Origin of the sequence: Rhizobium favelukesii (genome assembly GCF_000577275.2) — a bacterium.
Classification (GTDB): domain Bacteria; phylum Pseudomonadota; class Alphaproteobacteria; order Rhizobiales; family Rhizobiaceae; genus Rhizobium; species Rhizobium favelukesii.
This window is the reverse complement of the sequence record NZ_HG916855.1, coordinates 1,314,477-1,371,368: the sequence shown is the minus strand read 5'-3', so window position 1 is coordinate 1,371,368 and position 56,892 is coordinate 1,314,477. Positions and strand designations below refer to the sequence as shown.

General features: G+C 59.3%; 52 protein-coding genes and 3 pseudogenes (2 of these 55 running past the window's edge). 37 read left to right on the top strand and 18 right to left on the bottom strand.

Annotated elements, in window-relative coordinates; translation table 11 throughout:
* Positions 1-5,504, bottom strand: the 5' portion of a protein-coding gene (locus LPU83_RS69955; RefSeq protein WP_024316753.1) for a HAMP domain-containing protein. It extends 724 nt beyond the left edge of the window; 5,504 of the gene's 6,228 nt are visible here — the first part of the coding sequence; its start codon is at positions 5,502-5,504; its stop codon lies off the left edge, out of view.
* A gap of 1,406 nt (positions 5,505-6,910) precedes the next feature.
* On the opposite strand from LPU83_RS69955, the gene LPU83_RS69950 reads away from it, so the two are divergent.
* The 9 genes and pseudogenes from LPU83_RS69950 to LPU83_RS69910 all read left to right on the top strand — a co-directional run bounded on the left by LPU83_RS69950 (position 6,911) and on the right by LPU83_RS69910 (position 14,156).
* Positions 6,911-7,609, top strand: a complete 699-nt coding sequence (locus tag LPU83_RS69950; protein WP_024316752.1) for an N-formylglutamate amidohydrolase — start codon at positions 6,911-6,913, stop codon at positions 7,607-7,609.
* Positions 7,606-9,492 (top strand): flavohemoglobin expression-modulating QEGLA motif protein, encoded by a 1,887-nt coding sequence (locus LPU83_RS69945; protein ID WP_024316751.1) that lies wholly within the window; start codon positions 7,606-7,608, stop codon positions 9,490-9,492. Before LPU83_RS69950 ends, LPU83_RS69945 begins: the two co-directional genes overlap by 4 nt.
* A complete protein-coding gene (locus LPU83_RS69940; protein ID WP_024316750.1) occupies positions 9,493-10,536 on the top strand; it encodes a glutathione synthase in 1,044 nt (347 codons plus the stop codon). It begins immediately after the preceding gene.
* A gap of 577 nt (positions 10,537-11,113) precedes the next feature.
* Positions 11,114-12,097: a L,D-transpeptidase family protein gene (locus LPU83_RS69935; RefSeq protein ID WP_024316749.1), complete on the top strand. Its 984-nt coding sequence runs from the start codon at positions 11,114-11,116 to the stop codon at positions 12,095-12,097.
* 44 nt (positions 12,098-12,141) lie between these two features.
* Positions 12,142-12,294, top strand: coding sequence for a type II toxin-antitoxin system Phd/YefM family antitoxin (locus LPU83_RS69930; RefSeq protein WP_225040101.1), 153 nt, complete (start codon positions 12,142-12,144; stop codon positions 12,292-12,294).
* Positions 12,295-12,339: 45 nt separating this feature from the next.
* A complete protein-coding gene (locus tag LPU83_RS69925; protein WP_244656162.1) occupies positions 12,340-12,756 on the top strand; it encodes a hypothetical protein in 417 nt (138 codons plus the stop codon).
* A 50-nt stretch (positions 12,757-12,806) separates the two neighbouring features.
* Positions 12,807-13,087, top strand: a pseudogene (locus LPU83_RS69920) (transposase); the annotation flags it as partial.
* A 257-nt stretch (positions 13,088-13,344) separates the two neighbouring features.
* Entirely contained in the window at positions 13,345-13,656 is a 312-nt protein-coding gene (locus LPU83_RS69915; protein WP_024316747.1) for an ArsR/SmtB family transcription factor, read from the top strand.
* A 95-nt stretch (positions 13,657-13,751) separates the two neighbouring features.
* Positions 13,752-14,156, top strand: a complete 405-nt coding sequence (locus LPU83_RS69910; RefSeq protein ID WP_024316746.1) for a PAS domain-containing protein — start codon at positions 13,752-13,754, stop codon at positions 14,154-14,156.
* A gap of 555 nt (positions 14,157-14,711) precedes the next feature.
* On the opposite strand, the gene LPU83_RS69905 is transcribed toward LPU83_RS69910, so the two are convergent.
* Entirely contained in the window at positions 14,712-15,587 is an 876-nt protein-coding gene (locus tag LPU83_RS69905; RefSeq protein WP_037070053.1) for a Hint domain-containing protein, read from the bottom strand.
* Between the two features lie 193 nt (positions 15,588-15,780).
* On the opposite strand from LPU83_RS69905, the gene LPU83_RS75260 reads away from it, so the two are divergent.
* From LPU83_RS75260 to LPU83_RS69860, 10 genes are all read left to right on the top strand, one after another.
* On the top strand, positions 15,781-15,909 hold the full coding sequence (locus LPU83_RS75260) for a hypothetical protein (RefSeq protein WP_258579728.1): 129 nt from the start codon (positions 15,781-15,783) through the stop codon (positions 15,907-15,909).
* 213 nt (positions 15,910-16,122) lie between these two features.
* A complete protein-coding gene (locus LPU83_RS69900) occupies positions 16,123-16,380 on the top strand; it encodes a hypothetical protein (RefSeq protein WP_225040103.1) in 258 nt (85 codons plus the stop codon).
* A 261-nt stretch (positions 16,381-16,641) separates the two neighbouring features.
* Positions 16,642-16,836, top strand: coding sequence for a periplasmic nitrate reductase, NapE protein (locus LPU83_RS69895; RefSeq protein ID WP_024317535.1), 195 nt, complete (start codon positions 16,642-16,644; stop codon positions 16,834-16,836).
* Positions 16,837-16,843: 7 nt separating this feature from the next.
* On the top strand, positions 16,844-17,347 hold the full coding sequence (locus tag LPU83_RS69890; RefSeq protein ID WP_040680967.1) for a ferredoxin-type protein NapF: 504 nt from the start codon (positions 16,844-16,846) through the stop codon (positions 17,345-17,347).
* Positions 17,340-17,624 (top strand): chaperone NapD, encoded by a 285-nt coding sequence (locus LPU83_RS69885; RefSeq protein WP_024317534.1) that lies wholly within the window; start codon positions 17,340-17,342, stop codon positions 17,622-17,624. The genes LPU83_RS69890 and LPU83_RS69885 overlap by 8 nt, the downstream gene beginning before the upstream one ends.
* Complete coding sequence (napA, locus tag LPU83_RS69880) at positions 17,599-20,106, top strand: periplasmic nitrate reductase subunit alpha (protein WP_040680965.1); 2,508 nt, start codon at positions 17,599-17,601, stop codon at positions 20,104-20,106. The genes LPU83_RS69885 and napA overlap by 26 nt, the downstream gene beginning before the upstream one ends.
* On the top strand, positions 20,073-20,576 hold the full coding sequence (locus tag LPU83_RS69875) for a nitrate reductase cytochrome c-type subunit (protein ID WP_037071157.1): 504 nt from the start codon (positions 20,073-20,075) through the stop codon (positions 20,574-20,576). The genes napA and LPU83_RS69875 overlap by 34 nt, the downstream gene beginning before the upstream one ends.
* Before the next feature lie 8 nt (positions 20,577-20,584).
* On the top strand, positions 20,585-21,292 hold the full coding sequence (locus LPU83_RS69870; protein WP_024317531.1) for a NapC/NirT family cytochrome c: 708 nt from the start codon (positions 20,585-20,587) through the stop codon (positions 21,290-21,292).
* A gap of 432 nt (positions 21,293-21,724) precedes the next feature.
* Positions 21,725-22,411: a GntR family transcriptional regulator gene (locus LPU83_RS69865; protein ID WP_024317529.1), complete on the top strand. Its 687-nt coding sequence runs from the start codon at positions 21,725-21,727 to the stop codon at positions 22,409-22,411.
* Between the two features lie 46 nt (positions 22,412-22,457).
* Positions 22,458-23,132 carry a GntR family transcriptional regulator gene (locus LPU83_RS69860; RefSeq protein ID WP_024317528.1) on the top strand — a complete coding sequence of 225 codons (675 nt, stop codon included), beginning with the start codon at positions 22,458-22,460 and terminating at the stop codon, positions 23,130-23,132.
* A gap of 11 nt (positions 23,133-23,143) precedes the next feature.
* On the opposite strand, the gene LPU83_RS69855 is transcribed toward LPU83_RS69860, so the two are convergent.
* Positions 23,144-25,036, bottom strand: coding sequence for a bifunctional sugar phosphate isomerase/epimerase/4-hydroxyphenylpyruvate dioxygenase family protein (locus LPU83_RS69855; protein WP_024317527.1), 1,893 nt, complete (start codon positions 25,034-25,036; stop codon positions 23,144-23,146).
* A 246-nt stretch (positions 25,037-25,282) separates the two neighbouring features.
* On the opposite strand from LPU83_RS69855, the gene LPU83_RS69850 reads away from it, so the two are divergent.
* The 8 genes from LPU83_RS69850 to LPU83_RS69815 all read left to right on the top strand — a co-directional run bounded on the left by LPU83_RS69850 (position 25,283) and on the right by LPU83_RS69815 (position 31,952).
* Positions 25,283-26,113, top strand: coding sequence for a transporter substrate-binding domain-containing protein (locus LPU83_RS69850; protein WP_024317526.1), 831 nt, complete (start codon positions 25,283-25,285; stop codon positions 26,111-26,113).
* A gap of 109 nt (positions 26,114-26,222) precedes the next feature.
* A complete protein-coding gene (locus tag LPU83_RS69845) occupies positions 26,223-26,666 on the top strand; it encodes a type II 3-dehydroquinate dehydratase (RefSeq protein WP_024317525.1) in 444 nt (147 codons plus the stop codon).
* Between the two features lie 31 nt (positions 26,667-26,697).
* Positions 26,698-27,366: an amino acid ABC transporter permease gene (locus tag LPU83_RS69840; protein ID WP_024317524.1), complete on the top strand. Its 669-nt coding sequence runs from the start codon at positions 26,698-26,700 to the stop codon at positions 27,364-27,366.
* A 10-nt stretch (positions 27,367-27,376) separates the two neighbouring features.
* A complete protein-coding gene (locus LPU83_RS69835; protein WP_024317523.1) occupies positions 27,377-28,018 on the top strand; it encodes an amino acid ABC transporter permease in 642 nt (213 codons plus the stop codon).
* Positions 28,019-28,061: 43 nt separating this feature from the next.
* Positions 28,062-28,823, top strand: coding sequence for an amino acid ABC transporter ATP-binding protein (locus LPU83_RS69830; RefSeq protein ID WP_024317522.1), 762 nt, complete (start codon positions 28,062-28,064; stop codon positions 28,821-28,823).
* Positions 28,824-28,840: 17 nt separating this feature from the next.
* Positions 28,841-29,917 (top strand): Gfo/Idh/MocA family protein, encoded by a 1,077-nt coding sequence (locus LPU83_RS69825; RefSeq protein WP_024317521.1) that lies wholly within the window; start codon positions 28,841-28,843, stop codon positions 29,915-29,917.
* Between the two features lies 1 nt (position 29,918).
* Positions 29,919-30,749: a shikimate dehydrogenase family protein gene (locus LPU83_RS69820; RefSeq protein ID WP_024317520.1), complete on the top strand. Its 831-nt coding sequence runs from the start codon at positions 29,919-29,921 to the stop codon at positions 30,747-30,749.
* Between the two features lie 534 nt (positions 30,750-31,283).
* Positions 31,284-31,952 (top strand): VOC family protein, encoded by a 669-nt coding sequence (locus LPU83_RS69815; protein WP_024317519.1) that lies wholly within the window; start codon positions 31,284-31,286, stop codon positions 31,950-31,952.
* 330 nt (positions 31,953-32,282) lie between these two features.
* On the opposite strand, the gene LPU83_RS69810 is transcribed toward LPU83_RS69815, so the two are convergent.
* Positions 32,283-32,552 (bottom strand): hypothetical protein, encoded by a 270-nt coding sequence (locus tag LPU83_RS69810; protein WP_024317518.1) that lies wholly within the window; start codon positions 32,550-32,552, stop codon positions 32,283-32,285.
* On the bottom strand, positions 32,549-32,785 hold the full coding sequence (locus tag LPU83_RS75525) for a PIN domain-containing protein (protein WP_331000924.1): 237 nt from the start codon (positions 32,783-32,785) through the stop codon (positions 32,549-32,551). Before LPU83_RS75525 ends, LPU83_RS69810 begins: the two co-directional genes overlap by 4 nt.
* Before the next feature lie 380 nt (positions 32,786-33,165).
* On the opposite strand from LPU83_RS75525, the gene LPU83_RS69805 reads away from it, so the two are divergent.
* Positions 33,166-33,546 (top strand): cupin domain-containing protein, encoded by a 381-nt coding sequence (locus tag LPU83_RS69805; RefSeq protein ID WP_374046210.1) that lies wholly within the window; start codon positions 33,166-33,168, stop codon positions 33,544-33,546.
* A gap of 492 nt (positions 33,547-34,038) precedes the next feature.
* Complete coding sequence (locus LPU83_RS69800; RefSeq protein ID WP_225040105.1) at positions 34,039-34,278, top strand: hypothetical protein; 240 nt, start codon at positions 34,039-34,041, stop codon at positions 34,276-34,278.
* A 1,189-nt stretch (positions 34,279-35,467) separates the two neighbouring features.
* Here the strand turns inward: LPU83_RS69800 and doeB are convergent.
* The 10 genes from doeB to ehuR form a co-directional block, all read right to left on the bottom strand.
* A complete protein-coding gene (doeB, locus tag LPU83_RS69795) occupies positions 35,468-36,466 on the bottom strand; it encodes a N(2)-acetyl-L-2,4-diaminobutanoate deacetylase DoeB (protein WP_024317515.1) in 999 nt (332 codons plus the stop codon).
* Between the two features lie 6 nt (positions 36,467-36,472).
* Positions 36,473-37,654, bottom strand: coding sequence for an ectoine hydrolase DoeA (doeA, locus tag LPU83_RS69790; RefSeq protein WP_024317514.1), 1,182 nt, complete (start codon positions 37,652-37,654; stop codon positions 36,473-36,475).
* Positions 37,655-37,688: 34 nt separating this feature from the next.
* A complete protein-coding gene (gene eutC / locus LPU83_RS69785; RefSeq protein ID WP_024317513.1) occupies positions 37,689-38,681 on the bottom strand; it encodes an ectoine utilization protein EutC in 993 nt (330 codons plus the stop codon).
* On the bottom strand, positions 38,678-39,679 hold the full coding sequence (eutB, locus tag LPU83_RS69780) for a hydroxyectoine utilization dehydratase EutB (protein WP_024317512.1): 1,002 nt from the start codon (positions 39,677-39,679) through the stop codon (positions 38,678-38,680). Before eutB ends, eutC begins: the two co-directional genes overlap by 4 nt.
* Before the next feature lie 4 nt (positions 39,680-39,683).
* Positions 39,684-40,463 carry an ectoine utilization protein EutA gene (gene eutA / locus LPU83_RS69775; protein WP_024317511.1) on the bottom strand — a complete coding sequence of 260 codons (780 nt, stop codon included), beginning with the start codon at positions 40,461-40,463 and terminating at the stop codon, positions 39,684-39,686.
* The gene (gene ehuD, locus LPU83_RS69770) at positions 40,463-41,122 is read right to left on the bottom strand and encodes an ectoine/hydroxyectoine ABC transporter permease subunit EhuD (protein ID WP_024317510.1); all 660 of its coding nucleotides are present in this window, start codon (positions 41,120-41,122) and stop codon (positions 40,463-40,465) included. Before ehuD ends, eutA begins: the two co-directional genes overlap by 1 nt.
* A 3-nt stretch (positions 41,123-41,125) precedes the next feature.
* Positions 41,126-41,785, bottom strand: a complete 660-nt coding sequence (gene ehuC, locus LPU83_RS69765; RefSeq protein WP_024317509.1) for an ectoine/hydroxyectoine ABC transporter permease subunit EhuC — start codon at positions 41,783-41,785, stop codon at positions 41,126-41,128.
* Positions 41,786-41,856: 71 nt separating this feature from the next.
* Positions 41,857-42,696, bottom strand: coding sequence for an ectoine/hydroxyectoine ABC transporter substrate-binding protein EhuB (ehuB, locus tag LPU83_RS69760; protein WP_024317508.1), 840 nt, complete (start codon positions 42,694-42,696; stop codon positions 41,857-41,859).
* 52 nt (positions 42,697-42,748) lie between these two features.
* Positions 42,749-43,534 carry an ectoine/hydroxyectoine ABC transporter ATP-binding protein EhuA gene (gene ehuA, locus LPU83_RS69755; RefSeq protein ID WP_024317507.1) on the bottom strand — a complete coding sequence of 262 codons (786 nt, stop codon included), beginning with the start codon at positions 43,532-43,534 and terminating at the stop codon, positions 42,749-42,751.
* 122 nt (positions 43,535-43,656) lie between these two features.
* Entirely contained in the window at positions 43,657-45,042 is a 1,386-nt protein-coding gene (gene ehuR, locus LPU83_RS69750) for a MocR-like ectoine utilization transcription factor EhuR (protein WP_024317506.1), read from the bottom strand.
* A 100-nt stretch (positions 45,043-45,142) separates the two neighbouring features.
* On the opposite strand from ehuR, the gene LPU83_RS69745 reads away from it, so the two are divergent.
* From LPU83_RS69745 to LPU83_RS69730, 4 genes and pseudogenes are all read left to right on the top strand, one after another.
* A complete protein-coding gene (locus tag LPU83_RS69745) occupies positions 45,143-45,640 on the top strand; it encodes an Lrp/AsnC family transcriptional regulator (protein WP_024317505.1) in 498 nt (165 codons plus the stop codon).
* A 119-nt stretch (positions 45,641-45,759) separates the two neighbouring features.
* Positions 45,760-47,256, top strand: a complete 1,497-nt coding sequence (locus tag LPU83_RS69740) for an NAD-dependent succinate-semialdehyde dehydrogenase (RefSeq protein WP_024317504.1) — start codon at positions 45,760-45,762, stop codon at positions 47,254-47,256.
* Positions 47,257-47,292: 36 nt separating this feature from the next.
* Positions 47,293-48,673: pseudogene (locus LPU83_RS69735) on the top strand (aminotransferase).
* Positions 48,674-48,684: 11 nt separating this feature from the next.
* Positions 48,685-49,770 carry an alcohol dehydrogenase family protein gene (locus LPU83_RS69730; RefSeq protein ID WP_024317503.1) on the top strand — a complete coding sequence of 362 codons (1,086 nt, stop codon included), beginning with the start codon at positions 48,685-48,687 and terminating at the stop codon, positions 49,768-49,770.
* Between the two features lie 366 nt (positions 49,771-50,136).
* Here LPU83_RS69730 and LPU83_RS69725 read toward each other — a convergent pair whose 3' ends face one another.
* Complete coding sequence (locus LPU83_RS69725; protein WP_024317502.1) at positions 50,137-51,024, bottom strand: LysR substrate-binding domain-containing protein; 888 nt, start codon at positions 51,022-51,024, stop codon at positions 50,137-50,139.
* A 101-nt stretch (positions 51,025-51,125) separates the two neighbouring features.
* On the opposite strand from LPU83_RS69725, the gene LPU83_RS69720 reads away from it, so the two are divergent.
* The 4 genes and pseudogenes from LPU83_RS69720 to LPU83_RS74955 all read left to right on the top strand — a co-directional run.
* Complete coding sequence (locus tag LPU83_RS69720) at positions 51,126-52,379, top strand: aromatic ring-hydroxylating oxygenase subunit alpha (protein ID WP_024317501.1); 1,254 nt, start codon at positions 51,126-51,128, stop codon at positions 52,377-52,379.
* Positions 52,369-53,451 carry an FAD-binding oxidoreductase gene (locus LPU83_RS69715; RefSeq protein WP_037071148.1) on the top strand — a complete coding sequence of 361 codons (1,083 nt, stop codon included), beginning with the start codon at positions 52,369-52,371 and terminating at the stop codon, positions 53,449-53,451. Before LPU83_RS69720 ends, LPU83_RS69715 begins: the two co-directional genes overlap by 11 nt.
* Positions 53,452-53,496: 45 nt before the next feature.
* Positions 53,497-54,777 (top strand): M24 family metallopeptidase, encoded by a 1,281-nt coding sequence (locus LPU83_RS69710; protein WP_024317499.1) that lies wholly within the window; start codon positions 53,497-53,499, stop codon positions 54,775-54,777.
* A gap of 7 nt (positions 54,778-54,784) precedes the next feature.
* Positions 54,785-55,027, top strand: a pseudogene (locus LPU83_RS74955) (dihydrodipicolinate synthase family protein); the annotation flags it as partial.
* A gap of 292 nt (positions 55,028-55,319) precedes the next feature.
* Here LPU83_RS74955 and LPU83_RS69705 read toward each other — a convergent pair.
* On the bottom strand, positions 55,320-56,261 hold the full coding sequence (locus LPU83_RS69705) for an electron transfer flavoprotein subunit alpha/FixB family protein (protein ID WP_024317498.1): 942 nt from the start codon (positions 56,259-56,261) through the stop codon (positions 55,320-55,322).
* Positions 56,262-56,285: 24 nt separating this feature from the next.
* Positions 56,286-56,892: the 3' portion of an electron transfer flavoprotein subunit beta/FixA family protein gene (locus LPU83_RS69700; protein WP_040680962.1), read on the bottom strand. The gene runs 155 nt beyond the window's last position; only the last 607 of its 762 coding nucleotides appear in the window; its start codon lies beyond the right edge, outside the window — the gene reads right to left on this strand; its stop codon occupies positions 56,286-56,288.

Below are 56,892 nucleotides of genomic sequence, written 5' to 3'. Positions count from 1 at the left end.
ATATCGATATCATCATGGCCAAGCAGCGCCGCCACACTCGCGCGCTCCGCCTCGTTATCCTCCACGAGAAGCAGTCGCTTGCGGCGAGGCTTGGCATAGTCCTTGAGGCGTGACAAAGCGCCATCCAGGCCTTCGGGTGTCGTCGGCTTGCTGAGGCATGCAAATGCTCCCCGCGTCAATCCGTGTTGCCGATCCTCGTCGAGACTGATGATCTGAACAGGAATATGGCGCGTTGCGACGTTCTGCTTGAGTTGGCTGAGCACGCTCCAGCCAAGCATGTCGGGCAGGAAAATGTCGAGCGAGATCGCCGTCGGCTTGTAGTCCTTGGCCAGTGTCAGTGCTTCACTGCCGCGCAACGCGACGATGACCTTGAAACCATTGTCATGCGCCAAATCCATCAGGATCCGCGCGTAATGAGTGTCGTCTTCCACGATGAGAAGCACCGTGTCGTCGGCTGTTATTTCCTCGCGGTCGTCCTCCATTCGCTCCAGCGGCCTGTCGGCGCGCCGGCTTGCGGCAATCTCGGCGAGTTGTACCACATTCGTCCGATCAGGCGCGATCCGAGCGGCAGCGCTGCCGGCACCGGCATAGGTGAGCGGAAGAAGAAGAGTGAACGTGCTGCCTGCGCCCGGAGAACTGCGAAGCTGGATCTCGCCCCCAAGCAGGTTTGCGAGCTCGCGGCTGATGGCGAGCCCCAGCCCCGTGCCGCCATACTTGCGACTGGTCGATGCATCCGCCTGCTGGAATGCTTCGAAAATGATGCGCTGCTTTTCCGCGGGAATGCCGATGCCTGTATCGATGACCTCGAAAGCAATGACGCAAGGCGCCGACTGCAGCGAAGGATGATCCACCGACGCGCCGTTCGTTACCGTCGATACACGCAGGGTCACCCCGCCCTCGGCGGTGAACTTGAAAGCGTTCGACAAGAGGTTCTTCAAGATCTGCTGCAGGCGCTTGGAATCCGTCATGATGCTGTTCGTGACATCCGCGGCGATTTCCACGGAAAATGCGAGACCACGATCCTCCGCCTCGTGTCTGAACGGTCGCGCCATCACCTCAAACAGATTGCTGAGCGAGATTTCCTCCGCGTCGACAGAAACGGTACCGGATTCGATCTTTGACAGATCAAGTATATCGCTGATCAGGTTCAAGAGGTCCGTGCCTGCTCCGTGGATGGTCTTTGCGAACTCCACCTGCTTTGCCGAAAGATTGCCTTCGGGGTTTTCGCCGAGCTGCTGGCCGAGAATGAGGATCGAATTGAGCGGCGTGCGCAATTCGTGCGACATATTGGCGAGAAATTCCGACTTGTACTTCGATGTCAGGGCGAGTTCCGTCGCCTTCTCTTCCAGAGCACGGCGGGCCTGCTCGATTTCCTGGTTCTTGGCCTCGACCTCGAAGTTTCGCTCCTCGAGCTGTTGGGCCTTCTGTCCCAACTGCTCGTTGGTCTGCTGCAATTCACGCTGCTGCGTTTGAAGTTCGGTTGCAAGCTGCTGGGACTGCTTGAGCAGGCCCTCCGTTTGCATGGTCGCCTCGATGGAGTTGAGGACGATCCCGATCGACATGGTCAATTGGTCGAGAAACGACAGCTGCAGTTCGGTGAATTGGCCGGCCGAAGCAAGCTCGATCACCGCCTTCACCTGACCTTCGAAGTGAACCGGAAGGACGACTGCGCTGCGTGGCAGAGTAGAGAAAACGCCCGAACTGATCGGCACCACGTTGCCCGGTAGATCGGTGATCACGATCGCCTTCGCGTCGCTGGCGCACTGTCCGACAAGCCCCTGACCAAACTCGAGGCGCACCGGATGAGACGTCTCCGTTCCCTGGGCATAAACCGACAGAAGCGACAGGAGCGGGCGGTCGGCGTCCGACTCGACCTGATAGATGACGCCCTGCTGTGCGCCAACCAGCGGCGCCAGCTCCGAGAGCAGCATCTTTCCAACCAGCGTCAGGTCGCGCTGCCCCTGTAGCATGTTGGTGAACCGCGCAAGGTTGGTCTTCAGCCAATCCTGCTCGGTGTTGCGCTCCGTCGTCAAACGCAGGTTGTCAATCATGGTGTTGATGTTGTCTTTGAGCTCGGCAACCTCGCCACGCGCCTCAACCTGGATCGAGCGCGTGAGATCGCCCTTGGTGACAGCCGTTGCCACCTCCGCGATCGCGCGCACCTGTGTTGTCAGGTTGGCGGCAAGCAGGTTTACGTTGCCCGTCAGATCCTTCCAGGTGCCTGCCGTGCCAGGGACGTTGGCCTGACCACCGAGCCGGCCCTCGACACCCACCTCACGGGCAACGCTCGTGACCTGGTCGGCGAAGGTTGCCAATGTATTCGTCATGTTGTTGATGGTCTCGGCAAGGGCTGCGACCTCGCCCTTCGAGGCGACCGTCAGATTCTGCTTGAGGTCGCCGTTTGCAACGGCCGTGACCACCTTGACGATACCACGCACTTGTTCTGTGAGGTTGGCAGCCATGACGTTGACGGTGTCAGTCAGGTCCTTCCAGGTGCCCGCCACGCCGGGAACCTGTGCCTGTCCGCCAAGTTTACCCTCCGTTCCCACCTCACGCGCGACACGTGTCACCTCGCCCGCAAAGGCGTTCAGTTGGTCCACCATCGTATTGATGGTGTTCTTTAGCTCCAGGATCTCGCCCTTGACGTCGACGGTGATCTTGCGCGACAGGTCACCGCGAGCAACCGCCGTTGTCACTTCGGCGATATTGCGCACCTGGGTGGTGAGATTGGCGGCAAGAAGGTTGACGTTATCGGTCAAATCCTTCCAGGTTCCCGCGACACCCGGGACAACCGCCTGACCGCCGAGGCGACCGTCCGTGCCGACCTCACGGGCGACACGCGTCACCTCGCCGGCAAAGGATCGCAGTTGATCCACCATTGTGTTCAGCGTGTCCTTCAGGAGAAGAATCTCGCCACGCACGTCCACGGTGATCTTGCGTGACAAATCACCATTGGCGATCGCAGTCGCCACCTCGGCGATGTTGCGGACCTGCGCCGTCAGGTTGCCGGCCATGGAGTTGACACTGTCGGTCAGGTCCTTCCAGGTGCCCGCCACGCCGGGAACCTGTGCCTGTCCGCCAAGCTTGCCCTCCGTACCGACCTCGCGTGCGACACGTGTCACCTCGCCCGCAAAGGCGTTCAACTGATCGACCATCGTGTTGATCGTATTCTTGAGCTCCAGAATCTCGCCCTTGACGTCGACAGTGATCTTGCGCGACAGGTCACCGCGGGCCACCGCTGTCGTCACTTCGGCGATATTGCGCACCTGTCCGGTAAGATTCGAAGCCATGGAGTTGACATTTTCGGTCAGATCCTTCCAGGTCCCGGCAACGCCCGGCACCTGTGCCTGCCCCCCGAGCTTGCCTTCCGTGCCCACTTCACGGGCAACGCGGGTTACTTCCGAGGCGAACCGGTTCAATTGATCGACCATCGTGTTGAGGGTTTCCTTGAGCTCAAGGATTTCGCCGGACACCGATACCGTGATCTTCTTCGACAGATCGCCGTTGGCAATCGCGGTCGAGACTTCGGCGATGTTTCGCACCTGAGCGGTCAGATTACCTGCCATCGAGTTGACGCTGTCGGTCAGGTCCTTCCATGTGCCCGCCACGCCAAGGACGTTTGCTTGCCCGCCCAGTCTGCCTTCGGTTCCAACCTCACGGGCCACACGCGTCACTTCGCCGGCAAATCCGTTCAGCTGATCGACCATGGTATTGATTGTTTCCTTGAGCCTCAGGATTTCACCGGAAACGGGTACGGTAATTTTCTTAGAAAGGTCGCCCTGAGCGACGGCTGTGGCGACCTCCGCGATATTGCGAACCTGGCCCGTGAGGTTGGATGCCATGGAGTTAACCGAGTCTGTCAGGTCCTTCCATGTCCCGGCAACGCCGCGCACGTTGGCCTGCCCGCCCAATCGGCCTTCGGTTCCAACTTCTCTTGCAACGCGCGTCACCTCCGAGGCGAAGGCATTCAGCTGATCGACCATCGTGTTGATGGTTTCCTTCAGCTCCAGGATTTCGCCTTTCACGTCGACGGTGATTTTCTTGGACAGGTCGCCATTGGCAATCGCGGTGGAGACCTCGGCGATGTTGCGAACCTGAGCCGTGAGATTTCCAGCCATTGAGTTGACGTTCTCGGTCAGGTCCTTCCATGTACCGGCCACACCGCGGACGTTGGCCTGCCCGCCAAGGCGGCCCTCGGTGCCGACCTCTCTTGCCACGCGCGTCACTTCCGAGGCGAAGGCGTTGAGCTGGTCGACCATCGTATTGATAGTTTCTTTCAGCTCAAGAATTTCGCCCGAAACGGTCACTGTGATTTTTTTCGAAAGGTCGCCGTTGGCGATCGCGGTCGAAACGTCGGCAATATTTCTGACCTGCGCGGTCAAGTTGGAGGCCATCGAATTGACGTTATCGGTCAGGTCCTTCCAAGTGCCGGCAACGCCTGGCACCTGGGCCTGTCCGCCAAGTCGTCCTTCGGTCCCAACCTCACGCGCCACACGTGTCACTTCACCCGCGAAGCCGTTTAGCTGGTCCACCATGGTATTGATGGTTTCCTTCAATTCAAGGATTTCGCCCGAGACGTCGACGGTGATCTTGCGCGACAGGTCGCCGCGCGCAACGGCCGTGGTCACCTGGGCGATGTTGCGGACCTGAGCGGTGAGATTGCCACACATCGCATTGACCGAGTCCGTCAGATCCTTCCAGGTCCCGGCAACACCTGGCACCAGCGCCTGACCGCCAAGCTTACCTTCGGTCCCGACCTCACGGGCGACGCGCGTGACTTCGGATGCGAAGGATCGCAGCTGATCGACCATGGTGTTGATTGCCTCTTTCAGTTGAAGAATCTCGCCGCGCACATCAACGGTGATCTTTTTGGACAGGTCTCCGTTGGCGACCGCGATCGTCACGTCAGCGATGTTTCGCACCTGTGCCGTGAGGTTGGACGCCATAGAATTGACGCTTTCGGTCAGATCCTTCCAGACGCCAGTCACCTCGGGCACCTGCGCCTGTCCACCAAGCTTGCCGTCAGTGCCAACTTCTCTGGCAACGCGGGTCACTTCCGAGGTAAAGAGGTTCAGTTGCTTGATCATGGTGTTGACGATGTCGGCCGAACGCAGAAACTCGCCTTTGAGAGGCCGTCCTTCGACATCGAGCGGCACCGTCTGCAGCAGGTCTCCCTTTGCCACAGCCGTGATCGTGCGCGTAACGGCGGTTGTTGGCCAAAGCAGATCGTCGATCAACTGGTTGATCGAGCCTTCCATTTCAGACCAGGAGCCATCCGAAAGGCCTAGACGCACCCGCGTGCTCGTCCGTCCGTCACGTCCGACCACCTCGCCCACATGGTCAAGCTGTTGGGCCATGCGTTGGTTGGAAGCGATAATGTCGTTCAAGGCATCGGCGATCTTGCCGGTCATGTTGGTCAGATCCGTGCGCATCCGGACCGAGAAGTCCCCCCGTCGCACCGCCACTAAGACGTCGAGAAGCGCGCTGGCTTCTTCCGCCGACATCCCCCTTGCCTCCCGCCTGGTGGCTGCTTCCGTCCTGCTTATGGCGCTGGAACTGCTCACGATATCCCTCCCTTAAATCAGCGCTAAACTAGAGCGCTGGCAGGCAATATCTATAGGTTGCCGATCAACCTGCCCCTCGCGAATTCGGCGTAGCGGGTCATACGCTTTCCATGGTAAGCCATCGGACGAACGGAAGAACCGCACTACTTCGGGCGGGGTGACCGCCGGCCAGCGGCGCTCACGGCTTTCTTGATCCTGTCGGTCTGTTGGTCAACGATCGATGACAGATGAGGAAACGGATTTGGTCTCGCAAGTGTACTTCGCAGATCCGACCCATCTCGGCCGCATTCGTTGAGCACGCTCTTTTGATCCGGAAGGTCGGGGCCTCTTGCCCTCGATTTGATATCGCCTCAGCGCTGCCTGGAACTCCTCCCGAGGCCTAGCCGAGCGACTATCCTCGAGCGCAACCGCGGCTCGGAGGCGCACATCCATGGCGATGAAGATGAAATCCGGCTCGACGCCGCGACATGCAGCGAACGATCCGACATGATTGGGCTCCCGAGGCGGTTTGAATTGGAGGGTAGGCTTCTTAGCCATCCAGCCACGCACTGGTCACGCCGATCTAGAATGAAAGGCTCCCGAAAGCAAACAGCCCGACACCTATCCAAAACAGCGAGCACACCTCCGCCGCAACCAGGTAGCCTATTGCGCGATCACTCATCATTCCCCTCCTCCGCCGAACTGCTCGCAAGCGCTCAATCGGCTAAGACCCATGTCGCCAGGCGATATCGCGTTCACGCAGCGACTCGATGTACCGATTTCGGAGAGTGGGAATCTCCGCGAGCCCACTCCTCCAGCCAACTCCTCAGACGCAAAACTAAAAGCGTATTTCCCGGCCCGCCACCAACTACCGCGCGAGTTTGCCATTACAATGCCCGATTTTAATTAAGGCGTTGCTAAATTACAGCAGTCAGCCATCCGGCCTGAAGATGGCGTTTTGATGGAATGCTTCATGATCGACCTATGTCTTGATGGAGTGGAGTGCCGATCTAGTTTCTCATGGAGGGACGCGCATGTCCTCGCGACACGGAGATCACCATGTGCGGAGAAACCTGTAATGACCATCGGCGGATTGTCGCTCAAGCGACTACGCCGATTGCGGTCGCCTCCCCACCAGGGGGAAGAAACGTCAGGCATGCGAGGAGCGTCTTCGTGACTTGCAGGCCGAGCAGCAGTCCCGGCAACTCTAGGTAAAGGCTAAGTCCAGAAAGGCGCGATCACTGACGAACGACACCGAGGCTCCAAACGGCAAGGGCTCTGATTTCGGTCCGCTGTGGAGTGCCAAGAGAAGCCAATCTCCTATTATTGGAACGGCGATCCATGATGGTCGCCATGTTCGACCAGGCTTGCGTTCGCTTTCCGCTTTGAGCGAAGCTGAGCGTCTGCGCGAGGAAGACCCGTTCACAGCGTTTCTTATCGGTGACCTGCCAAACCAGATTGTGTTTCACCGTTCTCGATTTGAGATCGATCTCAATCGAAGGCGCGACGAAGCCGTCTACCTCCGCGCTGAGCAGGCGTGGGGGCTAAAGCTCTGGAAGGACGATCTTCCGCAATCGGAACACGTCCAGTCTCTCATGATCCATGACGACTACTACGCAATGCTTCGCTGCTTCCTAGAAGGTATCGAGCGAAGTCACGGGGAATTTGTCCTCCTCGACGTTCATAGCTATAACCATCGTCGCGCAGATCCGGACACGCTGACCGATCCCGATCTGGCACCAGACGTCAACATCGGTACTTTCTCCATGGATCGAGGCCGATGGGCACACGTCGTTGATCCGTTAATGGACCACTTCCGATCCTTCAAGGCTGGCAGCAGGCCGTTGGATGTGCGTGAGAATATCGCCTTCCAAGGCAAGGGAGAGCAAACACGGTTCGTTCACGAGCACTTTCCAAAAACAGGCTGTGCGATCGCCATCGAATTCAAGAAGATCTTCATGGATGAGTGGACGGGGCAACCGCACAAGGCTGTGCTGCGTGAATTGCGTGAGGCCATATCCGCAGCCGTCCCACTTCTGGAGCGAAGTCTGAGGCGCCATCCATGACGCGGCAGACCTCAGTGGTGCAAGACACTTGGCTGCGCGATGTCGAACAATGCCTGCGCGACGACAAGCCGATCCGAAAGGGGCTACCTGAAGGTGGCCGCCTTCATATTGATCGACAACTTCCCTTCCTTTTTGTGCACATCGATACGGGAAAATCGGAAGATGTGGCAAGAGCCATGGTCCAGGCCAACGCTTCCTATCTCCTCGCTACCGATCCCCAGCAGGTGGTGCCAATCGTCGAAGCCGTCACCGCTGTCGCCGTCGAGCGATTTGGTTGCTTCCTGATTATTCGAAGCGGAGAGCTTGAGCGTGACAGATTCCTGACCGACGACGCACCCTATCTGCCGCCATTTGAGGTTTCGGTTTGGTCATCTGAGCACGCGGCAGCGGCAGGCGCAGCCTTGTCGAAGGCGATCATGGAAAGTGAAGCCAGGTTCCGCACGCCGCGCGTGCAGGAGCGCAGTGCGCCGCCCTCCACGATCGACGGTCAACTTGCCGCATTATCCGGTTGCGAAGTCGTTTCTGTAGAGTTTGCGCCAATTTATAGAACCCCGGAGTCAAGAGAGATTTACCCGGAGCTGCGCGATCAGCTGATATCGACGCTGTTTGACGCCGGACTGCGGTCGTGCGGTGCCTTCATGGCGGCGACAAAGCTCGTTAAGACGATTTCCTACCGATCCTTGGGCAGACGTGCCTTCATCGATGCTGTCGGCCGCGTTGACCGAGGAGTCGATGAGATTGCATCGGCATTTGATGTTCTCCTCGCCGTCACACCGATCAATGCACAGCAGGCGTTTCAGGAGTTCAAGTCGAACGGGTTAAAAGGCGTGCCCACCTTCCTGTACCGCCCTTTGACGATCCAGATCGAGAATGCCAAGCAACGACTTTTCTCGGTCTCGTTTGACCACATGGAAGACCCGGTGCTGTACGATCTCTATCGAGAGAAGCAGCGCGAGGTTGACTTGCAGCTTTCGCTGATCGCTGCGCGCCAGAACACAAGTTTCATGGAGTTCGGCAGGGCCCTCTACGGCTCCGTCGAGCCATCACTTCTTGGCGAGGCCAAGACCATCCTTGAGAAGCTTGTCGGTGAGGGCCCGGTGGGACATGATCGTTCGGATTCAAACGCCCCTCATGCCGATGTCCACTATGTCAAGCGACGTGCTGAGGCGATGGTCGCAACCTATCGACGCGCTTGGCCAGACTTCAAGGCGGACATCGAGCTTCGGGACGATCTTCCCTCTGGCCTGATGGTGGCCGATCATCGTCTGCTGATATCGAAGGCAACGGCAATGGACCAGCGCCGCGTGGAGCCGCTTCTTGCGCATGAAATCGGCGTTCATCTTCTCACCTACTTCAACGGCTCATCGCAAGGGTTGCGGCTTTTTCGTTCCGGGCTGTCAGGCTATGAAGGAATGCAGGAAGGTCTGGCAGTTTTCGCCGAATACCTGTCGGGCGGATTGACCGCTGAACGGCTCAAACTGATCGCGGCGAGGGTTGTCGCCTGTGCCAACATGCTCTCGGGCGCAAGTTTTTCTGAAACGTTCCATCGGCTCGTCATGGATTACGAGTTTACGCATTCCGGGGCATTCAACCTTGCTCTTAGGGTCTACCGCGGTGGAGGCCTGGCCAAGGATGCGATCTACCTGAGAGGCCTGCTGCAACTGCTCGATCACCTCAAGCGCGGCGGCGCACTTGAGCCATTCTGGATGGGGAAGATCGCATCTTTTCACTTCACCATCATGGAAGAGCTTGCATCGCGCGGCTTGCTCAAGCCGCCTTCCGTCCACCCGCTGTTTCTGGAAACCGCCGAGGGCCGGGAACGGCTCGACAGAGCGAGACAGGGAATGCGCCCCATCGACCTGGTTCAACCAAAGGAAATCTAGATGCGAATCGCGTTTTTCGTGAACGCCATCGAAAGCGAGACCTCCTATTACACAACGACATCCCTCGCGATTGCGGCCATCGCTCGTGGCCATGAGGTTTGCTACGCGACCCCGGGCGATTTTGTGCTAAGGCCAGACGACAGCCTCGCCGTCCGCGTCACCACTCCGGGCGCAGGCAAGCCGAAGAGTGCCGATACGTTCATTGCAGACCTGAATGAGAAGGCTAATCTCAAAACGATCGATATAAGAGAGATCGACGTGCTCTTCCTGCGCAACGACCCTTCCCTGGATGCCGACGAACGCCCCTGGGCAGCCCATGTCGGAGCGATGTTCGGCCGGCTTGCAGTCGAACGCGGCGTGCTGACCGTCAATGATCCAGACGCCTTGGCGAAGGCGCAGAACAAGCTGTATTTTCAGGATTTCCCAAAGGTCATTCGACCGTCCACCCTCATTTCCAAGAGCCTGGACGAGATCAGAGCCTTCATCGACAGCCAAAAACGAGGTGTCATTCTCAAACCCCTGCAGGGATCGGGTGGAAGACACGTATTCAAGATCAAATCCAGTAAGGAATCCAACCTCAATCAGATCTTTGAAGCGGTCAGCGATGAAGGATACCTCATCGCTCAGGGATATCTACCGGACGCGGTCGAAGGTGACGTTCGGCTGTTTGTCATGAACGGACGGCCATTGGAGAAGGATGGCTGCTATGCGGCATTTCGCAGGGTTCCGGCGAAAGGCGACATTCGCTCGAATATCAGTGCTGCGGGAACGGCCGCAACAGTGAAGGTCACGCCCAAAATTCTTGAGGTCGCCGAGATCGTCAGGCCGAAGCTCGTGGCTGACGGCATGTTTCTGGTGGGTCTTGATATTGTTGGCGACAGGATTTTGGAGATCAACGTCTTCACGCCGGGAGGGCTTCAGAACCTCGAGAAACTCAACGGTGTGGACTTCTCATCCTCGGTCATCGAGTCGCTCGAAAGCAAGGTCAAGATTCGCCAGATTTACGGTTCCCAATTGCCGAATGCCGTTCTGGCGACATTGTGATCGCAAGGTCGTGTGCCTCGCCTTCTCGCAAGGTTGGGAGCAGCCCCAATCAAATGGTGCCCTCAATAGGCCGGCCCTGGCTCTCCACCCGCCGGGGCCGACCTATCAGCAAATTGACGCCGGACCCCAGTCCTATCGTCAGCGCTGACAGCATTGGAACGCTCGAGGAGGCTGCAGCAGCCTATTGAGTGGATCGTGAAGTCGGTGCGTTGATCAGCACTGCGGTCGGTCCCGGGTACCTCGTGATCAACAAAGTCGTCAGCTCTTCCTGAGTGTTATGCCCTTGATTGAAAAGACTAATTGCCGCACTGCAAAGCATTTCAGATGCTCTCTCATTAGGGGTGGCCCGGTAGTGTTTGTACCAGGTTTGGACGGAGCGTGAGAGCATCGCCATATCAGTGTCTCGGATACGTCTAACAAGCATCGCTTACCTCGCCAATTTATCAGACAAGCCGCATCGTAACTTCGCTATATTAGACGTCAATGAATAACATGTGTACGATAGCGTACGGTCGATACGCTGCGTTTGGAATTCCTGGTCTTCATCGGTGGAACAAGTTCGGCCGCCGCAGATTTGATGCTCATGAAAAACATGATCGTTCTCGCAGCCTCTCTTAGCCTATGCCTGCTCGGCACCGTGAGCGCCCAGGAACTTGGTGCGGAGGCCATCAATAGTGCCGCGATCGATGCCATTGCGCCGGACCGACCAGCCAATGCCTCGCCTCGACCAGATCCCGCCATCGTTCGTCTGCAGGTCCTTCTGGATCGCGCAGGGTCATCTCCCGGGGTAATAGACGGGCAATATGGTGAGAACGTCAGCAAGGCGATTTCTGGGCTGGAAGCCATGCGGGGGATCCCGACAGATGGAAAGCTGAACTCTGAAGTCATCCGCTTCCTTACTGACGACAGACCAGTCATACAGCCCTATGTGATCTCCCGGGACGACGCGAGAGCGCTCGTCGACCACATTCCAAAAGACTACGCCAAGCAGGCCAAGATGAGGTACCTCGGCTACACAAGCGTTGCGGAGAGGCTATCGGAGCGGTTCCACATGGATATCGACCTTTTGAAGGGACTGAATCCTGGCTCGGCATTTGCCGTCGGAGCAACAGTCCTCGTGGCGATGCCAGGCGACCCGAAACAAGGTGCGGTTAAACGGATCGAAGTGCGAAGACGCATTGGGCAAGTTCTTGCGTTCGATGACGCTGGTTTGCTGATTTCTGTTTATCCCGCCACGATCGGCAGCGAAGAAACGCCGTCACCTTCGGGGACTCACAAGGTCAAAGGTGTCGCACGCATGCCCCCCTACATCTACAACCCGAAGGTCAATTTTCAACAGGGCAAGAACAAAAAGGTTCTCAAACTACCAGGCGGTCCCAATGGGCCCGTCGGAACCGTTTGGATCGATCTGACGGAGCCGACTTACGGGATTCACGGCACACCGGAACCGTCCCTCATCGACAAGACCGGATCACATGGATGCGTTCGCCTCACCAACTGGGACGTTGAGGAATTGGCAGCGATGGTGAGGCCAGGGGTGATCGTCGCGTTCGTCAACTAAACTGCCTCGGTTAGAGATCGCTGCGCGATATTAAGACCGTGACCATGGCGGCAGATCGCCAGCCGGTCGCCATTACTCAGCATCGCAGGGCCCGCTATGTCCTCATGACCTACGACGATTTCGAGGCCATGAAACAAAAAGGCGATCAGCGCCGGGCCTATGGTCCCAAGGAAGTCCCCCTGAACTGGCAGCGTTGATCGGCCCGGAACTGGATCGGTTGATACAGGAAGGAAGCGAGACCGATGGCTGATACTTCGGCCAATGGTTCGATCATCCGCTACCCTCATCTCTCGACATGGCAGCGCGACAACCGGAGAAACCGAGGGACGGAAGGCACACCCGGTTTGCATGGTTCTGGCAATCCCGAAAGGCAACCGGACAAACCTTATCCTACGGGCTGTCTCAGGCACCCCGCCCCGCTCCGATCAACCGCATTGGAGATTCCACAACTCGAATGCCGCCGCGCTGGAATCCGTGAGTGGAAAGATGCATGGATTACCGTCTCTGAATTCAATCACGACGTAGCCGAACAGTCCTTTTACTTTGATCCGAATGCAGAGGTGTTAGGATCGTTCAGCAAGGGATTTCTCGCAAAGATCGCAGCAGCCTTCGAGCCTTTCCTGGCTCAGCCAAGCGCGAGAGTCAGCCGAACCGATTGAGGGTAGGTCCGTGCGCGTTCCCCTCGCGCTCTCCTTCCCGCCTCCACTTCGCCCGCCGTTCAATTACATTCGACCGTGGCACCGAGTTCACTGACTGGCCCTACCTTCAGGCCAGCATCCGAACCCAGACACGGTTGTGATCCAAGTCGCCTTGGCAAAAGGGCACGTCGAAAACACCAATAGGCGGGCCAGGGAATGGCTTTCAAGAGAGGATCCGCTGTCGATCACCGACCGCGACTTGAAGGAGATTTCCGATCAGTTCAACGCAACGCCGCGCAAATGCCTCGGCTATCGAACGCCCGCCGAAATTCTCCGCCAGAAGCTTAATGAGGACGAGCTGCGTGAGGGCCCCGAAAGAATGCTGCCCGTTGGCGTCGGGCATTTGGACGCCGGTTACGCCGAGCGCTTACGCGCAAGACAGGCGTAAGATTGATCGCGTTGGCACCGCCTCGTCGGGCCACCTTGCATGTGCGTCGGCAAGAGCCCGCAGTGGCGATCGGAGCGAAATCGTCGCAGACGCGAATTCGTGGAACTTCTGCGACGGCTTTCATCGTAGGAATGGCCCACAAAGTTAGGTGAATTCTTGAAATGCCCAATGATAAAAACTTCGATGATGAGGCAAGGCTGCTTGCGCTTCTGGCAAACGAAAAGAGGCTCCTAATTGCCGGGCTGCTCCTGGATAATGAGCTAAACGTCGGCGAGTTAGCGAAAAGAGTTGGCCTTTCCCAGTCGGCCCTTTCCCAACATCTGGCAAGGATGCGTGAAGGCAAAGTTGTAACAACGCGGCGTGACGCGCAGACGATCTACTATTCGACGACCCACTACGGTGTCCGAAAAATCCTTGCGACCCTTGGTGAAATCTATGATCAATCGACCGCCACGCTGAGGAATGCTAGCTAAACTTCTGGAGAGTGGCCGATTACTCTGAAGTGCCAACTTGCGGAAGAATGTGGGCTGCGCCATCTTCTCTGCAAAGCGGTCTTTGAGGAACGGCTATGATACCCGGAGGCGATCAACTGTTTTCCACACAGATATCAGGCGAGCCGATGCCTGATGCTGGATTGTTTACATGGGACCTCAAGAGCAATCTTGTCTATGCGGACAGCGCGCTTGCCTCCTTGTTTGGTCTGGAACCTGACGAAACGGAACATGGTCTGCCACTACAGACCTACATGGCGCGCATCCATCCTCAGGATGCGCCGACCTTGGCCAAGCAAATCAACGACGCGATCGTTGCCCAGCATCCCACGGTGCAGAACTATCGCGTCCTTAATCAGGACGGCACTTATATCCCCGTATGTGCGTTCGGCCGGTGTTTTCGCGATCGCGACGACGTTCCCGTTCACTATGCCGGTATTGTCGTGCCCGCCGAGACGTTGCCAGACAATAGGTCCCACTAGCGTAGCGCAACGGGTCTTGCACCTATCGACCTGCAGGTTGTCGCGGCCTGCCCTCCGATGCCGCCCGTGTGTCGGTCGGGATCATATTGAAGCGCTCGATCACCCTTCACGAGGCGCGTGCTCCATGTCTCATTAGGCGCCGTGAAGAATGCCTCTGCTCGTCTTGCTATCCGGCCCGAAGTGCAGCCCACGGCAATGGCGCGGCCGCGACCCTTTGCGGCCGCGACCCTTTGAGGTGAGGCAGCGTCTGCTCGCCGAGCAAGTGTGCTCACCGACGGCTCATGACGCCTCGCGCAAGGTCGAGGATTAGTCGACCGACGGCTCGAACACGAGGTCTCACGTGATGAAAGAAAAGCAGCATCGGGAGGTTGAAGCTACGCCGCCAGAGGTCGAACGACAGACATTGCCTCCACCGGGTGACCATGACCCGATGGCTGGAGGTATCGTCCCTTCGTCTTCAGCCCGATCTCCAGCCGGCATCGCGGAACCTCACGTTCCGCATGCCGGTCTTTTTTTGAACGGTTGAGTTCGAAGACGACGACAGCCCGTCGCGTGTCAGACCGACAGCTCCTTGGCACGCGCGTTGATCTTTTCGCAGGCATCCTCGAATGGGTGGCGCGTCGGCACCCAATGCGAAGCGCCAAGCAGGAGAAGCGCCTTCAAATGCGTCCAGCCGCCTTCCTCGCCGACAACCGGCGCATAAGACGTCATCGGACCGCGCTCCTCACCGGCATAAAGGCGTTCGTACTCCGCGAAATTGGAGAAGTTTTCGTGACTGTTGTCCGAGGGATGGAAAGTCTCGGCCGCAGCGCCTTCAGCAAGGATGACTTCATGCGTATCGAGCAGGACGGCATAGTACTCGATCGACCTGTCGTTGGCAGGAACGACTGGCGCGATCGTCGTGCCGTTCACGAGGTCCTTGACGCGGATCAGAACACCGTTCAGGAGCAGCGCATGGCCAGGCGACAGGTAGAGATCGGAATGTGGCGTATGCTCATCCAGCGCATGGCGCGAGACTCGGACCGGCACGACGCCGTCATGCCAGCGCGCGCCACTCCTCTTGAAGACTTGGCGACCGACCCACTTGATCCGCCGTATATCCCCATCCGGAAGCGCAACGCGATCGCCGATCCGAAGATCCTCGACACGTTTTTCACCGCAATCCGTGAGGATCGATGTCCCACGCAAGAAGCAATGCGCACCACCGCCGCCACCAGAGTTGCCATTCCCGCTGCCACCAGAATTGCCATGCCCGCGTCCACCAGAACCACCGCGCCCCCAACGCCTGCCCATCGCGTGCGCAGGGGAAGAGGAAACTGCCATGGCGATGGCCGCAACGCTTGCGAAACGAGCACCGGCGGCGGCGGCCACACCCAGAAAATGCCTGCGCGCGGTATTGCCTGGCAGCTTTGGATCTTCCGTCGACAACATGCTGGCTTCCTTTGAAAAGAGTAATACTGCTCCATGGTACAATAAGTTGCATTGCATTGAACTTCGCAGAATAGCGCTAATGCCTACTCAAAAGGTGGTATGCAAAGTCAGTGGCGCATACGTCGCGATCGATCGCGAGAGATACCTCGCGGGTGAGAACGGGAGGAGCATAACGATATGAGAGGCAGTGGGCGTGGTCGATAACAATCATCCAAGCAAGAACGGGCCGGTCGTCAATGGCGTCTTAATCATGGCGATGGCTTTGGCCGCAGTGGTCGCCATCGGTGGCTTCATCGCTGTGTTCAAGGCGACCTTCGTTTAGCATCCCAATCTTTTCTGCGGGCTGCGCGCCGCCAGCATCATCGCATGAATGCTGATCGTTACGTTTCGAAACATCAAGAACGACAAACAATCCATAAGTGGGGCTCCTCCCAGGTGAGTGAACCGTCATGAGCCTGCACGGAAATGATCGCCTGTCGGCGCTGATACCCCAACGCCTGAACCCTAATCGGATCTTTTGTCGACGATCACACGCTTGACGGTCAGTAGTGCAGCCCTATTAATTTTTATAGAACTTGAGGGCAGACAAAACATGATCCGGAGTTTGATTGCGGCGACCAAGGCACCGTTGCAGGACGATGACGTAGCGCTGTGCGAGCGCGTATTTCATAGGCTGACTGGGCAGCGGCCCATGTCCAATGGGGAGCGAGAGCAGCTGGCGTCCACCATCCTGCACTTTTATCAAGACGGCGTGCGGGACGAGCAAAGTCTTACCCGCCTGCTGATGGATTAGACTGAGCAATCGTTTCTACTGCCTTTGCTCGCGAACACTATCGCCCCGCTCGCGTCATGGATGGAAGTCTCGCTAAAGATGCCCGAGATTTTCTAGCTCACTGCGGTATGGTCATAGAGGCGGACTGACTGGCCGCCATTCCCTTTGCGGCACCTGAAATAGCGACTGAATTCAAAATCGCGCGGTCTGGTTGCGCAGAATGCAAGCCACGCTACCCATGACAACCGACCTATGTTATTCTCGGTTGCGAGGAGGCCGCGGATGCGTGAACTTGCGCAGAAAGTGCCAAGCAACGATGTCCCGCGTTCCCGGCGGCGGCTCGAGCTGCTTCTTTTTCTCATATTGGCATTCGGAATTTGGCCGCTGGTGGCGATAGGCGTCGTCGGAGGATACGGGTTCCTGGTTTGGATGTTCCAAGTCGTCTACGGCCCTCCAGGGCCGCCAGCAGCGCACTGAGACGCCCATGGCTCCGCAACAAATCTCAAGACGTCAGTTCTTTTCAGGCAATCGAGCGGCAGTTCATGTCAGGGTCTGCCCGCCTGGAACGTCTGTTGAAAAGCTCATCGAGGCGTGCTCCGGATGCGGGCTGTGCGAAGAGCGATGTCCCACCGGCATAATCCATCTCGCCGACGGACTGCCGTTCGTCGATTTCACTCTGGGCGAGTGCACCTTCTGTGATGAGTGCAGGCAGGCATGCCCGGAACCGGTATTTTCGTCATCACACATCGAGCAATTTCCTCACGGCGCCGTCATTAGCCCTGAGTGTCTGGCGAAGCGGAATATCGCCTGCCAGTCATCCGCGGAAGCGTGTCCAATACAGGCCATCCGCTTCCGCCCGCGCATTGGTGGCCCGTTCGCCCCTGAACTCGACTTCGATATCTGCAGCGGTTGCGGCGGATGCATAGGCATCTGTCCGGTCGGCGCGATCGCAATCGAGCCCCGGAGCATGGAAGAGACCGATGTCTGAAAACAGAACACGCTATCACGTATCGAGTGCGGTTATTGCGACCCTGCCATTCGGTACTGAGGCTGTCCTTTCGGCACTCGCCGCTATGGAGAATGTCGAAGTTCATGGTCATGCCGACGGCAAGATCGTCGTCGTGATCGAGGGAACGAGTACGGGCATGCTCGGCGAGTGCCTGTCGCGCATATCGCTCCTGGAGGGCGTGATCGCTGCGAACATGGTTTTCGAGCATGTCGAGACAGAGGAGATGGGCGATGACAGGAACACTGACGCGACGTGACATCCTGAAGGCGCACGCCGCCGGAATTGCCGCCGCGACGGCGGGTATAGCACTTCCCGCTGCCGCCCAGCCGGTGCCGGGCGGCGTCGAGGCGCTTCAGATCAAGTGGTCGAAGGCACCATGCCGCTTCTGCGGGACCGGATGCGGCGTCATGGTCGGCGTCAAGGAAGGGCAGGTCGTTGCCACGCACGGCGACATGCAGGCCGAGGTCAATCGCGGCCTGAATTGCATCAAGGGTTATTTCCTCTCGAAGATCATGTACGGCGAGGATCGGCTGACGAAGCCGCTCTTGCGCAAGCGCAACGGTGTTTACGCCAAGGATGGCGAGTTCGAACCGGTGACCTGGGACGAGGCCTTCGACGTGATGGCCGAACAGTGCAAGAAAGTGCTGAAGGACAAGGGTCCGACGGCCATCGGCATGTTCGGCTCGGGACAATGGACGATCTTCGAAGGCTATGCGGCAACCAAGCTCATGCGGGCTGGCTTCCGTTCCAACAATCTGGATCCCAACGCCCGGCACTGCATGGCATCGGCGGCCTACGCATTTATGCGCACCTTCGGCATGGACGAGCCTATGGGCGTCTATGACGATTTCGAGCATGCCGACGCCTTCGTGCTGTGGGGCTCGAACATGGCCGAGATGCACCCGATCCTGTGGACGCGCGTTGCCGACCGCAGGCTCGGGCATCCACATGTTCGCGTCGCGGTACTTTCCACGTTCACCCACCGCAGCATGGACCTTGCGGACATTCCGATCATCTTCAAGCCGGGAACGGATCTGGCGATCCTCAACTATATCGCCAACCACATCATCCAGACCGGCCGGGTGAATCAGGACTTCGTAGAGCGGCACACGCGGTTCGCCATCGGCGTCACCGATATCGGCTACGGCCGGCGGCCGGACGATCCGATGGAAATCAACGCTGCCAATTCGGCCGATCCAACGAAGATGGAACCTTCGGATTTCGAGACCTTCAAGGCGTTCGTCTCCGAATATACGCTTGAAAAGGCGGCCGAATTGTCCGGCGTCGATCCCGGGTTCCTCAAGCAACTGGCGGAGCTCTACGCCGATCCCGACCGCAAGGTGATGTCGCTCTGGACGATGGGCTTCAACCAGCATGTGCGCGGCGTCTGGGCCAATCAGATGGTCTACAACATTCACCTTCTGACCGGAAAGATATCGGAGCCCGGCAACAGTCCGTTCTCGCTGACAGGGCAGCCCTCCGCCTGCGGGACGGCACGCGAGGTTGGCACTTTTGCCCATCGGCTTCCGGCCGACATGGTGGTGACCAATCCCGAGCATCGCGAGCGTGCAGAGGAAATCTGGCGCATCCCGAATGGCATCATCCCCGACAAGCCGGGGTATCACGCCGTCCAGCAGGACCGCATGCTGAAGGACGGCAAGCTGAATTTCTACTGGGTGCAGGTCAACAACAACATCCAGGCTGCTCCCAATACAAGCAACGAGACCTGGCAGGGCTATCGCAACCCGGACAACTTCATCGTCGTTTCCGATGCCTATCCGACGGTTACGGCGATGAGTGCCGACCTGATCTTGCCGGCCGCCATGTGGGTGGAGAAGGAGGGCGGCTACGGCAACGCCGAACGTCGCACCCAGCTCTGGCGCCAGCTCGTCCAGGCGCCAGGTGAGGCCAGGTCGGACCTGTGGCAGATCGCCGAGTTTTCGAAGCGCTTCACGACCGACGAGGTCTGGCCTGCCGATATTCTCGATGCCAATCCCGAATATCGCGGCAAGACATTGTTTGAGGTGATCTTCCGCAATGGCCAGGTCGACCGCTTTCTGCTCAGCGAGGTCAATCCGGACTACGACAACAACGAGGCCAAGGCCTTCGGCTTCTATATCCAGAAGGGCCTGTTCGAGGAATACGCCACGTTCGGGCGCGGCCACGGTCACGATCTCGCACCCTTCGACACCTACCACGAGGTTCGCGGGCTGCGTTGGCCGGTCGTCAACGGCAAGGAGACGCTGTGGCGCTATCGCGAGGGCTTCGATCCCTTCGTGAAGCCGGGGGAAGGCGTGAACTTCTACGGCCAGCCGGACGGCAAGGCGGTCATCCTCGCAGTACCCTACGAGCCTCCGGCCGAGTCCCCGGACGAGGAGTACGACTTCTGGCTGGTGACGGGCCGCGTGCTGGAGCATTGGCATTCTGGGTCGATGACGATGCGGGTGCCCGAGCTCTTCAAGGCATTCCCCGGCGCGCGTGTCTTCATGAATGCCGAGGACGCGCGCAAGCGCCGCATCAATCAGGGCGCTGAGGTCCGCATCGTCTCGCGGCGCGGCGAGATCCGTTCGCGCGTCGAAACCCGTGGTCGCAACCGTATGCCGCCCGGCGTCATTTTCGTCCCCTGGTTCGATGCCAGCCAGCTGATCAACAAGGTTACTCTGGACGCCACCGATCCCATCTCCAAACAGACGGATTACAAAAAATGCGCGGTCAAGATTGTTCCCGTCTTCGTTTGAGGCGGCCCGAATGGATGGCGGTCGCGGCAGGTCTTTTGCTGTTTGTCGCGACGACCGCAATTGCCCAGGTGATAGTCTCAACGGCGCCCCAGCTGGTTGGACGGACACCCTCGATGGCGACGGGCCCCGCAGGCCCGCTGCCGAAATGGATCGTCGACGACCAGCGCCGGATGCGGGCCTATCCCGACCAGCCGCCGGTGATCCCCCATTCGATCGAAGGCTACGAGCTGTCGGTGAATGCCAACCGGTGCATGTCCTGCCATAAGCGCGAGTTCATCCAGGACTCCGGCGCCCCGATGATCAGCGTGACGCACTACATGACGCGCGACGGCCAGATGATCGCCGACGTTTCGCCGCGGCGCTACTTCTGCACCGCCTGCCACGTGCCGCAGGCGGACGTCCGGCCGCTGGTGAACAACACCTTCCGAGACATGAGCGAGTTGGGATTCAAGCCGGCCGGGAGCGAGTGATGACGACGATGGCCTGGATCAAGAACGCGATTTCGTGGGCCTGGTCGATCCTCATAACACCGGCGGCGACAATCGGGCTAGGCGTCCTGACACTCGGAGGCTTCATTGGCGGCGTTATGTTCTGGGGCGCATTCAACACGGCACTTGAGCTCACCAATACCGAAAAGTTCTGCACGTCCTGCCACGAGATGCATGACAATGTATACCAGGAGCTTTCGCGCACCATCCATTTCTCGAACCGCTCGGGAGTGCGCGCCACCTGTCCCGACTGCCATGTGCCGCACCAATGGACCGACAAGATCGCTCGCAAGATGCAGGCTTCCAAAGAAGTCTGGGGAAAAATGTTCGGCACGATAAACACCCGGCCTAAATTCCTGGAGAAGCGACTGGAACTTGCCCAGCACGAATGGGCCAGGATGAAGGCCAACGATAGTCTGGAGTGTCGCAACTGCCACTCCTCGGTGGCGATGGACTTGCAAAAGCAGACGCAGCGCGCAGCGGAAATCCACACCCGATATCTTCTGTCGGGTCAGGCTACTTGCATCGATTGTCACAAGGGGATTGCCCACGAGCTGCCGAATATGGAAGGCATCGATCCTGGCTGGAAGGTGCCCAAAGAGCTCGAGGGCAAGAAGATGGTGAAGGCGACGCCGATCGACGACCTTCGGGACGCCATAGCCAAGGCGCACGCAGCGTCGATTGATGTACTGGAATAACCCTTCGGGCTTTGCGCGAACCTTGCTGCACGGGGTTTGTGATTGACATGGAAGGCAGGCATGGCGCGGAGACGAGGAAGGGGCGTGAGGGTTCCTTATTAGAGCGGTGCTCCGTCATCCTCTCGATCGAACGTCGACGAATTGATTGCGACGATGATCATCGCATCGGAAAATCGTCGCGACCTACCATCCTGCAGCGCGTGGTTCCCTTTTGAGATCACAACACCAGGAAGGCACAGGCGCCGCAGCGACAGATCATCAAGCAAACCCGTCATCCTTTCCCGCCGCGCACGCTTGAGAACGGACTTGTTCTGATGACCACGGCCGAGCAACCTCACTTCTCATGATTGAGCCGACCATCTGCGCTGCTTATTGAATTTGACCTAGCTGTCCGTTTATATATGACGAAAAGAAAAATCTCGGAGAGAGCTGATGCGGCAGGAAATTGCGGATGAAACTGTCGCTGAAAGCGGTTACCGGCAAATACGATCAGACATCATATTCGGTCGGCTTGCGCCGGGTCAGAAGCTCAAGCTGGAGAATTTGAAGGGTACCTACGCGACGAGCGTCAGCACGCTCAGGGAGATTTTGAACCGTCTGACGTCCGAAGGGCTCGTCGTGGCCGAAGGCCAAAGGGGGTTTGAAGTCGCGCGCGTGTCTGTTGCGGACCTCAAAGAGATCGCCGCTTTGCGCCTGCTTCTCGAAGAGCACGCGCTTGAGCAGTCGTTCGAACAAGGCGATGTCGAATGGGAAGCAAGGCTTGTGTCGGCCCACTACAAGCTGGCGCGCATGGAAGAGGTGATGGCTTCGGGCGACACCAGCAAGGCGGAAGACTGGAAACGCTATGACTGGGAGTTTCACCAGGCCCTGATTTCCGCCTGCGGATCGCGGCTGCTTATGGAGACACACTCGGCCGTGTTCGACAAATATCTGCGATATCAGATGGTTGCGCTGTCCTATCGTGGCGGTGTTGCCGAACAGGAACACCGGCAGCTTCTGGAGGTCGCCTTGCTGCGCGACAGCAAGACGGCAAAGAAAATTCTTCAGCGTCACATACAAGGAGGCGTCGAACATGCGCTTGGAAAAGGGCTGCTATTGGCCTCTCCGGTAAAACCATGACGGCATTCATTACGCGCATTGACGCTTGCGCAAAGCAGAGGATCTTATGCTAAAAATTGCTGGTGAACCCTCCGAGACCGTCAGCGATGTGGTCTTCCGGCAGATCCGTCGGGACATTATTTCTGGAGCCTTGGCACCTGGTGCGAAGATCAAACTCGAGCAAGCCAAGGAACGCTATTCGATCAGCGTGTCGTCGCTGCGCGAAATATTAAGCCGTCTGACCACGGAGAACCTGGTGTTGGCCGAAGGGCAGCGTGGCTTCGAAGTGAGCGTCGCGTCGCGCAAGGAACTCGAGGAACTCGCCGATCTTCGCACCGTCCTTGAAACCCATGCGATCGGCCTGTCCTTTGCGGCCGGAAATCTCGAATGGGAAGGACGCATCGTGGCGGCTCATCATAAACTGGCGGCTGCGGAGAAAAAGCTGCTCGCCGGCGATGCCTCGCGGACCGTCGATTGGGTGCGCTACGACTGGGAGTTTCACCGGGCGATCGTATCGGCTTGTGATTCCGCGACGCTGATGGCCACACTCTCATCGGTGTTCGAACGATTTCTGCGCTACCACATGCTGGCCCGGAGTTTCCGCGGCAAGGCGGTCGTTGATGACCACAGGCTTCTCTTCGAGCTCGCCTTGAAGCGCGATATCGAGGGCGCTCGGGCTGTGATCCGACGGCATGTCCAAAGCGGCGTGAAACACGTGCTGAAAAGCGGGCGTATCACCTGACCCGTGTCTGATCAACCGGCGTCCTTCGGAATACCCTCCGGCCTCATCAGCTTCTTCAGCGCGGCAATGCGGAAAATGGCGTTTGCGGCTCCATAGCCGCGATAGCCGCGGCGCTCGACAATCTCGAAGAAGAAGCCCTCGCCATATGTGCCGCTGTAGAGTTGCAGATATTCACCATGCTCGTCACGGTCATAGAGGATGTTTTCCGCTTTCAGCCGTTCGGTCAGATCAGGTTGCAAGCCGAAGCGGGCTTCGACATCGTCGTAGTAGTTTGGCGAGATATGGAGCGGCTTGAATCCTCTCTTTCGAAGCTGACGCGCGGTGGCGAATATGTCATCGGTCGAAAATGCCAGATGCTGGATCCCCGAACCGAACTGTTCGGCGATGAAGTGGCCGGCGAGCGTGCGGCGATTTTCGGCGCCATTCATGGTGATGCGCAGCGTACCGGGCTCATTCTCGATGACCTGGCTGCGCACGACCCCGCTCGGATCGATGATATCCACCATCGGTGTCTTTCCGGTCTTGAAGATCGATGTGTAGAAGAGCAGCCAGGTCAGCATTTCCTCATAGGCCACCGTCTGCGCGATGTGATCGATGTGCAGCAGCCCGGCATCCGCAGCATCGCTCCTTGTTGCAGAAACGGCCTCGAAGTCGATCTCCGAAAACCGGCCGAGCGGGCTTTTGTCATCGATGAGATAGATCAGGCCGCCACCCACAGCGCGAATGGCGGGGAATTCCAGCTCATCATCGGCAACGGGCTGGCGAAAAGGTTCGGCATCGAGCGCCAGCGCACGGGCGTAGGCTTCGCCAGCATCATCGACGACGAGGGCCAGCGCGTAGGCAGATGTACCGTGGACTGCGTAGGCCGCACCTGCAAAGCCTGCGGTATCGACGTTGACGAGAATGCGGATATTGCCCTGTTCAAACAGGGTGACCTTTTTCGAGCGATGAACGGCTGCCTTGCGGAAGCCGAGAGTGTGGAGCAGAGCGATCAGTTCGCCGGCTTCGTCCTCGTCCGTTGCAAACTCGACGAAGCCGACGCCTTTGACGGTAGCGCGCTCGGGCATGGGAACACCGATCGGCGTCTTCACACTGCGGCGAACCTGATCGGCCAGATAGATCAGCGACCGGTGGCCGTCGGCCGCAATTGCCCGCGTAGAGCCGCCGCGGAACTGGTCATTGAAGATTTCGAGCGAAAAATAGCCGTCATAGCCCGTCGACGCCACAGCCTCGGCAAAAGCGGTGACCGGTAGATCGCCCTCGCCCGGCATGTTGCGAAAATGGCGGCTCCAATAGAGCAGATCCATGTCGATCATCGGCGCATCGGCCAATTGCACGATGAAGATCTTCTCCTTTGGGATCGAGCGGATCGAGTTGATGTCGATCTTTCGCGACAGCGAATGGAAGCTATCGAGGATCAGCCCGACATTTGGATGATCGGCGCGGCGTACGATCTCCCAGGCATCGCGGTGATCGTTGACATAACGACCCCAGGCAAGTGCTTCATAACCGACCTTGAGGCCGCGTTTGGCAGCTCGCTCGCCAAGCTCATGAAAGTCGGCGGCGGCGCGATCGATGCCGCCAAGAGCGGCCTGCGAGACGTTCGAGCAGACAAGAACCATTCCGGTCCCGAGTTCCTGCATGACGTCGAACTTGCGTTCGGCCCGGTCGAATGTGCGGCTTCGAAGCGCATCCGGCATGCCCTCGAAATCTCGGAAGGGCTGGAAGAGCGTTATTTCCAGTCCGAGATCTCTCGCCATCTTGCCGACATCGGCAGGGCTTCCGTCAAAGGCCAGGAAGTCGTTCTCGAAAATCTCGACGCCATCGAAGCCTGCTTGTGCAATGGCTTCGAGTTTCTCCGGCAGTTCACCGCTCAGCGTTACCGTTGCAATCGAGGTCTTCATGTTTCAAGGACCCTTTCCACCAGCGTCACGAGGGCCGGCCACGGCGATGTACCTGATAGCGCCAACTCCTCCTCATGGCATTATGGCAAATGTCTTGAATATTGCAATTCAATTGGTCAAATACAAAGTCTCATATGATTCTTAAAAACTATGTTGATTTATCGCGGCTCCTCTGGCAAATATTTCCCATGCAGTCGGGAGAGGAAGACTGTTGGTCCAAGCGACCGCCAAACGGAGGAGGAATCAATGTTCAAGTCGATGCTGACACGGCGCCATGCCATGGTGGCTGCCGCCACGCTCGTAGCTGCCATCGGGCTTGCCAAGCCGGCGGCCGCCATCACACCCGAAGAGATCAAGGCCAGAGGCAAGCTGATCGTCGGCATCCAGGGCGATAACCCGCCATGGGGCTTCGTCACCAGCGGCGGCAAGCAGGACGGCCTCGATGCCGATATCGCCACGCTCTACGCCAAGGAATTGGGCGTATCCGTCGAATTCGTGCCGCTTGAAGTCAACAACCGCATTCCCGCACTGACCACGGGGCGCGTCGACGTTCTCTTCGCGACGATGGCCATGCTGCCTGATCGCGCCAAGGCTGTTCAGTTCAGCAAGCCTTACGTTGCCAACGCCATTGTCCTGATTGCTCCGAAGTCGATGTCGATCAAGGCCAACGAGGATATGGCAAATCTCACGATCGGCGTCGCGAAAGGTGCAGCACAGGATACGCAGGTCACCAAGAATGCGCCACAGAGCGCAACGATCCGCCGCTTCGACGGCGATGCCCCAAGCGTCCAGGCGCTGGTGTCCGGACAGGTCCAGGCTCTGGGCGGCAACATCTTCTACATGGACCGGGTCGAAAAGGCGCGTCCGGGCGAATTCGAAAACAAGCTCGAATTCCAGAAGCTCTACAATGGCGCCTGCACGCGTCTTGGCGAGAAGGAAATCAACGCCTCTATCAATTCCTTCATCGACAAGATCAAGGACAATGGCGAGCTCAAGAAGATCTACGCCAAGTGGATGAAGGTGCCGGTTCCGGAGTTCCCCGCGAGCCTGAACGGCATTCCGTTCAGCGCCAACTAAGCCACGGGCTGCTTAAAGCAAAGGCAAAACGGCGGGCATTGTGGTGCCCGCCAACGATACCGCTTTGCTTGGCGGCCAAGAGCCCTTGCGCGTTTTGTGGAGCGCGATCATGAACAAGACTATATTTGTGCTGAACGGACCGAACCTCAACCTTCTTGGCCAGCGGGAGCCGGCAATCTACGGCACCACGACGCTTGCCGACATCAAGGAAAAATGCCTCGCCAAGGCGAAGGGCCTCGGGTTCGACATCGACTTTCGCCAGACCAATTTCGAGGGGGAACTGGTGGAAAGCGTGCATCAGGCGCGCAGCCACGCATGCGGTATCATCATCAATCCCGCTGGCTACACCTTCACGTCGATCGCACTGCTTGATGCGCTGAAAACATTCGATCCCCCGAAAATCGAACTGCATATATCCAATGTGCATGCACGCGAGAGCATCTACCACAATTCGCTGATCTCGCGGGTTGCGACCGCAATCATGATCGGCTTCGGCGCGCGCGGTTATGAACTGGCGATCGAAGCCATGGCAGACATGGTCGGACCAAGCTGATGATCGAAACCGGTGGATCAGAGAGGCGGCCATGAACTATCAATTGGATTTCACCCCGGTCATCGACGGGCTGCCAAGCCTGCTTTTCGGCTGTCTCGGCACCTTCCTACTGGCGATCTGCGGCATGGCACTTGCAATCGTCATCGGCATAGGCGGTGTCGCCCTCAGGGACTCGCCTTTCAAACCGCTGCGCTGGCTCGTGATCGGCTTTGTCGAGCTCATTCGCAACACGCCGTTCCTGGTTCAGATCTTCTTTCTGTACTTTGCACTGCCGTTGGCCGGCATTCGACTTGACCCGACACCGACGGCAATCATCGCCCTTGGGATCAACGGCGGCGCCTACGCCATCGAGATCATTCGAGGCGGCGTCCAGTCGATCTCGAGAGGTCAGATGGAGGCGGGCCTTGCTCTTGGGCTGCACAAGGCGCAGGTCTTCCGGCTGATCATCCTCAAGCCGGCTCTCAGGGCGATCTATCCGTCGCTAACCAGCCAGTTCGTGCTTTTGACGCTGTCGACCAGCATCGCTTCGGCGATCTCGGCCTACGAACTGACGTCGGTGTCGCAGCGCATCGAATCCGAAAGCTTTCGAAGCTTCGAGGTCTACTTCACGGTGACGATCTTCTACCTCGTCATATCCTGGCTGATGATGCGCCTCTTTGCGCTGTTTTCGGCACGTTATTTCACCTATCCGATCAAGTAGGGTCCAAGCGATGGGCAGCGAAGAATTCATTTTCCTCCTGATCGGTTTGAAATGGACCGTGCTTCTCTCGGTCGTTGGCTTCATCTGCGGAGGGATTGCCGGGCTTGGCGTGGCGCTGGCGCGCAGCTCCGAGATCCCGATGCTGGAACGCATCACGGCCGGCTATATTGCGGTCTTCCAGGGCACTCCTTTGCTGATGCAGCTCTTCGTCGTCTACTATGGGCTGGCTCTCATCGGCCTGAGGCTCGATGCATGGGTGGCTGTCGCCGTCGGGTTGACGCTGCATGCCAGCGCCTATCTGGGAGAGATCTGGCGAGGCTCGATCGATGCCGTGCCGCGCGGTCAAACGGAGGCGGCGCGAGCACTCAGTCTCAAATATGTCTCGCGCATGACCGATGTCATCCTGCCGCAGGCGCTGCGCATCTCACTGCCGGCAACGATCGGCTTCCTCGTGCAACTCATCAAGGGCACCTCGCTTGCCTCGATCGTTGGCTTCACGGAACTTACGCGGGCCGGCAACATCATATCCAACCAGATCTTCCAGCCACTCACGGTCTTCGGCATCGTGGGCGCGCTGTATTTCCTGATGTGCTGTCCGCTGACGATCATCGGGGCGCGTCTCGAACGGCGGTTTGCGGCGTCCGCTCGCTGATGATGCGCGAGCGAATTCACAAGAGATCGATGGAATTGAGACCATGACCAATGCTTCCGCACCGACCGCTGAGACCGTGATCACCATGACCCAGGTGGAGAAATGGTACGGTTCCTTTCAGGCCCTGCACGATATCAACATGTCGGTGCGCAAGGGCGAGCGGATCGTTCTATGTGGACCTTCAGGCAGCGGCAAATCCACGCTCATCCGCTGTATCAACCATCTCGAATCTTACCAGAAGGGGGAGATCCGCGTTGGTGGCGTTCTGCTTGGAAACGAGGCAAAATCGATCGACGCGATCCGTCGCGACGTCGGCATGGTGTTCCAGCAGTTCAATCTCTTTCCGCATCTGACCGTACTGCAGAACTGCATGCTGGCACCGATGCGGGCACTTGGCGTTGGAAGGGTGCGGGCCGAGGAGCGCGCGCGCTCATTGCTTGGTCGGGTCAAGATCCTTGAACAGGCAGACAAATATCCGGTGCAGCTTTCCGGCGGCCAGCAACAGCGTGTCGCGATTGCGCGGGCGCTTTGCATGCGGCCGAAGATCATGCTCTTCGATGAGCCGACCTCCGCGCTCGATCCCGAGATGGTCAAGGAAGTGCTTGATACGATGATCAGCCTTGCCGAAGAGGGCATGACGATGATCTGCGTCACCCACGAGATGGGCTTTGCCCGCCAGGTGGCCGATCGGGTCGTCTTCATGGCGAGCGGCGCGATCGTCGAAGAGGCGCCCCCGGCCGAATTCTTCACCAACCCGCGCCACGAGCGCACACGCAAATTTCTGGGCGAAATCCTGCGCAACTAGAGCTTTGGGGAATTCCAATGTCAGCACAATCGCAGACAACCCCCTTGAAAATCGCGGTGATGGGCGCGGGCCTCATAGGCAGGCGCCACATCGAAGGCGTTCTGGCCGAGCCGCGCGCCACACTTTCTGCCGTCGTCGACCCGTCAGATGCAGGGCGCGAGTTTGCGAAAAGCACGGGCGCCCGATGGTTCCCGACCCTTCCCGAGGCTGCCGCAAGCGAGCGCCCGGACGGGGTGATTGTTGCCACCCCGAACCAGCTTCATGTCGCTAACGCCCTTGAGGCCATCGCGGCTGGAATTCCGGTCTTGGTCGAGAAGCCGATCGCAGACAACGCCGACGCTGGCGCCGCCCTCGTCGATGCCGGCGTCCTGGCGAACGTTCCCATTCTGGTCGGTCACCATCGCCGCTATAATCCCATCATACAGGAGACAAAGCGCGTCCTAGACAGCGGTCGGCTGGGCAAGCTTTTGACTGTCCAGGGGACATTCTGGGTTGCCAAGCCCGACGACTACTTCGATGTCGGCTGGCGCCGGCAGGCAGGCGCCGGACCGACCTTCATCAACCTGATCCACGACATCGATCTCTTCCGCTATCTTTTCGGCGAGGTGGACGCGGTCCATGCGATGGAATCAAATTCGACCCGCAAGCACCCTGTCGAGGACACCACCGTTATCCTCCTGCGGTTCGCAAGCGGCATGCTTGGAACCTTGAACGCATCCGACGCGGTCGCCTCCCCCTGGAGCTGGGAGATGACGGCGGGAGAGAACCCGGCGTTTCCGCGGCTGGATCAATTCTGCTATCAGATCGGTGGGACAGGCGGTTCACTGGCCATCCCACAACTTGCGCTTTGGACCAATGCATCGAAGCCCAACTGGCTGGAAGCGCTTACCTCAGAACGCGTACCGTTCACACCCACCGACCCACAGACTGCACAACTTCACCATTTCTGCGATGTGATCCGTCGCCAAGCTGAGCCTCTTGTCAGTGGCACGGAAGGTCTTGCCACGTTGCGCGTCGTCGATGCGATCAAGGCGTCGGCGCGTTCAGGCAAGACGATCCATCTGGGTAAAATCGATAGGCGACAAGGTCATTGATATGATTACGGGCACCACGAGGCTTATCGCTCACCTCGGCTATCCGACGGAGTCATTCAAAGCTCCGCTGATCTACAATCCATATTTCGAACAAAGTGGCATCGATGCCGTCGTCGTGCCGATGGGTTGCAAGCCCGAGGACTATCCCTCGTTCCTCAAGCTCGTCTTCAGGCTTTCGAATATTCATGGCGCCCTCGTCACCATGCCGCACAAGGTGACGACAATGGGACTGCTCGACGATGTATCGACGAACGCCAAGGTCGCTGGCTCATGCAACGCTGTCAGGCTCGGGCCGGCCGGCAGGCTGATTGGCGATATGTTCGATGGTGAAGGCTTTGTCCGCGGCCTGTTGCGCAAAGGCAAAAGGGTGGAGGGAGCCCACGTGCTGATCGTCGGCGCAGGCGGTGTCGGCTCCGCGATCGCCGCTTCAATGGCAGGTGCCGGCGCGCGCCGGATTGTGCTCCACGATGACAACGCGGCCACGTCGGCAGGGCTCAGCGACCGGCTGAAGACATACTATCCAACGACCGAGGTCAGCATCGGTTCAACGGATCCTGCTGGTTTCGACATCGTCGTCAACGCCACTCCCCTCGGGATGCGTAAGAACGATCCACTGCCCCTCGACGTTTCGCGTCTCTCACCTTCCACCTTTGTAGGCGAGGTCGTCATGAAGGAAGAAATCACGCCGTTTCTGGCGGCAGCGCGCGCGCGCGGATGCGCGTTCCAGGTCGGCACGGACATGTTGTTCGAGCAAATACCGGCCTATTTGGAGTTCTTCGGCTTCCCCACCGCAAGCGCAGATTACCTGCGATCGATTGCTCGGCTGCAATGATCGCTTACGCGCTGCAATCAGGTTAAACCCGCACGGGCGATCTCAAACAATATCCGCTCCTGCACTTGACGTCCTCGAACTGCAGCCCCTGTCGTCCAAATTGCCGGTGCGTTCCTCCTTTGCGCGGCTATCGCGCCTTCGGTAAGCGAAAATACCAACCCCTGATCCGATGATCTGTGGGCACGGCGACCCGAGATCTGTGATAACATCGCTCCGCTACACGATGTGTGGCGGCGCGCCACCGGAAAGCGTCCCGCTTGCGAGCGGCAGGTACGACCATCCGTGCGCCATTCGTGCAAGTAGCAGTCGCGTCACATGTCAATGCCCGAAGTTTCCCCGTATTGCGTGCGGTCTTTGCGTTGAACATGTTGTTTTCTTTGTCGTTTAGGTTTGCTTGAGGTGATCCACGGCATCGAGCACATGGCTGCTTTTGACCATGGGGAGCGAAGTTTATTGTGTCAACGGCGGGGCAGATGCGTCCCCTGCCCTCCACGACCTCATCCAAGTCCAAGTCCAAGTCCAAGGAGAATTGTGATGACCCCTGCAATCAAGACCAACAACGAGCGGCCCCTCGAGATGAAGCTCGAAGTCATCGTCATCCCGGTGTCGGACGTCGATCGTGCCAAACACTTTTATGGCAACCTGGGTTGGAGGCTCGATGCGGACTTCGCTGGCAGTGACGACTACCGCGTCATCCAGCTCACGCCCCCAGGCTCCGGCGCCTCGGTCATCTTCGGCAGGCACGTGACGGCGGCCGCCCCCGGCTCGGCACAAGGGCTATACCTTATTGTTTCGGACATCGAGGCTGCACGTAGCGATCTGCTCGCTCGCGGTGTGGAGGTCAGCGAGGCGTTCCACCACGCCGGCGACACCTATGCGGGACCTGATGAACCCTATCTGTTTGGCAGGCGAAGGGTTCGCGGACCGGATCCCGAACGCACCAGCTACCGCACCTATGCCTCGTTCAGCGATCCGGATGGCAACGGTTGGCTGCTCCAGGAGGTGACAGCGCGCCTGCCTGGACGCGTGGCCGCAGACGACACGACATTCACCTCCTTGACCGAGCTTGCGAGCGCACTTCGCCGTGCCGAGGCGGCTCACGGAGACCACGAGCAACGGCTCGGCGAGCGCGACGCGGACTGGCCGAGTTGGTATGCCGAGTACATGGTAAACGAGCAGGCCGGCAAGCCGCTGCCAAGTTAAGCATCCGTGGCGCCGGCGTGGCTGCGCAGTGATCTGCGCATGTGCAACCACAAGCCGGTTCAAATTTCACCGCCATCAACAGCGCACACGATTGGCAAGACCGTACTAAAACCGATGGACGGCTGGGAGGCCGGTCCCAAAGCAATATCGAACTCCTCCAGTGACTGCGTCACTGAGACGGGACGTTTGCACCACAGGGGCGAAAATCTGTTGGCAGCATCAAAAATCGTTTATTCCAGAAGGGCGGAATCGAAAAATAATTCGCACCTATCTACGAAACAAAGGCAAGTCGTGAAAAGAAAGGCGGCTGAATCAGCCGCCTTGGATAGATTAAGGACGGAAGCTCGACGCTCCCTGTGCCTCGACCAGTTCGTCACCGGGATCAGGTTCGACATCAGGTGCACGATCAAGGATGGCAAGTGCCGCATCGACATTTCCGCGTGCCGCCCGCTTACTCAGGCTCATGAAGGCACGTCGATGACCAATGCCGTCAGCGATAAACGCGGAAAGCAACTGGTTCAGCGATACGTTGTCTTCCGCCGCTGCCCGCTTGGCTTCTTCCATGACATGATCTGCTAGTCTGAGAGGATAGGTACTCATGTTGGCTGTCTCCTTCTCGTTAGTTCTGCCACAAAATCTCCGGCTCTCATGACAGACATGCCGAACACTCTTACGGCTGGGTGTTGGAAGTGCCTGTCACTACTTACGATAAATGTCGCACCCGCCGCCAAAGCGCACTCAATGTAGATGTCATCCTTTGGATCGTCCAAGAACGGCCTGAACCGAAACCATGGGGAAACGAGATGAGCTTGGCTGAAAACGGCATCCAGCACAGTGTCAATCTCGTCCCCGCTCAGCCACGGTTCATCACCAAAGTATACCGGGTCGCTTCAGGACATCCTCGTATTCCAAGGCCACGGCTGGCGACACGGCAAAGGGAACATCGCCAACAAGCAGTTCCCTCAATAGCTGGTGCGACCCGCACCACCGGGCCAAGCTTCTTTAGACGAGCGTCGCACTCGGTTCAGGTCGTTGCGGCCGGCAGAGCCAGCACGATTGGGGCCGTCATTGCGGCGGACACAATGCGTTACAATAAGCTATCCCGGCGGACACATCCGGCATTCAACCATGCGGAAAGATGCGATTGCGGCCTTGAAGGGCCCGGCATCAGCCCCCTCAATGAAAGGACGACAAGATGAAGACCCCCAGGATCATGACGCTCGCCATGTTGTTGCTGGCAAACACAATGGCATTCTCGTCCGCACGGGCAGAACAGCCGCTGCAGCGCACTGACCTTTTGAAGAACGACATCGATGTGGCCGGCCACGAGGCTGTCCAGGTGCGCGTCGATTTTGCGCCAGGTGTTCTTGCACCCAAGCACTCTCATCCCGGCGAAGAACTCGCCTATGTTCTCAAGGGAACACTTGAATACCAGCTCGAAGGCAGGCCGCCTGTAACCCTTACGGCTGGCCAATCCCTGTTTATTCCGTCGGGCCTCGCCCACTCGGCGAAAAACGTTGGCGGTGGCAAGGCGTCTGAACTTGCGACCTACATCGTCAAGAAAGGCGCGCCGCTTGTCGTGCCTGCAAAGTGAGGCGTTGCGATGCCTAAATCATCAAGGACGGGGCTGCGGCATCGATGGCATCCGGCCCGTCGCGGCGCGCGTTTCTTCGGGGTCGAGCTTCGATCGCGATCGCTGGAGCTTTTCTTCACGCGATCGCGACCGCTGCCACTGCTTGGACCTTGCCCTGCCCAGGGCTTGGGTAGGCAAGAACCAGCGCCGACCCCACGGCAAATTGGCGTTCGGTGGAAGCCTATTGGCAGATGGATGGATTACGCAAGTCCTCGTCACGCGCGCACGATGCGTGCCCGCGATCGTCCGGTCGGGCCACCACGATCCGACGGGGCCGTTTTAAGACGAAGCTAAACTAGGGCTTGCCTTCCCCACAATTAGGGTACATCGTCCGAGCTTCAGTAGTTTAGTTCAGGGCGCTACTGGTTGAGGGCCACTATACCCTCGCCCCAATTGAAGGAGGACGCGATGTCTTCCCACCCCCTATCAATCGTTACATCAGCGGACCTTGCAATGCTGCAAATCGTCTTGGATAGCGCCGGGTACGATGCTGCTAGCAGTCTCGCCGATCCCAAACGTTACAACGTCGCAGCAAAACTTCTCATCAGACGCTTCCAAGAAGGGGCGACTTCCTCTCGCGCGCTGTCGCAGGAATTGGATCTGCATTTTGGCACTTCGTTATCAAAAGAACCTTCAGTAAGCTTCTCGCGTAACCGCGCGTCCATCCAAGGTCTGCGTGTGTCGTCCTCATAGACCAGCCTTGGCTCGACAAATGAAAAGCCCCGTCGATGTCGCGGGGCGTTTGCTAGTTCAATTCACGGGCCCTCTCATGAAAACTGTCCCCACACCAAGTTACCAAGTTGATGACACGCGCCGGCAGGAGGAATGCTCTCGTGCTTTTGATGATGTCGCGCGGTCCATAATGATAAGCGCCGTAGCCGCAGGGTGGCGCGAGGGTGAGGCAGCTCTAGCACTGGCGGACGCCGCCGAGCGGTACGTTATCTATATTGCGACACCTATTCGTGCGGTCCCGGCAGCTGCAAACACCAACACCAGGTAGGTACGTCGCCAGACATCGAGTTCGTTTGGAGCGGTGTATGAGCGACGTGCTCATGGTGCAGCCGATCACCTCATCGACACACACCCTGCACCTCACGCAACCCGACGCTGCAATGCCCGGGATCTCCACCGCTTGACGCGATCGATCAAAGGTTGCAATCTCGACGTATCAACCTGGTGGAAATGTAATGACATCGCGACTTACCTACGTGCTGATTGTGCTGGCCGTGGCTAGCGTGCTTTTATGGTGGGCCATGAATTTGTGATCGAAGCGCCCCCATCGCCACCTTCGTTTATCCCGCTCGAGATGTCCTTATCGAGAGCAAATAACGATCATCGAACAGCCAGCCGCAGGGCGCGGGGCGCGCTGATCCGCTCAAACGCGCCGGCGCTTTCGCCAGTGACCAGATAGACCGGACTTTCGTTGTCGCCCGCCGCTTCTGGCGGCGGGTTGCTTTTGCGACCGAAAGCTACTTTCGACCGCCGCTTGGGCGGGACTTGCCGCCGCTACCCCCTGCGGTCTTGGCATCGGGAGCTTGCCCAAAGTTGGTTCCCCCTAGGTGCCCCCCGCCGCTCGTATTTGCGACCTGGCGTTCGGTCCTGCGCTGAATCTGAGCAGCATCGGTTTTGCTCATTCTAGGTTCCTTTTCGTTGCACGAGTGATCGCTGCCGGACGTGGTCCGGCAGATGAGATCGATTTTGAGAGAAAAGGTCTGCTGACGCCAATGGGCGAAGCGAAGCTCGACTGGCAAACTCGACGGGGCAACCTGATCCGCCATTGTGTTCAAAGCAAGTTCCAAGGTCGGTCGACCAGCCGACAAAAAGGCCCGGGGCGAAAGCGCACCGACCTTCCTCACTTCAACGAGGGCTTATCTTGCACATTTCATTGCGCGATGACCGCAGCACAATCCCCCGCCTTGATCAGACCAGGGAAATGACGCGCCGTGAGGATACCATCCATCTTCGAGCGGAGCTCGAGTGGCGTCTCTCCGGTACGCCCAACCGGATAGATGCGCGCAATGACGTCGCCCTTCTTAACAGCATCGCCGAGATCGACGGCAAATTCTGCAAGGCCCGCGCTTTCGCTGAAAATGAAACAGTCGCCGTCCGGCATATCGAGCCATTGCGTCGGTTGCCGCTCAATTTTCCCGGTTGCGACGCCTGCATGCTTCAGCACATTCATGACACCGCGCTTGGCGATCGCGGCGCTGCGGGCGGTCGCCGTGCCGCCGCCGCCGAGCTCGGTGGTGATGAAGATCTTTCCCATTTCCTCGGCCGCCGTGTCGTACATGCCGACCGCATCGATCTCCAGCATCCTCATGGAATAGGGCGCGCCGAAGGCCTCGACAAATTCGAAGCCTTTCTTCTCCTGCTCCTTGTCGAGCAGGATATGGGCGGCGCAGAAAGGCAGGAAATCGAGCGTCTTGCCGCCTGAATGGAAGTCGAGAACAATGTCAGCCAATGGCAGAAGCGTGCGCTGGAAGTAATCGGCGATCTTCTGCGTGACCGTGCCGTCAGGCCTGCCTGGAAAGCTGCGGTTCATATTGCCCTTGTCGATCGGCGACGTTCTCGTCTCGGCCGCAAAGGCTGGGTAGTTCATCGCCGGGACGATGATGACGCGGCCCTTGACGTCTTCTGCCTTGAGGGTGCGGGCGAGATCGAAGAGCGCGATCGGTCCCTCATATTCATCGCCGTGATTGCCTCCGCTCAGCAACACAGTCGGCCCGGTGCCGTTCTTAATCACCGTGACCGGAATCATCACCGACCCCCATGCTGAATCGTCACGACTGTAGGGCAGCCGAAGGAAGCCGTGTTGAGAGCCAACGGCATCGAAATCGACCGTCGCGCTGACCGGCGACGGACGCAAATCCTTGTCACTCATCGCCGCTCAATCCTTGACCATCAGTTTGCGCGGTACGTTGGCAAGGCATTCGACACCGGTTTCGGTGATCAGGATGCTTTCTGTCGTCTCGAAGCCCATGTCCTGAAGCCAGAGGCCCGTCATAAAGTGGAAGGTCATGCCCGGCTTCAGTTCCGTCTTGTCGCCGGGACGCAGGCTCATTGTGCGCTCGCCCCAATCCGGCGGATAGGACAGACCGATCGGATAGCCAGTGCGGTTGTCCTTGACGATCCCGTATTTCTTCAGAACCGCGAAAAAAGCATTGGCGATATCCTCGCAGGTATTGCCGGGTTTCGCGACGGCCAGCCCCGCCTCCATACCCTCAAGCGTTGCCTTTTCCGCATCGATAAAGGCCTGCGTCGGCTTGCCGAGGAAAACCGTGCGCGACAGCGGCAGGTGATAGCGGTTGTAGCAACCGGCGATCTCGAAAAAGGTGCCCTCGCCCCTTTTCATCGGCCGGTCATCCCAGGTCAGGTGCGGAGCCGATGCCTCGACGCCTGATGGCAGGAGTGGCACGATCGCCGGATAGTCACCGCCGATGCCATCCACGCCGCGTGTGCCGGCATCATAGATTTCAGCAACGAGATCGCATTTGCGCATGCCGACCTCGATCTTGTCGAAAATGCGCGCATGCATTGCTTCGACGATGCGGGCGGCATTGCGCATGTACTTGATTTCGGTCGGGCTCTTGAGTGCGCGCTGCCAATTGACGAGCGCCGTGGCATCGACGAAGCGGGCGTTGGGCAGATGCTTTTGCAGCGAGGCGAAGGCCGCTGCAGAGAACCAGTAATTGTCCATCTCGACGCCAATTGCGAGCTTGGAGAAGCCGCGATCCGTGAGAATGGCCGAGAGATAGTCCATCGGATGCCGCTCGGTCGACTGCACGTAGTGATCCGGATAGCCGATGATGTTTTCGTGCTTCAGATAGGCTGTCAGCTTCGCACCGTTGGCATCCTGCCCGCGGCCAAACCAGATGGGCTCGCCTGAAGGCGCAACGATGACCGCCTGATGCACATAGAACGACCAGCCGTCATAGCCCGTCAGCCAGGCCATGTTCGAAGGATCACTGACGATCAGGAGCTCGACACCCCTGGCCTCCATTGCCTTGCGGGTCTTTTCCAGGCGTTGGCTGTATTCTTCGCGCGAAAATTTGAGGTTGGGTTCACTCATGGGTTTTGCCTCCTTGTCCCGGTGTTGCACCGGATCAGCTTTCGAATGTCGTCCCGACCCGGGCCGCGGTTGCCCGCGAGAAAGCGAGCGTGGCTATGGCCGTGTCCTGGATACCTGTGCCGGTGAGGTCGGCGATGGTGATTAAGGCATCACCGGTGCGGCCCTTGGCGCGACCGGCGACGATCTGCCCGAGTTCCGAAAATTCCGTATTGGCGCTCACCGCCCCGGCTGCGATCGCATGGTGCAATTCGCCGAGACGGCGGGTCTGCATCAGGCTGTCGGCAACGTAGAGATCGGCCCCGGCGATCGCAGCCGGATCGATCTCGTTCTTGTGTTCGGCATCCGAGCCCATCGCTGTTAGATGCTGACCAGGCTCAAGCCATTCGGATCGGATGATCGGCTCTTGCGCTGGGGTCGTTGTCACGATCACATCCGCACCGCCGACTGCTCGCTGTGGATCGGCAACCGCGCTGACATCCATCGCAAGCTTTGAGGACAGTTCAGCGGCGGCAGCAATCGCCTTCGCATGATCGCGCGCCCAGATGCGCGCCTGCGTGATCGGCCGGACGAGTTTCAGCGCCTCCAGTTGCAGCTTTGCCTGCATGCCTGCGCCGAAGATCGCTGCAACCTTCGAGCCTTTGCGGGAGAGATGACGCGCCGCCACGGCTCCGGCTGCTGCCGTGCGCACATCTGTCAGATAGCCGTTGTCGAGCAGCAGCGCCCGGACGAGCCCCGTCCGGCTGGACAGGAGCACCATCATTCCGTTGGTGCTCGGCAGACCGATCTTCGGATTGTCGAAGAAGCCTGGGCTGATCTTGATCGCAAAGCCATCGAGGCCGGGAACATAGGCGGTCTTCACGTCCACCTCGCCCCGATGTTCCGGAATATCGAGCCTGAGGATCGGCGGCATGGAAACCGCCTTGGTGGCGAGTGCCCTGAAGGCGTCTTCGACGCAGCCGACGGCTTCGAGATCGAGGCTGATGACCTTTCTAAGGTCACGTTCCGTGAGGATGACCATGACGTTCATGCAAGATCCTTCCCGGCCAAAGCCGTTGCGCCATTGACGACCCGGCGATGAACCTCCATGTCGACGTTTCTGCCGGAAAGGATTGCAACGACGGGTCCGCACGAGGCGACCTTGCCGGCAAGAAGAGCGGCAATCCCGACGGCGCCGGCGCCTTCGATGACCTCGCGTTCGACCGAGTAGGCGTGGCGCATGCCGGCGGCGATTTCGCCCTCTGAAAGCAGCACGACATCGTCGACGAGATCGCGGCACATTGCGAACGTGAAGCAGTTCTCAAGACCGATTCCTCCCCCGAGAGAATCGGCGAAGCTTTCCTCTTCGATGACCGCAACGGGCGTCCCGGCGTCGAGGCTTGCCTTCATTGCAGCGCCCCGCTCCATCGTCATGCCGATAACGCGGATCGCCGGATTGATCGCCTTCAGCGCAACAGCAACACCCGATGCCAGCCCGCCGCCCGATAGCGGCACGAGAACCGTCGCAACTTCGGGGCAATCCGCAAAGATTTCGAGCCCGAGCGAGCCCTGCCCGGCAATCACTCGCGCATCGTCAAAGGGAGGAACGGCAACCAGACCCTCCTCGCGAATGAGCCGATCGACCTCGCGCTGGGCGTCATCCTGCGAGTTGCCCACAATATGTACCCTAGCGCCGAGGCGGCGGATTTCCTCAACCTTGTTTTTCGGCACCAGCCTTGACATGCAGATGGTGGCAGCAGCGCCTTCGGCTCTGGCCGCATAGGCAAGAGCCCGTCCATGATTGCCGGTGGAGGCCGCAACAAACCCCCGCCCCTTTTCCTTTGCGGTCAGGGACAGGACCGCATTGGTCGCACCGCGCAGCTTGAAGCTGCCGGTCGTCTGGCGATGCTCAAGCTTCAGATGGACGGGCTGGCCGGCTTGCTCGCTCAATGCGTCAGATCGTGTGAGCGGCGTGTGTCGAACACGCGAAGCGATGCGCTGCGAGGCGATCATGATATCCCGAAAGCTGACGGCAGACGTGCTTGGCATAACATCACCGTCCCGGATAAGGCAGGGTCATCAGTCGGGCGATGTCTGGCCGGGCCTCTTCGTCGCCGCATAGCCTGAGACAGGCCCAGGCCGTCGCCAGATTGCTGCTGACCACCGGCTTGCCGATCTTCTTCTCGATTGCGCCGGCCACATTTGCCGCACGCAAGGCCGTGCAGGAGATAAAAAGCGCGTCCGATGCGGGCGCCATTGCTTCGACCGCCAGCGCTTCGATCTCCTTAGGCGCGATGCGGGCCATTTCCCTGTCGTCGGTGAAACCAAGGCAGGTGAAGCGATCGATCTCGAAGCCGAGACGCGTGAAGTATTCGGCCATCGGACGCCCGGTTTCGGCAACATAGGGCGTCAGGATCGAGATCCGGCGCGCGCCGAATGCCTTGAGTGCCGCAACGGACGCAGCCGTCGGCGTTACGACCGGAACGCCGGGCTTTGCCGTGGCAATCGCTTTTTCGATCTCGCCGTCACCGATCACCACAGAGGCAGACGTGCAGGAATACATGATAGCGTCGAGCCGCTCGTCCGGGAGGATAAGCCCCGCCCCTGCCGTCAGCGACGGTTGCATCTTCAGAAGGTTTTCCGGCGTGGTCGGATTGGCATAGTGGATGCGGCTTGCGTAAACGCCGATGCGCTCGCTCGCGACCATCCGCTGGAAGTCGGCTTCCGTCGTGTGGTCGGTTGCCAGAATGATGAGACCGATCCGCTTTTCAATCGGCCGATCATCAAGACGCGGACGGCGGTTGGCCAAAGTGATATCGACGGTTTTGATCATCAGTCATCCATCCGGGAATAGCGTTCCTCAAGCCAGCGCGACCCAATCACAGAGATCAGGCTGATCACCAGGAAGAAGACGCCAACGAGCGTCATCGGCTCGATATAGCGGTAGTTGCTGTTGGCGATGCTCTTTGCTTGGTTCATCAGTTCAAGGACGGTGATGGCCGACAGCAGCGGCGTTTCCTTGAACATCGCGATGAAATAGTTGGCGAGCGCCGGGATCATCGGCGGGATTGCCTGCGGCAGGATCACGTGGATCCAGGCCTGGCGTTCAGTCAGGTTTGTTGCCTTGGCTGCCTCCCACTGGCCACGCGGCACATTCTCGATACCGGCGCGATAGACCTCGGCTGTATAGGTGGCATAGTGCAGGCCAATGCCAATCACCCCGGCGACCAGTGGCGCAAGACGGATGCCGATGTCGGGAAGAACGTAGAAGATGAAGTAGAGCTGCACGAGCAGCGGCGTGCCGCGAATGAATTCCGAGAAGAAGCCGACGCCGCGCGACAGCGCCGTCACGGAAGAACGCCGAGCAAGCGCGATCGCAAGGCCAAGGATCCCCGCAACGATCGCACCGAGCAAGGTTGCGAGAAGGGTGATCTTGAACCCTTCGATGAGCGTCGGCATGATCTGCCAGACGAAATCCCAATCCCATTCCATGCGCTAGACCCTCATCCCGTCGAGACCGCGGGTCATGCGGTGTTCAAGCCAGCGCATAGCGGTGGAGATGGCCCAGGCCATCAGGAAGTAGAGCACCAAGATGGTGGCAAAGGGGATCAACGTATTGCCGGTCTGGGCCCGCACGACCTGTGCCTGAAAGGTCATGTCGGTCAGCGAAATCAGCGAAACGACCGCCGTTCCCTTGAGCAGTTCAATGGCATTGTTACAGAAGGTCGGCAGCATCAGTGGCAGAGCTTGAGGCAGGATGATGTAACGCATGCGCTCATAGCGCGACAGGTTAAGCGCGATGCAGGCCTCAGTCTGCTCGCGTCCGATCGCACTGACAGCGCCTCGGACGACCTCGGCACCATAAGCGCCGACATTCAGCCCCAGCGCCAAAACGCCCGCCTGGAGAGGCGTCAGGGTCAGTCCTGCAAAGGGAAGTACGAAATAGACCCAGAAGAGCTGGACGAAGATCGAGGTACCGCGGAAGAATTCGATGTAGGCCGTGGCAAGCGCGCGCACGGCGAAGAAACGCGACAGGCGCGCGAGCCCGGCAATGAAGGCCATGACGAGCGCCAGGGCCGATCCCATCAGCGTCAGCTTCATGGTGACCAGTGCGCCTTCCAGGATCAATGTGAGGTAGCCGGTCCATCCCGACATCGGGCCGCATCCCTTTCAGAATTGAAGAGCCGGCTCCGTGCATTTCCTCACAGAGCCGGTGGTCCGCCGGTTTACTTTGCTGCGCAGAGCTTTTCGCGGCTCGTCGACATGGCGGCCGCTGCCGAGAAGCCGTAGGGTTCGATGATCTTTGCGAACTCGCCGGATTCCTTCATTTTCTTGAGCTCGACGTCATAGGCGTCGCGCAGTGCCACATCCTGCTTGCGGAAGGCAGCACCATCGCAATAGACCGGCGCTCCAACGACCGGTGCAATGGTTTCGAGGTTCGCATCGTTGGCCTTGGCCATGAGATCATGGATCGACAACACGGGCAGTGAGTAAGCATCGATGCGGCCATCTTGAAGCATCTTGATGCCGCTCTGGCCGTCCGGAACGACGATGACGCGATCGCGCGGAACGCCGGCTTCGAGCGCGAGCTTTTCCTCCGTGCCGCCGCCCGGAGCGCCGATCTTGGCATCCTGATTATCGGCGATGTCCTTGTAGCTCTTCAGCTTCAGCGGGTTGCCCTTCTTCACCGCAAAGGCTTCAGCGTCGCACAGCATCGGCTCGGAATAGGCGACCGCAGCACAGCGCTCAGGCTTCATGAAGAGACCGGCGGTAATGACGTCATGGCGGCCTGCCTGCAGGCCCGGGATCATCGCGCCGTATTCGGAGATCGAGGCGACGACATCCTTGACGCCGAGGCGCTGGAAGATAACGCGCGCCACATCGGGAGCCGCGCCCGAAACCTTGCCGTCGGCGCCAACGGCCGTAAAGGGTGGCTCGTTGGCGATCGCGATGCGGGCAAAACCTTGCTCCTTGAGCTCCTCAAGGTCAGCCGAATGTGCCGGTACCGTTGCCATGCCAAGCACTGCGGAAAATGCAGCTGCGCTCAGAAGAATTGTCTTTTTCATGTTCCCTGCTCCTGGTTGTCCTTGGATTGTCGGTTTTTCATTTGCATTGCGGTCAGATGCGATGGCCGGCCGCGATGATCTTGCGCAGGAAAGTCTGCGTGCGCTCCTGCGTCGGATTGCGAAAAATGTCGTTGGGCTTGCCCTCCTCGACGATCTTGCCGCGGTCGAAAAACAAGACGCGGTCGGCAAAGTCGTGAGCAAAGCCCATCTCGTGGGTGACGAGCAGCATGGTCATGTCGGTCTCGGAGGCGAGCCGCTTCATGACGCTCAGCACTTCCTCGACCAGTTCAGGGTCGAGAGCCGAGGTCACCTCGTCGAACAGCATTATCTTCGGCGACAATGCCAGTGCCCGCGCAATCGCGACGCGCTGTTTCTGCCCGCCCGAAAGCTGGGCGGGAGCGCTTGTGGCCTTATCGGCGAGGCCGACCATGTCGAGAAGTTCCATTGCACGTTTTTCGGCGTCCACACGCTTGATGCCCTTGGTCAGCATCGGCGCGAGCGTGACGTTGTCGAGCACGCACTTGTGGGGGAAAAGATTGAAGTGCTGGAACACCATGCCGATTTTTTCGCGCATCCTGCGCAGATGGCGCTCGTCGGCCGCCACCAGCGCGTTACCGCGCGGCATGTGATAAAGCTGCTCGCCATCGACCTCGATATGACCGCCGCTGATGGCCTCCAGCGTCATCAAAATGCGCAGGATCGTGGTTTTCCCCGATCCGGAGGGGCCGATCAGTGCCAGCTTTTCACCCGGCATGACATTCATCGACAGGCCGTCGAGCACGGTCAGCGGACCATATCTCTTGACGATGCTGTCGATGCGGATGATGGGCGTCGGCATTCATGTCTCTCCCTGTTGAGACAAGCAATGCGCTAACGATGAAGATGGTTCCAAATCATGTCAATTCGCAAAATAATATCATGACAATTATTCTGGACCTGCTCAATCCGAGGGCAGGACTGTCAAATCGCAAGCAAGAGTGCTTCGGGGTCACCCTGCGCCAGAGACGCGACGATCCCAAGGCCCGTGCGCAATTCGCTCTCGGTTGTCGAGCCGAGCGAGATCCGCACGGCCGGTGTCCATCCCTGGTCGGCGGTGCGGAAGGAACTACCCGGCGCGATCGCCACGCCACGCAAGCGCGCCTGCGAGACAAAGGAATCTTCGACGTGGCCGCCTGGCAGCGGCAGCCAGACATGCAGGCTCTGCGGGTGGGCGCGATAGGAAAGTCCGGCCAGCGCCTCTGCAGCAATCGCATGCCGGCTTTTCAGCGCCTGGCGTTGCCAGTTAACGAGTTCCAATGCTGTTCCGTCACTCACCCAGCGCGTGGCGATCTCGGCCATTGCCGGCGTGGCCATCCAGTTCGATACCAGATGGCGGTTGGCAACGGCAGCAACGTAGCGGTCAGGGGCCGCGAGGTAGCCGATGCGAAGGCCCGGCACCGTGATCTTGGTGAAGCTCGTGACGTAGAGTGTTCGCTCGGGCGCAAAGGCTGCGATCGGTGGGGCGCGATCCTCGACCATCGGCCCCAAGATGTCGTTCTCGATGATGGCAATGTCATGCCGCGCCGCGACGTCCGCCAATTGCCGGCGCCGCGCCTCGCTCATCAGCGCTGCCATCGGGTTGATAACCGAGGGCTGGAGGAATACCGCGCGGACCGGTCCCTTCCGGCATGCTTCATCCAACGCTGCAGGGATCATCCCTTCCTCGTCGATTGCAAGCCCCTCCAGATGCAGACCGAGATAGGTCGAAAGGGGGACGAGCGTATGGTGGCTGATTGCCTCGGTCGCGATGGTGGAGCCTGGTGGGGCAACGCTCATCAGCGCGACCGTCATGCCGGATGTGGCGCCGTTCGTCACGCTGATGTTGAGCGGCGAGACATCAAGCCCGCAGCGCGCCAGCCATTCCACGGCGACCTTTCGGTGGCGCGGGAAGACCATATTCGGACGGAATGACAGAGCCGAGCTCGACGGCAGGTTTTCCGATAGCCAGCCGAAGGCCTGCCGCATCTTTTCGAGATGGATCTGTTCGCAAACAGGTTTCAGGATCGAAAGATCGATCACCTCGCCAAGCCGCTCCGGCAGATAGGGAGGTTCGGGCTCGCGCGGACGCGTCTGCACGAAGCTGCCCCGGCCGATCTCGCCTGAAATCAGCCCACGCCTTATCAGCTCGTCATAGGCGCGGCTGACAGTCTGGACAGAAAGCTTCAGGTCGTCGGCGAGTTTGCGATGCGGTGGAAGCCTGGTGCCGTCCGAAAGCTTGCCGTCGGTGATCGCGCTGGCAATCTGCTCGGCAAGCGAGAGATAGGCCGGACGTCGAAGCTGCAACGGATCGGGGCGCCAATTTGTCATGATTTCAACACTGGTGAAAATCAGTTCAATTGACAATGGCAAAACACGCTTCCATTGTCTTTTCCTCGCTTTTGAAATGATTTGCAGCCCCGGGGAAGCCATGAAGCTAGACGCCATCGATTTGCGAATTCTCGATGCAATTCAGCGCGATGGACGCATCACCAAGCTAGCGCTGGCCGAAAAGGCCGGCCTTTCGCCGACCCCTTGCTGGATGCGGTTGCGAAAGCTCGAAAAAGCCGGCATCGTGACCGGTTATCACGCACGCATTGCGCTTCGCCGGATTGCGCCGGTGGCAAGCGTCATGGTCGAAATTACCCTCGCCAATCACCGCCAGAGCGATTTCGAACGCTTCGAGCGGGTGATCTCGGGCATTCCCGAGGTCATCGGCTGCTGGGGTGTGGGGGGTGGTGTCGACTACTTCTTGAAAATTGTGGCGCCCGATATCGACGCTTATCAGCGGCTGATTGATGGGCTTTTGGACCGCGAACTCGGTATTGCGCGCTATTTCACCTATATCGTCACCAAGACCGTCAAGGACGAACTGGTGCTCCCGGTCGTAGCCCTCGTGCAGGCCGGCGAAACGCAATCTGATTCATAGACAGATCGCGCGGTTGAAAAAGCAGCCTTAGACAATCTCTCTGTTTCGGCCACCCTTAAAGGACAAAATCTCGTCTCCTCTCGTGACAGACTTCCCCGTCGGCAACGAGGAGACAGGTTATGACTGCGGTTTTTGCCCGCCCCGATTTTCACCCTGCGGTTTCGCGCCTCAAGGACAGGCATCTGCTTCGCGACCTCGCCTATGTCGATGGCCGCTGGTCGGCTGGCGCCGGCAATAAGAGTTTCGAGGTCACGGATCCTGCAAGCGGCGCGACAATCGCCTGGGTTGCAAGCCTTGGCGCCGACGAGACCGCGGTTGCCATCGATGCAGCCGCCCGGGCGATGCCCGCATGGCGTGCCTTGCTGCCGCAGGAGCGGGCCCGGATCCTGAGAAAATGGTATGAGCTGATACTTGCGGCCAAGGATGATCTTTCGCTCATCATGACGCTTGAACAGGGAAAGCCGGTGTCTGAATCTCGGGGCGAGATCGACTACGCGGCATCTTTCATCGAGTGGTACGCCGAAGAGGGCAAGCGGCTGAACGCCGAAAACGTGACGAGCCATTTACCGGGCGCGGAGATGATCGTGCGCCGCGAAGCGCTCGGTGTCGTAGGCATTGTCACCCCTTGGAATTTCCCTTGCGCAATGATCACCCGAAAGGCGGCGGCGGCACTTGCTGCCGGCTGCACCGTCGTTGCCCATCCCTCCTCGGAAACGCCGCTATCGGCACTTGCCCTTGCCGAACTCGGCGAGCGCGCCGGTCTTCCTGCCGGCGTCTTTAACGTCATCACAGGCGATGCTGCCTCCATCGTCGGGCGCATGTGCGAGGACGAACGTGTGCGCGCAATCAGCTTCACCGGCTCGACCGGCGTTGGCCGGCTGATCGCGGCGCAATGCGCTGCGACGATGAAGAGGCTCGTCATGGAACTTGGCGGCCATGCCCCGCTGATCATTTTCGAGGATGCCGACATCGACCACGCCGCAAGAATCGCGATCGACGCTAAGTTTGCGACATCAGGCCAGGATTGCCTCGCTGCCAACCGCATCTTCGTCCACCGTTCGATCGCAACGCGTTTCGAGGAAGCCTTTGCCGCGCGCATCAAGGCGCTGAAGGTCGCAGACGGGCTCTCGCCGGGTGCTGCGATCGGCCCGCTCATGCATGAGCGGGCCGTCATGAAGGTCGAAGAACAGGTCGACGACGCCGTAAAGCGCGGCGCAAAGCTTGTCACCGGCGGCAGACGCCACAAGGCAGGCAAGCTGTTCTTCGAGCCGACGCTTTTGACGAACGTCCCTGCCGATGCGTTGATCATGCGCGAGGAGACCTTCGGCCCGGTGGCCGCCATCACGCTCTTTGATACGGAAGAAGACGTCGTCGCCAGGGCCAATGATACCCAATACGGTCTGGTCGCCTACGTCGTCACCGGCAATGGTGCAAGGCAGATGCGGCTTGGCCGCGCGCTCGAATACGGCATGGTTGCCATCAACCGGGTGAAGATCACAGGCGGACCGATCCCCTTCGGAGGCTGGAAACAGTCCGGCCTGGGCCGCGAGGGATCGCGCCATGGCATCGAGGCTTTCACCGAACTCAAATATCTCTGCATCGACACCGCCGCCTGAGGCCGGCTCCCAATCAATAGATCAAGGACGACTGCCATGTTGGAAAGAAGCAACGAACTCAACGCCTGGGACCGGGACCATTTCTTCCACCCATCGACGCATATGGGCATGCATGCGCGCGGCGAGACGCCGACGCGCGTCATCGGCTCGGGCGAAGGCGCCTACATCACCGATATCGACGGCCGTACCAGCCTTGACGCCTTTGCCGGGCTCTATTGTGTGAACGTCGGCTACGGCCGCCAGAAAATTGCCGACGCGATCGCCAACCAGGCAACGAACCTTGCCTATTACCATGCCTATGTCGGTCACGGCACCGAAGCCTCGATCAGGCTGTCGAAGATGATCATCGACCGCGCTCCGAAAGGCATGAGCCGCGTCTATTTCGGTCTTTCCGGCTCTGACGCGAATGAAACCAACATCAAGCTGATCTGGTACTACAACAACATTCTTGGCCGGCCAGAGAAGAAGAAAATCATTTCGCGCTGGCGCGGCTACCACGGGTCCGGCGTGATGACGGGGTCGCTGACCGGGCTCGAGCTCTTTCATAATGCCTTCGACCTGCCGCGTGCACCGATCCTTCACACCGAGGCACCCTACTATTTCCGCCGCCCTGATCGCTTAATGAACGAAGAGCAGTTCTCGCAATATTGCGCTGACAAGCTTGAAGAGATGATCCTTGCCGAAGGACCCGATACTGTGGCCGCCTTCATTGGTGAGCCGATCCTCGGAACCGGTGGTATCGTGCCGCCGCCGAAGGGTTACTGGCAGAAGATCCAGGCCGTTCTCGACAAATACGACATCCTCCTCGTCGCCGACGAAGTGGTGACCGGTTTCGGCCGCCTCGGCACCATGTTCGGCTCGGACCACTACGGCATGGAGCCCGGCCTCATTACCATCGCCAAGGGCTTGACGTCGGCCTATGCGCCGCTTTCGGGCACGATTGTCTCCGACAAGGTCTGGCATGTGCTGGTCCAGGGCTCGGATCAGATGGGTGCCATTGGCCACGGATGGACCTACTCGGCGCATCCGATCTGCGCTGCGGCAGGCATTGCCAATCTCGAGCTTATCGACGAGCTCGACCTCGTAAACAACGCAGGCGACACGGGAGCCTATTTCCGCGGTGAGCTCGCCAAGGCTCTCGGCTCCCACAAGCATGTCGGTGACGTGCGCGGCGACGGGCTGATGGCGGCGGTTGAATTCGTGGAAGACAAGGACGATCGCAAGTTCTTCGATACCTCCCGCAAGATCGGCCCGCAGATCGCGGCTGCCCTTCTCGAGCGGGGCGTGATCGGTCGCGCCATGCCCCAGGGAGATATCCTCGGCTTTGCAACCGCCGCTTTGCCTGACCCGCGAGGAAGCGGACATCGTCGTTAAGGCAGCAGCGGGCGCAATCGATGCCGTTTTCAAATCAGTTTGAGGAAATATCCGATGACCATCGTTCCGAAGACCATGGCGGCCGTCCAGCTGACAGGGCACGGTGACCTCGACAAGCTGGTCTACCGCGCCGACGTCGCCGTCCCTCACCCGGCTGCCGGTGAAGTATTGATCAAGGTGTCGGCCTGCGGCATGAACAATACCGATGTATGGGTGCGCCAGGGTGCCTATGGTAGCGAAGATGACCCCGCTGCCGTTTCTACTTGGCGGCGGCAGAAAAACACGCTCACCTTTCCACGCATTCAGGGCACGGACGCGGTCGGCCACATTGTCGCGGTCGGTGACGGCGTGGAAGAGGCGCGCCTTGGCGAGCGGGTGATGGTCGATTTTTCAATCTACAATCGCGACGACGACAGTCTGGCCGACATCGACTATATGGGCCATGGCCGCGATGGCGGTTATGCGGAGTTCATGACGCTGCCGGCCGAAAATGCCCATGTCATTGCAACGGACCTCAGTGATATCGAGCTTGCTACGTTTTGCTGCGCCTATCTGACCGGCGAACGCATGCTGGAACGGGCGCGTCTGGCAGCAGGAGAACGCGTCTTCGTCACCGGCGCATCGGGTGGTGTCGGTTCGGCGATCATCCAGCTTGCCCGCGCCCGTGGTGCGATCCCGATCGCGCTGACGGCGCCCGGCAAGGAGCAAGCCTTGATCGACATCGGTGCAGAGGCGGTCGTTATCCGTGGCGGAGACCTGGTTGCTGATGTTCACAAAGCCTGCCTTGGTCAGCCGATCGACGTCGTCGCCGACCTGGTCGGAGGATCGATCTTCAATGACCTCCTTAAGATACTAAAGCCTGAAGGCCGGTACACGACGGCCGGCGCGATCGCAGGGCCGGTCGTCCAGATCGACCTTCGTACGATGTACCTGAAGCAACTGGAGCTGCATGGGTCGAGCCAGGGCAGCCGCGCCGATTTCCGGCGGCTTGTGAGCTATATCGAAGCCAAGAAAATCCGGCCGTTGGTCGCGGGCGTCTACCCGCTCTCAGAGTTCCACCGCGCTCAGCGCGACTTCATGGCGAAGAACTTCGTCGGAAAGCTGGTCGTGCGACCGGACCCCCGCAGGACCGTTTCCTAGGCGGCGGCCATCATACGGGGTCTGCCGACAGCGGATGGTGTCTGATCGCCGAGAAACAATCGGGGGCATCGCTTGTCTCGGTTCGTCCTCGCCGGGGCACGCGCTCGGGCGATTGATCGCAATGACCTGAAAGGTCGCTCCGTTCGATCCGTCGGCCGAGCGCATCATCGGGAACATCACCCGCGAATATCGACGCAGCCCCGGATCAGGCATTTTCCCTCTCGAGGCAGGCCATGATGGCAATGGATTCGCACACGACGAATTCGCCGTTTGTCAGCGTTGTCACCTTCCCGCCGGATTGAGGACAACATAGTCCGGCGTCTTGCTCTGACCCTTGGCCGGATCAAGGCGTATAGCCTCCCGACTTCAACGATGAAGGGCAGCGGTCAGCCATTTAGCAGCATGGTCCGCAGCGATGGTTCGACGCATCCTGAGAGGAAGAAGCACGTTGTAATGATCATCTGCCGCAAGCTCTGATTCACCGAGCTCTACAAGCGTCCCATCATCGAGAAACGTTTGGATAAGAAGCCGCCAGCCCAAGGCCACGCCCTGGCCTGCCCGAGCGGCTGCGATCGTTTCCGTGTAGTGGTTGAAACGCAGCGAGGGCTTGACGCTCAACGAACGTCCGGTCTTCTCGACCCAGCTCGCCCAAGACAGCCAGGAACGATCCTGTGCATCGGTTTCGATAAACTCATCCAACGCCGAGAGTTCCGGCGAGCGCCGGGCGCGCATGTACTCTGGCGAGCAAACAGGAACGACGGCGTCGTTCTGTGAAGCGATGACCGTTCCGTCGCTGAAAGGCGGCGTCCCATAGCGGATCGCTATATCGATGTCTCCCGCGTTCAAATCGATGCGAGTGTCCTGCGAGACGACACGAATCTGTATTCCAGCGTTTTCCCGTCGGAAGTGCGCTAGACGTGGAAGAAGCCAGAAGGATGAAAACGCGACCGTTGCGCCAATTGTGACGACGTCCTTCTCAGACGAGCGGATGGACTGGATCGTATCAGCGATGTTCGCAAAACTCTGCGCGAGGGACGTCCCCAAGCAAAGGCAGGCTGCAGTTGGTTCGATCGCGCGGTGTTTGCGCACGAACATCGGCTGCTCGAGCTCCGCCTCCAGACCCGCAATCTGACGACTGACCGCGGCCTGGGTGACGCCTAGCTCGGCCGCGGCCAAAGTGAAACTCTTCCGACGGATGACGGCTTCCAGCGTCATGAGTGCCGTCAGTGATGGAATTCGCCTTCGGTAATCCATTCGCGCTCCATTACTTAAAGTCATGCGAATTGGAAAATTAATGCCGTTGAAGCGGCCTCCATGCAAGGGCAAACTAGCGTTGTCCAGCATAAGAGGTCATCATGCTAAACAGGCTCCCTTCCTCCATCTCAGCTCTCCTTGAAGCTCGTGCCCATGGTCACTCCCTGCCGGCGGGCCTCTATACTCGAGACGACGTCTTCGACGCCGACATCGATGTATTCTTCCACAAGCACTGGATCTGCGTGGGCCTGGACTGCGATGTTCCCGAACCTGGTGATGCGACCGTGATCGACATCGGCAAAACAAGCCTGATTGTGCTGCGTGACGACGACGGCGAGATCCGCGTACTTCACAACGTCTGTCGCCATCGCGGCTCCCGTCTGCTCGATCCCGGAAAGACCATCGTGTCAAAGCTGGTCTGCCCATACCACACCTGGACATACGAGCTGACCGGCGAACTCAGCTACGCGCCGCACATGGGCAAGGACTTGGACAAGAACTGCCACAGCCTGAAGCCCGTAAACTTCAAGTCCATCGGCGGCCTGATCTATGTCTGCCTCTGCGACGATCCGCCGACGGATATCGCAAACCTCGAGCAGACCATGATCGAGCGTCTTGCCCCCTACGACATCCGAAATGCGAAGATCGCCCATCACACAGACGTCATCGAGGACGGCAACTGGAAGCTCACGATGGAGAACAATCGCGAGTGCTACCACTGCTCCGCCAACCATCCTGAGCTTTGTGTGTCGTTCGTCGATCTCGACTTCGGCTTTGACCCGGAGACCCTCGGCCCCGAGGATCGCGAGCAGGCAGAGGAGCATTTCCGGCTCTACGACGAGAAGACGAAGGCTTGGGAGGCCGACGGCTTCCCATCCGCTGCTGTGGAACAGATGGCCGACTGCGCGACCAACTTTCGGACCCAGCGCCTGATCATCGCCGGTGCGGGCGAATCCCAGACCCATGACGCCACGGCTGCGTCGTCCAAGCTACTCGGCAGTATGACCCGTAAAGATCTCGGCGATACCCACCTTTGGGGTCACAATAGCTGGAACCACTTCATGGGTGACCATGCGGTTGTTGCGACCGTCATCCCGCTTTCTGCCGGTAAGACCCTCGTCAGGACGAAGTGGCTTGTCCACAAAGACGCCGTCGAGGGCAAGGATTACGACCTCGACAAGCTAACCGATGTTTGGATCGCAACGACAGACCAGGACGCAGACCTTGTCGCGCGTTCGCATGCCGGCGCACTCGATCCGGCTTATCAGCCTGGTCCCTACTCGCCGTTCTCGGAAACAAACCTGGACAAATTTGCGAATTGGTACATCGATCGGATGCGCGCTCATGGGTATTGATTTCGCACATGGCGGTATGGTCGCCCAACAGGCCTGGGACCGCGAGCACGACGAAAACCTGGTCTGCATTGACGTCCATCAGGAAACGCACGACGTGAGAAGCTTCACGTTCGCGTCGCCAGAAGGCAAGCGCTTCGACTTCGACGCTGGCCAGTACTTTCTGTTCGACTTTCCGGCGGGGGACGGCAGCGAGGCGCGATGCTATAGCATCTCGTCGTCGCCTCATCGCTCAAACGCCTTCACCGTCACGGTTAAGCGGGTTCCCGGTGGCAAGGTCTCGAACTGGCTTCACGACAACATGACCAACGGCACGACCGTGAAGGCTCAGGGTCCTCTTGGTCACTTCGTTCGGCCGAGACGCGCAGGCACCAAGCTGCTGCTGCTTTCGGGTGGCTCTGGCATAACGCCCGTGATGTCGATCGTCCGTGGACTGGCGGATAGCTGCGAACCGGCCGACGTGGTCTTCATGCATGCTTCGAGGACGCCGCTCGACCTGATTTTCCGCACGGAGTTGTCCTGTCTGGCCACGCGGATGAAAGGGCTGCGTCTCCATTTCCTTCCTGAAAGCGTAAATGGCGAGTTGGCCTGGCCCGGACTGACGGGGCGCATCACGCCGGAGTTTATGAAACTGGCCGTGCCGGACATCGCGGACCGAGTGGTGATGTGCTGCGGACCGGCTCCCTTCATGGCAGCCGCACGTTCCATCTCGGCGGACCTCGGCGTGTCCCCAGTCAACTACATCGAAGAGAGCTTCGACGCCGCCGTCATCGACGAACCCGGGCTCCTGGTGGAGGAAGTCGCCGCGAACAAGGTGTTTCAGGTCGAGTTCACCAAACAAAGCCGCAAGATTGACGTATCGAGCGAGCAGACCGTGCTGTCCGCGGCGAAGAAGTCGGGCGCGCGGCTTCCGTCGTCCTGTTCGAATGGCGTCTGTGGGACCTGCAAATCGAAGCTCGTTTCAGGCTCGGTTGAGATGAACCATAACGGTGGAATAAGGCAGCGCGAGATCGACGCCGGCATGTTCCTCCCCTGTTGCTCCAAGCCGCTCAGCGATCTGGTTGTCGATCGCTGAGCGACGCACCCCGTAGGCATTTCGATATCTCAAGGAACCACTCATATGCTACGTGGCGACGACAACTCTTCGCAGCCCGGCAACTCGACCGTCTTTAAGGACGAGCGCAAGCAGGCATATCTCAACCCGGAAGGTGCCGACCGTCCCCTTATCAGTCCGATCCCCGCAGTCACGCTCGACACGGCCAGGAAATACCGCCTCGGCCGCTTGCGGGCGAAGATGAAGGATTGGGACTGTTCCGCCTTGCTCCTGTACGACCCGGTCAACATCCGCTATGCGCTCGACTCGTCGAACATGAGCATCTGGACGATGCATAACCCGTCCCGATATGCGCTGATCCTTGCAGATGGCCCCGCGATCATGTTCGAATTCGAAGGAGCCGAACATGCCAACACCGGCCTTCCTGGGATTGACGAAGTCAGGACCGCCAGATCCTTCCTTTTCTTCACGGCCGGAAACCTCGCCGAGCACAGGATGCGGGACTGGGCGGACGAGCTTGCCAGCATCATCCAGTCGCACGGCGGCAACGCTAAGGTCGCAGTGGACCGTCTGGAGCCCGCGCCCGCGGCCGAGCTGAGAAAGCGTGGATTCGCGCTGCTTGATGGTCAGGCGCTGGCGGAGCGGGCACGGTCGATCAAAAGCCCGGAAGAGATCGAGCTTATGCGTTGGACTATCCGGGTGTGCGAAGCCGGAATGGCACGCATGTACGAGGCTTCGGAACCGGGCCGCACCGAGCGCGAGATCTGGGCGGAGCTTCATTTCGAGAATTCGCGCAGCGGTGGCGAGTGGCTTGAGACCAAGCTGCTAACCGCCGGCCCGCGGACCAATCCCTGGTATCAGGAGTGCTCCGACTACGTCATCAAGCGCGGCGAAATGATCGCCTTCGACACCGACATGATCGGGCCTTTTGGATACTGCGCCGACCTATCTCGGTCCTGGACGTGCGGCCACGTGGCGATGAACGACAAACAAAAGGAGTTGTACTCGGCAGCCAGATCGCAGATCGAGCACAATCTTTCCATCATCCAACCCGGTTTGTCGTTTGTCGAGTTCAACGAGAAAAGCTGGCAGATCCCTGAAAAATACATCCCTTACCGCTACAGCTTGGCTGTGCACGGGACGGGCATGGCCGACGAGTGGCCGGGAATCCTGCTCCATCCCGACTTTGACGACGGCTTCAGCGGCGTCATCGAGGAGAACATGGTTCTGAACGTCGAAAGCCTCATCGCAGAGGATGGTTCCGAAAGCATCAAGCTCGAGACCCAGGTTCTCGTCACCGCGAATGGAGCCGAACGCCTCGACACCTTCCCTTGGGAAGAACCCTGAGCGCCATTGGGATGACGCCAATTTCGCGCCTCGGACGTGCGTGGAAGTCGTGAACGCGGCGGCAAAAGGCGATTTTGTGGACGTGCGCAAGCTTTGGAGCCTTCTTGAGGCGTCGATGAACCTCATCTGGGAAGGGGACTACGTTCAGTCGGTATACGCGGCGTGCGAGCTGATCGGATACGGCGTCGGCTCGCCGAGAAAACCATTGCGCGCCCTTCCCGCCGAGCGCCTTGCGGTGCAGGACAGGTCTTCGTGGCATCCAGGCTTCCCAGTCGCGCGCCGGCAGCCACGATACGTTGCTCCGCAGCGCTGCCTCCGTTCAAGTCTCTGCGAGACGTCGGATACGACAGAATTCGCTAGCAACGGAACCGACGGGGAGAGCAACGCCTTCGCCATCTCTGCCAGGAAGGAATCCACCGCATGGGGTCGCGCCCTGCCCGCTCGTCCATCTTTGACAAGGACGGACCGGGCGTCGTCTGCGTTTAGCCAAGCTGAACCAGGTGTCGGGGTCTGCCCCATTTCTCGCCTCTCGAAAAGCGCCGCTAGATCGCCTTGACCAGTTCCGGCAGGGCCTCGAACAGATCGGCGACGAGACCGTAGTCGGCAACCTGGAAGATCGGGGCCTCTTCGTCCTTGTTGATGGCGACGATGACCTTCGAATCCTTCATGCCGGCGAGGTGCTGGATGGCGCCCGAGATGCCGCAGGCGATGTAGAGATCAGGTGCCACGACCTTGCCGGTCTGGCCGACCTGCCAGTCGTTCGGGGCATAACCGGCATCGACGGCAGCGCGCGAGGCGCCGACGGCGGCACCGAGCTTGTCGGCGACCGGCAGGATGACCTCCCTGAACTTTTCGGCAGAGCCGAGCGCCCGGCCACCGGAGATGATGATCTTCGCCGAGGTCAGTTCCGGACGGTCGGAGGCCGACAGCGCGTCCTTGACAAAGGTCGACAGACCCGGGTTGGCGGCGGCCGCAATGGTTTCGACCGGGGCGGAACCGCCTTCGGCCGCTGCAGCAAACGAGGCGGTGCGCACGGTGATGACGCGTCTGGCGTCGGTCGCCTGTACCGTCTGGATGGCATTACCGGCATAGATCGGCCGCTTGAAGGTATCGGCCGAGACCACCTCGATGATCTCGGAGACCTGGGCGACGTCGAGGAGGGCGGCCACGCGCGGCATGACGTTCTTGCCGGTCGAGGTGGCGGCGGCGATGATCGTGTCGTAGCTGCCGGAAAGCTGGACGATCAGCGCCGCCAGGGGCTCGGCCAGATTGTTGGCAAGGCTTGCATCCTCGGCAACCAGCACCTTGGAGACACCGGAGAGCTTGGCTGCCTGCTCGGCTGCTGCCTTGGCGCCGGCGCCGGCGACCAGCACGTGCACGTCGCTTGCCTGTTCCTTGGCAATCTTCGATGCCGCCGTCAGCGTCTTGGCGGTCTGGTCGGAAAGGTGGTTGCCGTCGTGATCAGCCAGAAGAAGAATGGCCATGGATATATCTTCCTTTCTCGAACCTTAGAGGACGCCTGCTTCGACTTTAAGCTTTTCGACCAGCTCGGCGACCGACTTGACCTTGACGCCGGCCTTGCGGCCGGACGGCTCCTCGGTCTTCAACACCTTGAGGCGCGGTTCGGTGGAGACGCCGAAATCGGCAGGAGCCTTCTTGTCGAGCGGCTTCTTCTTCGCCTTCATGATGTTCGGCAGCGAGGCGTAGCGCGGCTCGTTCAGACGCAGATCCGTGGTGACGACGGCCGGCAGCTTGATCTCGATCGTCTGCAGGCCGCCATCGACTTCGCGGGTCACCTGAGCCTTGCCCCCAGGACCAGGGACTTCGATCTCGATCTTCGAGGCAAACGTCGCCTGCGCCGTGCCGAGGAGGGCCGCCAGCATCTGGCCGGTCTGGTTCGAGTCGTCATCGATTGCCTGCTTGCCTGTGACGATGAGGCCCGGCTGCTCGGCATCGACGACGCCCTTGAGGATCTTGGCAACCGCAAGCGGCTCTAGCGTCTCGTCGGTCTCGACGAGGATGGCGCGGTCAGCACCCATGGCAAGCGCGGTGCGCAGCGTTTCCTCGGCCTTGGCAGGACCGATCGACACGACGATCACTTCGTCGGCCTTGCCG

What these genes read in the sequence shown, in the direction of transcription:
- LPU83_RS69945 (WP_024316751.1), top strand. Translation starts at nt 7,606, where the DNA reads ATGACGCGGCAGACCTCAGTGGTGCAAGACACTTGGCTGCGCGATGTC.
- LPU83_RS69940 (WP_024316750.1), top strand. Translation starts at nt 9,493, where the DNA reads ATGCGAATCGCGTTTTTCGTGAACGCCATCGAAAGCGAGACCTCCTAT.
- LPU83_RS69935 (WP_024316749.1), top strand. Translation starts at nt 11,114, where the DNA reads ATGCTCATGAAAAACATGATCGTTCTCGCAGCCTCTCTTAGCCTATGC.
- LPU83_RS69930 (WP_225040101.1), top strand. Translation starts at nt 12,142, where the DNA reads ATGGCGGCAGATCGCCAGCCGGTCGCCATTACTCAGCATCGCAGGGCC.
- LPU83_RS69925 (WP_244656162.1), top strand. Translation starts at nt 12,340, where the DNA reads ATGGCTGATACTTCGGCCAATGGTTCGATCATCCGCTACCCTCATCTC.
- LPU83_RS69915 (WP_024316747.1), top strand. Translation starts at nt 13,345, where the DNA reads ATGCCCAATGATAAAAACTTCGATGATGAGGCAAGGCTGCTTGCGCTT.
- LPU83_RS69910 (WP_024316746.1), top strand. Translation starts at nt 13,752, where the DNA reads ATGATACCCGGAGGCGATCAACTGTTTTCCACACAGATATCAGGCGAG.
- LPU83_RS69905 (WP_037070053.1), bottom strand. Translation starts at nt 15,587, where the DNA reads ATGTTGTCGACGGAAGATCCAAAGCTGCCAGGCAATACCGCGCGCAGG.
- LPU83_RS69895 (WP_024317535.1), top strand. Translation starts at nt 16,642, where the DNA reads ATGCGTGAACTTGCGCAGAAAGTGCCAAGCAACGATGTCCCGCGTTCC.
- LPU83_RS69890 (WP_040680967.1), top strand. Translation starts at nt 16,844, where the DNA reads ATGGCTCCGCAACAAATCTCAAGACGTCAGTTCTTTTCAGGCAATCGA.
- LPU83_RS69885 (WP_024317534.1), top strand. Translation starts at nt 17,340, where the DNA reads ATGTCTGAAAACAGAACACGCTATCACGTATCGAGTGCGGTTATTGCG.
- napA (WP_040680965.1), top strand. Translation starts at nt 17,599, where the DNA reads ATGACAGGAACACTGACGCGACGTGACATCCTGAAGGCGCACGCCGCC.
- LPU83_RS69875 (WP_037071157.1), top strand. Translation starts at nt 20,073, where the DNA reads ATGCGCGGTCAAGATTGTTCCCGTCTTCGTTTGAGGCGGCCCGAATGG.
- LPU83_RS69870 (WP_024317531.1), top strand. Translation starts at nt 20,585, where the DNA reads ATGGCCTGGATCAAGAACGCGATTTCGTGGGCCTGGTCGATCCTCATA.
- LPU83_RS69865 (WP_024317529.1), top strand. Translation starts at nt 21,725, where the DNA reads ATGCGGCAGGAAATTGCGGATGAAACTGTCGCTGAAAGCGGTTACCGG.
- LPU83_RS69860 (WP_024317528.1), top strand. Translation starts at nt 22,458, where the DNA reads ATGCTAAAAATTGCTGGTGAACCCTCCGAGACCGTCAGCGATGTGGTC.
- LPU83_RS69855 (WP_024317527.1), bottom strand. Translation starts at nt 25,036, where the DNA reads ATGAAGACCTCGATTGCAACGGTAACGCTGAGCGGTGAACTGCCGGAG.
- LPU83_RS69850 (WP_024317526.1), top strand. Translation starts at nt 25,283, where the DNA reads ATGTTCAAGTCGATGCTGACACGGCGCCATGCCATGGTGGCTGCCGCC.
- LPU83_RS69845 (WP_024317525.1), top strand. Translation starts at nt 26,223, where the DNA reads ATGAACAAGACTATATTTGTGCTGAACGGACCGAACCTCAACCTTCTT.
- LPU83_RS69840 (WP_024317524.1), top strand. Translation starts at nt 26,698, where the DNA reads ATGAACTATCAATTGGATTTCACCCCGGTCATCGACGGGCTGCCAAGC.
- LPU83_RS69835 (WP_024317523.1), top strand. Translation starts at nt 27,377, where the DNA reads ATGGGCAGCGAAGAATTCATTTTCCTCCTGATCGGTTTGAAATGGACC.
- LPU83_RS69830 (WP_024317522.1), top strand. Translation starts at nt 28,062, where the DNA reads ATGACCAATGCTTCCGCACCGACCGCTGAGACCGTGATCACCATGACC.
- LPU83_RS69825 (WP_024317521.1), top strand. Translation starts at nt 28,841, where the DNA reads ATGTCAGCACAATCGCAGACAACCCCCTTGAAAATCGCGGTGATGGGC.
- LPU83_RS69820 (WP_024317520.1), top strand. Translation starts at nt 29,919, where the DNA reads ATGATTACGGGCACCACGAGGCTTATCGCTCACCTCGGCTATCCGACG.
- LPU83_RS69815 (WP_024317519.1), top strand. Translation starts at nt 31,284, where the DNA reads ATGACCCCTGCAATCAAGACCAACAACGAGCGGCCCCTCGAGATGAAG.
- LPU83_RS69810 (WP_024317518.1), bottom strand. Translation starts at nt 32,552, where the DNA reads ATGAGTACCTATCCTCTCAGACTAGCAGATCATGTCATGGAAGAAGCC.
- LPU83_RS69805 (WP_374046210.1), top strand. Translation starts at nt 33,166, where the DNA reads ATGACGCTCGCCATGTTGTTGCTGGCAAACACAATGGCATTCTCGTCC.
- LPU83_RS69800 (WP_225040105.1), top strand. Translation starts at nt 34,039, where the DNA reads ATGCTGCAAATCGTCTTGGATAGCGCCGGGTACGATGCTGCTAGCAGT.
- doeB (WP_024317515.1), bottom strand. Translation starts at nt 36,466, where the DNA reads ATGAGTGACAAGGATTTGCGTCCGTCGCCGGTCAGCGCGACGGTCGAT.
- doeA (WP_024317514.1), bottom strand. Translation starts at nt 37,654, where the DNA reads ATGAGTGAACCCAACCTCAAATTTTCGCGCGAAGAATACAGCCAACGC.
- eutC (WP_024317513.1), bottom strand. Translation starts at nt 38,681, where the DNA reads ATGAACGTCATGGTCATCCTCACGGAACGTGACCTTAGAAAGGTCATC.
- eutB (WP_024317512.1), bottom strand. Translation starts at nt 39,679, where the DNA reads ATGCCAAGCACGTCTGCCGTCAGCTTTCGGGATATCATGATCGCCTCG.
- eutA (WP_024317511.1), bottom strand. Translation starts at nt 40,463, where the DNA reads ATGATCAAAACCGTCGATATCACTTTGGCCAACCGCCGTCCGCGTCTT.
- ehuD (WP_024317510.1), bottom strand. Translation starts at nt 41,122, where the DNA reads ATGGAATGGGATTGGGATTTCGTCTGGCAGATCATGCCGACGCTCATC.
- ehuC (WP_024317509.1), bottom strand. Translation starts at nt 41,785, where the DNA reads ATGTCGGGATGGACCGGCTACCTCACATTGATCCTGGAAGGCGCACTG.
- ehuB (WP_024317508.1), bottom strand. Translation starts at nt 42,696, where the DNA reads ATGAAAAAGACAATTCTTCTGAGCGCAGCTGCATTTTCCGCAGTGCTT.
- ehuA (WP_024317507.1), bottom strand. Translation starts at nt 43,534, where the DNA reads ATGCCGACGCCCATCATCCGCATCGACAGCATCGTCAAGAGATATGGT.
- ehuR (WP_024317506.1), bottom strand. Translation starts at nt 45,042, where the DNA reads ATGACAAATTGGCGCCCCGATCCGTTGCAGCTTCGACGTCCGGCCTAT.
- LPU83_RS69745 (WP_024317505.1), top strand. Translation starts at nt 45,143, where the DNA reads ATGAAGCTAGACGCCATCGATTTGCGAATTCTCGATGCAATTCAGCGC.
- LPU83_RS69740 (WP_024317504.1), top strand. Translation starts at nt 45,760, where the DNA reads ATGACTGCGGTTTTTGCCCGCCCCGATTTTCACCCTGCGGTTTCGCGC.
- LPU83_RS69730 (WP_024317503.1), top strand. Translation starts at nt 48,685, where the DNA reads ATGACCATCGTTCCGAAGACCATGGCGGCCGTCCAGCTGACAGGGCAC.
- LPU83_RS69725 (WP_024317502.1), bottom strand. Translation starts at nt 51,024, where the DNA reads ATGGATTACCGAAGGCGAATTCCATCACTGACGGCACTCATGACGCTG.
- LPU83_RS69720 (WP_024317501.1), top strand. Translation starts at nt 51,126, where the DNA reads ATGCTAAACAGGCTCCCTTCCTCCATCTCAGCTCTCCTTGAAGCTCGT.
- LPU83_RS69715 (WP_037071148.1), top strand. Translation starts at nt 52,369, where the DNA reads ATGGGTATTGATTTCGCACATGGCGGTATGGTCGCCCAACAGGCCTGG.
- LPU83_RS69710 (WP_024317499.1), top strand. Translation starts at nt 53,497, where the DNA reads ATGCTACGTGGCGACGACAACTCTTCGCAGCCCGGCAACTCGACCGTC.
- LPU83_RS69705 (WP_024317498.1), bottom strand. Translation starts at nt 56,261, where the DNA reads ATGGCCATTCTTCTTCTGGCTGATCACGACGGCAACCACCTTTCCGAC.